This window comes from Parafrankia elaeagni (assembly GCF_000374165.1).
Lineage (GTDB): Bacteria > Actinomycetota > Actinomycetes > Frankiales > Frankiaceae > Parafrankia > Parafrankia elaeagni.
This window is the reverse complement of sequence record NZ_KB893718.1, coordinates 57,672-115,342: the sequence shown is the minus strand read 5'-3', so window position 1 is coordinate 115,342 and position 57,671 is coordinate 57,672. Positions and strand designations below refer to the sequence as shown.

Annotated in this window: 44 protein-coding genes (2 of these 44 cut by a window edge); 27 read left to right on the top strand and 17 right to left on the bottom strand. The window is 72.6% G+C overall.

What is annotated here, in order from left to right; all coding sequences use genetic code 11:
- On the top strand, nucleotides 1-1,054 hold the 3' portion of the coding sequence (locus B207_RS0112715; protein WP_018636922.1) for an alkaline phosphatase D family protein. Its footprint begins 593 nt before the window's first position; the window shows 1,054 of its 1,647 coding nt (coding positions 594-1,647); its start codon lies off the left edge, out of view; the stop codon is at nucleotides 1,052-1,054.
- An 83-nt stretch (nucleotides 1,055-1,137) separates the two neighbouring features.
- Here B207_RS0112715 and B207_RS0112710 read toward each other — a convergent pair whose 3' ends face one another.
- The 3 genes from B207_RS0112710 to B207_RS0112700 all read right to left on the bottom strand — a co-directional run bounded on the left by B207_RS0112710 (nucleotide 1,138) and on the right by B207_RS0112700 (nucleotide 4,632).
- The gene (locus tag B207_RS0112710; protein ID WP_018636921.1) at nucleotides 1,138-3,087 is read right to left on the bottom strand and encodes an ABC transporter ATP-binding protein; all 1,950 of its coding nucleotides are present in this window, start codon (nucleotides 3,085-3,087) and stop codon (nucleotides 1,138-1,140) included.
- A 626-nt stretch (nucleotides 3,088-3,713) separates the two neighbouring features.
- Nucleotides 3,714-3,962: a hypothetical protein gene (locus B207_RS0112705; protein WP_018636920.1), complete on the bottom strand. Its 249-nt coding sequence runs from the start codon at nucleotides 3,960-3,962 to the stop codon at nucleotides 3,714-3,716.
- Between the two features lie 190 nt (nucleotides 3,963-4,152).
- On the bottom strand, nucleotides 4,153-4,632 hold the full coding sequence (locus B207_RS0112700; RefSeq protein ID WP_018636919.1) for an SCP2 sterol-binding domain-containing protein: 480 nt from the start codon (nucleotides 4,630-4,632) through the stop codon (nucleotides 4,153-4,155).
- A 474-nt stretch (nucleotides 4,633-5,106) separates the two neighbouring features.
- On the opposite strand from B207_RS0112700, the gene B207_RS0112695 reads away from it, so the two are divergent.
- Complete coding sequence (locus B207_RS0112695) at nucleotides 5,107-6,048, top strand: ParA family protein (protein ID WP_026311002.1); 942 nt, start codon at nucleotides 5,107-5,109, stop codon at nucleotides 6,046-6,048.
- Nucleotides 6,038-6,706 carry a hypothetical protein gene (locus B207_RS33695; protein WP_018636917.1) on the top strand — a complete coding sequence of 223 codons (669 nt, stop codon included), beginning with the start codon at nucleotides 6,038-6,040 and terminating at the stop codon, nucleotides 6,704-6,706. Before B207_RS0112695 ends, B207_RS33695 begins: the two co-directional genes overlap by 11 nt.
- A gap of 6 nt (nucleotides 6,707-6,712) precedes the next feature.
- Here B207_RS33695 and B207_RS33690 read toward each other — a convergent pair whose 3' ends face one another.
- Nucleotides 6,713-7,120, bottom strand: coding sequence for a PPOX class F420-dependent oxidoreductase (locus B207_RS33690; RefSeq protein ID WP_018636916.1), 408 nt, complete (start codon nucleotides 7,118-7,120; stop codon nucleotides 6,713-6,715).
- Between the two features lie 475 nt (nucleotides 7,121-7,595).
- On the opposite strand from B207_RS33690, the gene B207_RS0112680 reads away from it, so the two are divergent.
- Nucleotides 7,596-8,381 (top strand): hypothetical protein, encoded by a 786-nt coding sequence (locus tag B207_RS0112680; protein ID WP_018636915.1) that lies wholly within the window; start codon nucleotides 7,596-7,598, stop codon nucleotides 8,379-8,381.
- A gap of 178 nt (nucleotides 8,382-8,559) precedes the next feature.
- Here the strand turns inward: B207_RS0112680 and B207_RS0112675 are convergent, their stop codons facing one another.
- Together B207_RS0112675 and B207_RS0112670 are read right to left on the bottom strand one after the other, a co-directional pair.
- Nucleotides 8,560-9,291 carry a hypothetical protein gene (locus B207_RS0112675; protein WP_018636914.1) on the bottom strand — a complete coding sequence of 244 codons (732 nt, stop codon included), beginning with the start codon at nucleotides 9,289-9,291 and terminating at the stop codon, nucleotides 8,560-8,562.
- Between the two features lie 491 nt (nucleotides 9,292-9,782).
- Nucleotides 9,783-10,019: a DUF397 domain-containing protein gene (locus tag B207_RS0112670; protein WP_026311001.1), complete on the bottom strand. Its 237-nt coding sequence runs from the start codon at nucleotides 10,017-10,019 to the stop codon at nucleotides 9,783-9,785.
- A gap of 1,615 nt (nucleotides 10,020-11,634) precedes the next feature.
- Between B207_RS0112670 and B207_RS0112665 the strand changes: the two genes are divergently transcribed.
- From B207_RS0112665 to B207_RS0112650, 4 genes are all read left to right on the top strand, one after another.
- Complete coding sequence (locus B207_RS0112665) at nucleotides 11,635-12,501, top strand: helix-turn-helix domain-containing protein (protein ID WP_026311000.1); 867 nt, start codon at nucleotides 11,635-11,637, stop codon at nucleotides 12,499-12,501.
- A gap of 466 nt (nucleotides 12,502-12,967) precedes the next feature.
- Nucleotides 12,968-13,429, top strand: coding sequence for a DUF1772 domain-containing protein (locus B207_RS0112660; protein ID WP_018636911.1), 462 nt, complete (start codon nucleotides 12,968-12,970; stop codon nucleotides 13,427-13,429).
- Nucleotides 13,430-13,851: 422 nt separating this feature from the next.
- Complete coding sequence (gene hrpA, locus B207_RS0112655; protein ID WP_051102510.1) at nucleotides 13,852-17,979, top strand: ATP-dependent RNA helicase HrpA; 4,128 nt, start codon at nucleotides 13,852-13,854, stop codon at nucleotides 17,977-17,979.
- A gap of 248 nt (nucleotides 17,980-18,227) precedes the next feature.
- A complete protein-coding gene (locus B207_RS0112650; RefSeq protein ID WP_035740571.1) occupies nucleotides 18,228-19,310 on the top strand; it encodes an alpha/beta hydrolase family esterase in 1,083 nt (360 codons plus the stop codon).
- 191 nt (nucleotides 19,311-19,501) lie between these two features.
- Here the strand turns inward: B207_RS0112650 and B207_RS0112645 are convergent, their stop codons facing one another.
- Nucleotides 19,502-20,683, bottom strand: a complete 1,182-nt coding sequence (locus B207_RS0112645; protein WP_018636908.1) for a UDP-glucose--hexose-1-phosphate uridylyltransferase — start codon at nucleotides 20,681-20,683, stop codon at nucleotides 19,502-19,504.
- Nucleotides 20,684-20,908: 225 nt separating this feature from the next.
- Between B207_RS0112645 and B207_RS0112640 the strand changes: the two genes are divergently transcribed.
- The 4 genes from B207_RS0112640 to B207_RS0112625 all read left to right on the top strand — a co-directional run bounded on the left by B207_RS0112640 (nucleotide 20,909) and on the right by B207_RS0112625 (nucleotide 25,046).
- On the top strand, nucleotides 20,909-22,069 hold the full coding sequence (locus B207_RS0112640; protein ID WP_018636907.1) for an alkaline phosphatase PhoX: 1,161 nt from the start codon (nucleotides 20,909-20,911) through the stop codon (nucleotides 22,067-22,069).
- Nucleotides 22,070-22,173: 104 nt separating this feature from the next.
- Nucleotides 22,174-22,641, top strand: a complete 468-nt coding sequence (soxR, locus tag B207_RS0112635) for a redox-sensitive transcriptional activator SoxR (RefSeq protein ID WP_018636906.1) — start codon at nucleotides 22,174-22,176, stop codon at nucleotides 22,639-22,641.
- 93 nt (nucleotides 22,642-22,734) lie between these two features.
- A complete protein-coding gene (locus B207_RS0112630) occupies nucleotides 22,735-23,496 on the top strand; it encodes an NADPH-dependent FMN reductase (protein WP_026310999.1) in 762 nt (253 codons plus the stop codon).
- Between the two features lie 290 nt (nucleotides 23,497-23,786).
- Nucleotides 23,787-25,046 carry an ABC transporter substrate-binding protein gene (locus tag B207_RS0112625; RefSeq protein ID WP_018636904.1) on the top strand — a complete coding sequence of 420 codons (1,260 nt, stop codon included), beginning with the start codon at nucleotides 23,787-23,789 and terminating at the stop codon, nucleotides 25,044-25,046.
- Nucleotides 25,047-25,107: 61 nt separating this feature from the next.
- Here B207_RS0112625 and B207_RS33685 read toward each other — a convergent pair whose 3' ends face one another.
- From B207_RS33685 to B207_RS0112595, 6 genes are all read right to left on the bottom strand, one after another.
- Nucleotides 25,108-25,971 (bottom strand): ABC transporter ATP-binding protein, encoded by an 864-nt coding sequence (locus B207_RS33685; protein WP_018636903.1) that lies wholly within the window; start codon nucleotides 25,969-25,971, stop codon nucleotides 25,108-25,110.
- Nucleotides 25,968-29,129, bottom strand: coding sequence for a branched-chain amino acid ABC transporter permease/ATP-binding protein (locus tag B207_RS0112615; protein WP_018636902.1), 3,162 nt, complete (start codon nucleotides 29,127-29,129; stop codon nucleotides 25,968-25,970). Before B207_RS0112615 ends, B207_RS33685 begins: the two co-directional genes overlap by 4 nt.
- 257 nt (nucleotides 29,130-29,386) lie before the next feature.
- A complete protein-coding gene (locus B207_RS0112610; protein ID WP_026310998.1) occupies nucleotides 29,387-30,355 on the bottom strand; it encodes a CAP domain-containing protein in 969 nt (322 codons plus the stop codon).
- Between the two features lie 151 nt (nucleotides 30,356-30,506).
- Nucleotides 30,507-31,646 carry an amidohydrolase family protein gene (locus B207_RS0112605; RefSeq protein WP_051102508.1) on the bottom strand — a complete coding sequence of 380 codons (1,140 nt, stop codon included), beginning with the start codon at nucleotides 31,644-31,646 and terminating at the stop codon, nucleotides 30,507-30,509.
- Between the two features lie 165 nt (nucleotides 31,647-31,811).
- Nucleotides 31,812-32,150: a hypothetical protein gene (locus B207_RS0112600; RefSeq protein WP_407671413.1), complete on the bottom strand. Its 339-nt coding sequence runs from the start codon at nucleotides 32,148-32,150 to the stop codon at nucleotides 31,812-31,814.
- 720 nt (nucleotides 32,151-32,870) lie between these two features.
- Nucleotides 32,871-33,803, bottom strand: coding sequence for a LysR family transcriptional regulator (locus B207_RS0112595; RefSeq protein WP_026310996.1), 933 nt, complete (start codon nucleotides 33,801-33,803; stop codon nucleotides 32,871-32,873).
- A 49-nt stretch (nucleotides 33,804-33,852) separates the two neighbouring features.
- On the opposite strand from B207_RS0112595, the gene B207_RS0112590 reads away from it, so the two are divergent.
- The 4 genes from B207_RS0112590 (at nucleotide 33,853) to B207_RS0112575 (ending at nucleotide 39,031) form a co-directional block, all read left to right on the top strand.
- Nucleotides 33,853-34,599: a succinate dehydrogenase cytochrome b subunit gene (locus tag B207_RS0112590; protein WP_268258199.1), complete on the top strand. Its 747-nt coding sequence runs from the start codon at nucleotides 33,853-33,855 to the stop codon at nucleotides 34,597-34,599.
- Between the two features lies 1 nt (nucleotide 34,600).
- The gene (locus tag B207_RS0112585; RefSeq protein ID WP_018636896.1) at nucleotides 34,601-36,565 is read left to right on the top strand and encodes a fumarate reductase/succinate dehydrogenase flavoprotein subunit; all 1,965 of its coding nucleotides are present in this window, start codon (nucleotides 34,601-34,603) and stop codon (nucleotides 36,563-36,565) included.
- Nucleotides 36,566-36,806: 241 nt separating this feature from the next.
- Nucleotides 36,807-37,550 (top strand): succinate dehydrogenase/fumarate reductase iron-sulfur subunit, encoded by a 744-nt coding sequence (locus B207_RS0112580; RefSeq protein WP_018636895.1) that lies wholly within the window; start codon nucleotides 36,807-36,809, stop codon nucleotides 37,548-37,550.
- Between the two features lie 215 nt (nucleotides 37,551-37,765).
- Entirely contained in the window at nucleotides 37,766-39,031 is a 1,266-nt protein-coding gene (locus B207_RS0112575) for an NAD(P)/FAD-dependent oxidoreductase (RefSeq protein ID WP_018636894.1), read from the top strand.
- A gap of 257 nt (nucleotides 39,032-39,288) precedes the next feature.
- On the opposite strand, the gene B207_RS36870 is transcribed toward B207_RS0112575, so the two are convergent.
- From B207_RS36870 to B207_RS0112560, 3 genes are all read right to left on the bottom strand, one after another.
- The gene (locus B207_RS36870) at nucleotides 39,289-40,593 is read right to left on the bottom strand and encodes a hypothetical protein (RefSeq protein ID WP_154675308.1); all 1,305 of its coding nucleotides are present in this window, start codon (nucleotides 40,591-40,593) and stop codon (nucleotides 39,289-39,291) included.
- Nucleotides 40,594-40,693: 100 nt separating this feature from the next.
- Nucleotides 40,694-42,640 carry a DUF4012 domain-containing protein gene (locus B207_RS0112565; protein ID WP_018636892.1) on the bottom strand — a complete coding sequence of 649 codons (1,947 nt, stop codon included), beginning with the start codon at nucleotides 42,638-42,640 and terminating at the stop codon, nucleotides 40,694-40,696.
- A complete protein-coding gene (locus tag B207_RS0112560) occupies nucleotides 42,637-44,538 on the bottom strand; it encodes a polysaccharide biosynthesis tyrosine autokinase (RefSeq protein ID WP_018636891.1) in 1,902 nt (633 codons plus the stop codon). Before B207_RS0112560 ends, B207_RS0112565 begins: the two co-directional genes overlap by 4 nt.
- Before the next feature lie 116 nt (nucleotides 44,539-44,654).
- Between B207_RS0112560 and B207_RS0112555 the strand changes: the two genes are divergently transcribed.
- From B207_RS0112555 to B207_RS0112500, 11 genes are all read left to right on the top strand, one after another.
- Nucleotides 44,655-46,580, top strand: a complete 1,926-nt coding sequence (locus B207_RS0112555; protein WP_051102504.1) for a nucleoside-diphosphate sugar epimerase/dehydratase — start codon at nucleotides 44,655-44,657, stop codon at nucleotides 46,578-46,580.
- 113 nt (nucleotides 46,581-46,693) lie between these two features.
- Nucleotides 46,694-47,428 (top strand): NeuD/PglB/VioB family sugar acetyltransferase, encoded by a 735-nt coding sequence (locus tag B207_RS0112550; RefSeq protein ID WP_018636889.1) that lies wholly within the window; start codon nucleotides 46,694-46,696, stop codon nucleotides 47,426-47,428.
- Nucleotides 47,429-47,435: 7 nt separating this feature from the next.
- The gene (locus tag B207_RS0112545) at nucleotides 47,436-48,194 is read left to right on the top strand and encodes a tyrosine-protein phosphatase (RefSeq protein ID WP_018636888.1); all 759 of its coding nucleotides are present in this window, start codon (nucleotides 47,436-47,438) and stop codon (nucleotides 48,192-48,194) included.
- Nucleotides 48,191-48,721 (top strand): lytic transglycosylase domain-containing protein, encoded by a 531-nt coding sequence (locus B207_RS0112540; RefSeq protein WP_018636887.1) that lies wholly within the window; start codon nucleotides 48,191-48,193, stop codon nucleotides 48,719-48,721. Before B207_RS0112545 ends, B207_RS0112540 begins: the two co-directional genes overlap by 4 nt.
- Nucleotides 48,722-48,742: 21 nt before the next feature.
- Nucleotides 48,743-50,320: a PucR family transcriptional regulator gene (locus B207_RS36865; RefSeq protein WP_018636886.1), complete on the top strand. Its 1,578-nt coding sequence runs from the start codon at nucleotides 48,743-48,745 to the stop codon at nucleotides 50,318-50,320.
- A 207-nt stretch (nucleotides 50,321-50,527) separates the two neighbouring features.
- The gene (locus B207_RS0112530) at nucleotides 50,528-51,514 is read left to right on the top strand and encodes an ACP S-malonyltransferase (protein WP_018636885.1); all 987 of its coding nucleotides are present in this window, start codon (nucleotides 50,528-50,530) and stop codon (nucleotides 51,512-51,514) included.
- Nucleotides 51,511-52,452 carry a beta-ketoacyl-ACP synthase III gene (locus tag B207_RS0112525; protein WP_018636884.1) on the top strand — a complete coding sequence of 314 codons (942 nt, stop codon included), beginning with the start codon at nucleotides 51,511-51,513 and terminating at the stop codon, nucleotides 52,450-52,452. The genes B207_RS0112530 and B207_RS0112525 overlap by 4 nt, the downstream gene beginning before the upstream one ends.
- Before the next feature lie 186 nt (nucleotides 52,453-52,638).
- Nucleotides 52,639-52,887, top strand: coding sequence for an acyl carrier protein (locus tag B207_RS0112520; RefSeq protein WP_018636883.1), 249 nt, complete (start codon nucleotides 52,639-52,641; stop codon nucleotides 52,885-52,887).
- Entirely contained in the window at nucleotides 52,884-54,110 is a 1,227-nt protein-coding gene (gene fabF / locus B207_RS0112515) for a beta-ketoacyl-ACP synthase II (protein ID WP_018636882.1), read from the top strand. Before B207_RS0112520 ends, fabF begins: the two co-directional genes overlap by 4 nt.
- Before the next feature lie 197 nt (nucleotides 54,111-54,307).
- On the top strand, nucleotides 54,308-55,711 hold the full coding sequence (locus tag B207_RS0112510; RefSeq protein ID WP_018636881.1) for an acyl-CoA carboxylase subunit beta: 1,404 nt from the start codon (nucleotides 54,308-54,310) through the stop codon (nucleotides 55,709-55,711).
- Between the two features lie 374 nt (nucleotides 55,712-56,085).
- Complete coding sequence (locus B207_RS0112500) at nucleotides 56,086-57,495, top strand: MFS transporter (protein ID WP_018636879.1); 1,410 nt, start codon at nucleotides 56,086-56,088, stop codon at nucleotides 57,493-57,495.
- A 57-nt stretch (nucleotides 57,496-57,552) separates the two neighbouring features.
- Here the strand turns inward: B207_RS0112500 and B207_RS0112495 are convergent, their stop codons facing one another.
- A protein-coding gene (locus tag B207_RS0112495; RefSeq protein ID WP_026310992.1) for an AAA family ATPase crosses the window boundary here: on the bottom strand, nucleotides 57,553-57,671 show its 3' portion. Its footprint extends 2,332 nt past the window's final position; 119 of the gene's 2,451 nt are visible here — the last part of the coding sequence; its start codon lies beyond the right edge, outside the window; the stop codon is at nucleotides 57,553-57,555.

Sequence of the window (57,671 nt, the reverse complement as noted above, 5' to 3'; positions counted from 1 at the left end):
CGAGACGATGCGCCGCCTGTCGCCGGACTTCGCGATCTGCTCGGGTGACTTCGTGTACTCCGACGGCCCGCTGACCGAGACGGTCACCCTGCCGGACGGCACGGTGTGGCGCAACCTCGTCATCGACGAGAAGCGCAAGGTCGCTGAGACGCTGGCCGAGTTCCGCGGGAACTTCCGCTACAACCTGATGGACACGAACCTGCGCGCGTTCAACCGCGAGGTGCCCTGGGTCTTCCAGTGGGACGACCACGAGACCACGAACAACTGGTACCCGGGCGAGGTCCTCACCTCCGACACCCGCTACACCGAGAAGCGTGTCGACGTGCTCTCCGCCCGCGCCCGGCAGGCGCTGTTCGAGTACACCCCGACGCTGCCGGGCCGCCCCGACCCGGCCGGCCGGCTCTACCGGAAGATCTCCTACGGTCCACTGCTGGACGTCTTCGTCCTGGACATGCGCTCCTACAAGAACGACAACACGGTGGGCCAGAACGACCCGGCCGGCGCCGCGATCCTCGGCACCCGCCAGCGGGACTGGCTGATCGACGGGCTGCGCAACAGCCGGGCCACCTGGAAGGTGATCGCGAACGACCTGCCGATCGGCATCGTCGTCCCGGACGGGACCGCGATCGAGGGCGTCGCGCAGGGGGCGCCGGGCGCACCGCTGGGCCGCGAGGTGGAGATCGCGCAGGTGCTGTCGGCGATCCGGCGGCACCGGGTCCGCAACACCGTCTGGGTGACGGCGGACGTCCACTACACGGCGGCGCTGAGCTATCACCCGGACCGGGCCGCGATCCGCGACTTCGACCCGTTCTGGGAGTTCGTCGCCGGGCCGCTGAACGCCGGCACCTTCGGCCCGAACGCACTCGACCCGACCTTCGGGCCCGAGCAGGTCTACGCCCGGACGCCTCCGGCCGGCCAGTCGAACCTGCCGCCGTCGGCCGGGCTGCAGTTCTTCGGCCGGCTGGCGATCGACGGCGGGTCGCGGGCGCTCACGGTGGAGCTGCGTGACGCGACCGGCGGGATCCTCTGGTCGAAGGCACTGCCCGCCCGCTGACCACCGCGGTCCGGGTGCTGACCGGCGCTCAGGCGCCGGTCAGCCCCGGCTTCACGGGGTGCCGGCTGACCGGCGGCCGCCGGTCAGCCGGCGCCGACCAGGGTGGCATCCGGGCCGGGCCGGCCGTTCCCCGGCTGTTCGGGCAGCCGGTGGGCTGCCGGGGCTTCCTGGTCCCGCTGCTCGAACTGGGTGCGGTAGAGCTCGGCGTACCGCCCGCCGGCGGCCAGCAGTTCGGTGTGGCTGCCCCGCTCGACGATCCGGCCGCCCTCGATCACGAGGATCACGTCGGCGGACCGCACGGTGGAGAGCCGGTGCGCGATCACCACCGAGGTGCGGCCGGCCAGCGCCGCACCGAGCGCCTCCTGCACCACGGCCTCGGAGGTCGAGTCCAGATGGGCGGTGGCCTCGTCGAGGATCACCACCCGCGGCCGGGCGAGCAACAGGCGGGCGATCGTCAGACGCTGGCGCTCCCCGCCGGAGAGGCGGTAGCCGCGCTCCCCGACCACCGTGTCCAGACCGTCCGGCAGCTGCTCGACCAGGTCCGCCAGCCGCGCGCCGCGCAGGGCCGCCCACAGCTCGTCGTCGGCGGCGTCGGGCCGGGCGAGCGCGAGGTTCGCCCGTACGGTGTCGTGGAAGAGATGGTCGTCCTGGGTGACCATGCCGACGGTGCCGCGCAGCGAGTCGGCGGTGAGGTCGCGCACGTCGACGCCGGCCAGCCGCACCGCGCCCGCTCCGACGTCGTACAGCCGTGGGATGAGCTGCGCGATCGTCGACTTCCCGGCGCCGGACGAGCCGACGAGCGCGACCATCTGGCCGGGCTCGGCGCGCAGCGACACCTCGTGGAGCACCTCGTCGCCGCCGCGCTCGTCGAGGACCGCGACCTCCTCCAGCGAGGCCAGGGAGACGGCGTCGGCCGCCGGGTAGGCGAAGGTGACCCGGTCGAACTCCACCGAGACGGGGCCGTCGGGCACCGGCCGGGCGCCCGGCCGCTCGACGATGAGTGGTTTCAGGTCGAGGATCTCGAAGACCCGCTCGAAGCTGACGAGGGCGCTCATGACCTCGACCCGGGCGTTGGCGAGCGCGGTGAGTGGTGCGTAGAGCCGGGTGAGCAGCAGGGCGAGGGCGACGACCGCGCCCGGCTCCAGGTCGCCGTGCAGCGCGCGGTAGCCGCCGAGCCCGTAGACGAGCGCCAGCGCCAGGGACGAGACGAGCGTCAGCGCCGTCACGAAGATCCACTGCAGCATGGCGGTGCGCACGCCGATGTCACGCACCCGGCGCGCCCGGCGGGCGAACTGGGCGGACTCCTCAGCTGGCCGGCCGAACAGCTTGACCAGCGTGGCGCCCGGGGCCGAGAAGCGCTCCGTCATCCGCGAGCCCATCGCAGCGTTGTGGTTGGCAGCCTCCAGTTCGAGCTGCGCGAGCCGGGAGCCCATCCGCCGCGCGGGCAGGACGAAGACCGGCAGCAGGAGCAGCGCGAGCAGTGTGATCTGCCACGACAGGCTGACCATCACCACGACGGTGAGCAGGAGCGACACCAGGTTGCCGACGACCCCGGACAGGGTGTCGCTGAAGGCCCGCTGCGCCCCGATGACGTCGTTGTTCAGCCGGCTCACCAGCGCCCCGGTGCGCGTGCGGGTGAAGAAGGCGACCGGCATGCGCTGGACGTGGTCGAAGACCGAGCGGCGCAGATCGAGGATGAGGCCCTCGCCGATGGAGGCGGACAGCCACCGGTTCAGGATGCCCAGCGCGCCCTCGACCACCGCGATCGCGGCGATGAGGACGGCGAGGACCACGACGGTGCGCGGCCGGTCTCCGTCGACGATCGCCGTCACCACCCGGCCGGCGAGGACCGGCGTGGCGACCGCCAGGACGGCGCCCGCGACGCTGGTGCCGAGGAACAGGAACAGCCAGCGGCGGTGCGGCCGGGCGAACCCGGCGATCCGGCGGACGGTGGCGCGTGAGAAAGGGCGCCGTTCCTGCCTGGAGTGCATCACCGAGTACAACGAGTTCCAGGCCGCGAACTCCATGCTCATGGCGCCACCACCGTGCTCATCGCTCCACCACCTTGTCCGGGCTGAGGTCCTCGCCGTCGCACGCATGGAAGCACGCCCCTGCGACAGTTCCGGGGCGCCCGTGTGGTCGCGGCGCCCGTGTGGTCGCGGCGCCCGTGTGGTCGCGGCCACCGCTGCGCCGCGGTGGCCGTTCCCTCCGGTCTGCGTGGCCGGGCACGGCACGACCGTAGGACCTGAACCTCACTTGAGGTCAAACATCGGGTCCGCGCCGGCGCGGGCGGACGAGGGAGAGCACCGGGGCCGACCACACAAAACGGGCGTAATGCGGATGTAATGCGACCTTCGAACTCGCCGGAAACGACCGTCGACCACAGCCGCGGGCACGGAAGAGAAGGCCTGCGGAGGTCGGAGCAACCAAATGCGGCGAGATTCGGCGGAGGCTGGACACCGGCGGGGGAAACGACACCACGACGACCGGAGATCCAACAGCGGGCACAGGCCCGGATACAGGTGGGGAACGAGGAGGGGAGAACGGGGCAGGGGAGCCCGGCAGCGGATCCATGCGCCGTGACGCGGCCCGCGGGCGGAGGTGTGCCCGGTCGCCGTTGACCGGACGGACTTCCCTCACGCCGAGAAGCCTGCCCCGGTCAGGCGATGCGCACTGCCCGCCGGGACGTCGTCGACGCGACCCGCAGGGTCGCTACCGGATGATCCGCCATCCAGGCCACATCCGCCTCGGTGACCCGCATCCGGCGGGCCAGCTCGTCGGTGGTGGAACCGCCGTCGAGCGCCTGTCTGATCGCGGCCGCCCTGATACCGCGAAACGCGGAACGCTGCCGGCTCGCCGTCCACATCAGGTCGTCGGCGAGTGCCGCCCGTTCGACCGGGTCGGCCACTTGCAATACATCGTCACAGGTCACGGTGATAGATGGTTGCGCGCGCGGGAAGTCTTGGCAACACCTCGGGCAACAGTGATTCCCACGCAACAGCGCACGCGGCGAAGCATGTTCGCTCCATCTACAGTCAGTACACAAATGCAACCCAGGGTGCGCGGATTCTCTGCCCCGGTGTGCGCCCGGGTACCGCTCAGTTGTCGGTGGAGACCCCGAACCACGACACGACCTGCCCGCCGAACTTCAGGTCACCGTCAATTTTGATCTTGCGGGTGAGGTAGGCCTTGGCGGGGTTGGCCTGCCCGGTGACGATCCGGACCAGGCGGACGCGGTCCGTCCGGATGGTGACGGTGTGCCCGCCTGCCGGGGCCAGCTCACCAGGCGGATCGATACCCAGGCCGCACTCCGCGTCCTGCACGGTCAGCACATAAGTACGGGTCGACCCGCCCGGGCCGCCGCCGAGAACGAACTGGACCAGAGCCTGCGCCCCGCCGTCGAGGCCCTTGGCCTTCGCGGGCTCATAACTGTCCCGCATCCGGGCGAACAGCGCGTCGAGGACGGCGTCCCCGCCGGGGCCGCGCAGCAACTCCTCTGTCTGGGGCTCCGACAGCGAGCCCAGCTGGTCGACCAGCGTGGCCGGGTCGGCGTTCAGATCAACGGACAGGTCGGACATGGGTGCTCCCTGGTGCCGCGCCGATGCGGGTCGCCGGCGGATGCCGGTACGTCCCATAATGTCGCGCCCCTCGGACCGCCCGCCCGAGACCCCGGGCAACCTCGGAGAACCTCGGATCACACCGACCGGATCATTGCTGCGCTCCGTGACGGAGGGCTCCCGGTGCCCGCCGCCCGGTCGGGCTACCGGCACGCAGACCCGCAGGCTGCGTCATAATTTCTCCTGTTCGGAACGATATGCACGATATGACCCGATCCTCGGGCGTCGTCACGGAGCGGAAGGGAGCGGGATGTCCGGGTCGGATCTCGTTCACCCGTCTCGTACCCCCGGTCGGCCCCGCCCGGCCCGCCCGGTCTGCCCGGCCTGCCCGGCCCGCCCCACGGCGCGGCCTCGCAGCATGCCGAGCGAATCCCCGCGAACCGGCATGTGGTTACCTCTTACCAGCGCCGGCCGGGGTACAGGAGCGAGGGTGCCGTGAAAGTGGTGGCAGTCGTCAATTACAAGGGTGGGGTAGGAAAGACGACACTCACCGCGAACATCGGCGCGGACATCGCCCGCCTGGGAAAACGCGTCCTGATGATCGATCTGGATCCACAGGCGAGCCTGACCTTCTCGTTCTACCGGCCGGACGAGTGGCGCGCGAATCTCGCCGACGACCGGACCGTCAAGGAGTGGTTCGAGGCCTGGCGCGGAGAGTCCTATGTGCCGCACCTGTCGCCGTTCATCACCTCTCCCCCGGTGGTCAACTCCTCCATTTCGTACAACGGCGGCGCGCTCGGGCTGGTCGCGTCGCACCTCTCGCTCGGGGACCTGGAGATGAACCTGGCGGCGCGCCTGGGCGGAGCCCAGGTCCAACGGTCGACCAGGTACTACTTCGACGTCTACCAGCGGATCGCCGCCGGCCTCGCGACGCTGCACCCGCAGGACTACGACCTGGTTCTCATCGACTGCCCGCCCAACTTCGGCGTCATCACCCGCACTGCGATCGCGGCCTGCGACCATCTGCTGATCCCGGCCCGGCCGGACGAGTTGTCGACACTGGGCATCGAGCATCTGCTCAGCCGCCTGCACCGCTTCACCTGGGAGTACAACCGGATCGCCGGGCTGCAGTCGGACCGGCACCCCGAGATCAAACGACTCGACCCACGGATCCTGGGCATCGTGTTCACCATGGTCCAGTACTACGGCGGCCGGCCGATCGCGGCCATGCAGCCACACATAGACCTGGTCCGCAACCTCGACGTACCGGTTTTCGAGGCAATGGTCCGGGAGAGCAACACCTACTTCGCCGGCGCGGCCGGCACCCGCCTTCCGGTGGCCCTTTCCGAGCGCATTCCGCGATCCCTCGCGCTGGAGCTGCGCGCGCTCGTGGACGAGTTCCTCCGCCGGATCGGGGCGGCGAACCGTGGGTACTGACGCCTCCGCGCACGCCGTCCACGCCGGCGGGGAGTCGGACGGGGCGCCGCCGGCCCAGGCCCCGACCGAGGACGTGGCCGAGGACGTGGCCAGCGCGGCGGCCGTCGCGTCCCTCCTGCTGGGTGCCCTCGCCGAGCTGCTCACCGGACTCGACGCCCAGCAGGTCTCCGACCTCCTGGCGGGCCGGGCCCGCCTCGCGGTGGTACCCGTGACGCCCGTCGAACCAGCAGCACCCGCCCAGCCGGGACATGCCTCGGCGCCGGTGGACCCGGTCCGCCCAGCGCCGGCCTCCCCCACCCACACAGCCCGAACCCAGCCGCCGGCGGCCTCCACCGGCGGGCATGCCACCGGGGCGCGCCGCCGCTCGCGGGCGGCGCCGGACCGGAGCCGGAGCCGGAGCAGACCCGAACTGCCGGCCGGGCCTGCGCTGGAGGAACTGCGCCGTTCGCTGCGCGCGGCGCCGAGCCGCGAGGCCGCCGAGCAGATCCTCGACGGTCTGGGTCCGTTCACCGTGGTGGCCCTGCGTGAGCTGGCAGCCGGGCTGGGCGTCACCGGCGTCGGAAGCCGCGACCCCAGGCCCGCCGTCCGTCGCAAGATCGTGGACGGGACGGTCGGCCAGCGGCTGCGGACAGAGGCGATCTTCGGCGGAGGATTCTGACCGCGGCTACCAGCCGGGCATCGTGATCCTGATCGCGGTCCGGCTCTCCTCCGGTCGCCGGCGCACCGCACGCATCACCCGGGACGCGGCGGCGACCAGCGGCGCGGCGACCCGGTACCGGCGGTTCACCATGGCCCGGGCGGCACCGGTACGTTCCGGCAGCACCTCCGCCATCACCTCGACGGGGCTTTCCGATGACCGTCCCCTGGCGTCGCAGGGGGCGACTGTCGCGCGCGGCGAGTCCCGCAGCCGGCGGACCTTCCCGCTCCTCTCGTCAGTAAGTACCAGAAGTTCCGCTTCGTTCACCACGAACCACACCGGCGTCGAGACGGGGCGTCCGTCCTTGCGGAAGGTGGTCAGGGAGAGGTATTTCGACGTTTCGGTCCACGTGGGCAGTGTCACGACTGACGGCATGGGCGGAACCGTAGTGGTGGCCGGCCTCCGCGTCCCGGCCACTGACCGGTAGGCCCGGAAGGTCCCGCGCCGCTTCGGCCACTTGACAGCGATCGTTCCTTTGGCACAATCGGGCACCTCGAGAACATCTCCGCGCTGAGCTCATCCGCACCGCGGCCGGCCGGAACCGGATTTGCGGGAGTTCGGTCGAGGTGTCACGCACCCCCGCGGTGCTACCGGGGTCCCCCGCGCCCGGTCCGCATGATGCCCGGCGGCGACCGGGTCACGCCCCGACAATCCTCAATATCCGTAAATATTTCGGCTCTCGGCCTGCGGAAGGACCCCCGCATTGTCCGGCCGGTCCCGATCGCGGTCACCGGGGCGTTCAGCGAGCCCCGAGCGGCCGCACAATGTCCGACGCATCGGGCGTGTTCGCCGGTGCCTCGGACAACGACATCGCGGCGGCGCCGGCACGGCGCCGAGGAAAGGCACACGGATGGAACAGCAGAGCCGGAAGGAACGATCAGACAAAGGGTGCATCCGGATCAACGCACGGGACTTCCGGTGTCTGAGCTGGCTGTTGGAGATGGGCTCCGCCTACGAGGACGACCTGGCTGTCGTGCTCGACCCGGCCATGCGGACATCCCGTGACGCGGCTCGGGCCGTCGTGCGGCGCTGGCGGCAGGCCGATCTCGTCCAGGCTGACGGCCTGTTCGCCAACCGGGGCCGCATCGTGCGGCTCACGGAGGACGGCACACGCCTGGTCGGCGAGGTCGACCACGCCGCCGTGGCGCCGGTGACCGCCGCGGTGCACGCGGCTGAGACGGCCCGCACCCGCCTGCTGCTGGAACACCAGCCGCAGGCCGCTGGTTCAGCGGTGGTCGGCTGGATCAGCGCTCACCGGTGGCGCGCGGAGAACCGGGCCGCGGTCAGCGCCGGTGCGTGCGTCCCGGACGGCGTCGCGCAGCTGGCGGACGGCTCATGCGCCGCCGTGCGGGTCGAACGGGTCTATCAGGGGGCCGCGTCGATGACCACTGCGGCCACCGATCTGCTGCGGCGGTTCCCGCGGGCGATCTACGCCGTTCCGGGGATGAGTGGTGGTTTGGCGGACCTCGTCGAGGAGGCGCTGGCGCGGGCCGTCGGGCAGATCCGGGCAGACGGGTCGGAGCCGGGTACCCCGGCGTTCGTCCGCATCCCCGACCGCCTTGTCCCCGGCCTGCCAGCCCTGGTGGCCTGCCGGGCCGGTCAGGAGAACAGGCGGGCCGGTCTGACACCGGCGTGAACACGAGGCCGACAGTGAACACGAGGCCGACACGAAAAGGCCGCCCGGGGTACGGGGGGATCCCCGGGCAGCTGTTCCATGTTTGCACCCTTGAACCGCCGGACGCAATGGGATGCGCCCGCGGGATCGTCACACATGGTCCGAACCGGCTACCGGGACCGGGCGGGCCCGGTAGAGCTCACGCGGCCGCGGTAGCCGCGGCCAGCGGCAGGGCCACCCCCGGAAAGCGATGGATGAGGCTGGTGGAGACCGTCCCCTGCGCGATCCCGCCCCCGCCGATCACGTCCAGCAGCGCCGCGGCGTATCGCGGGTCGAGGCGACCGGCGCGGTGCAGGCCGCGCAGGCGGAGCAGGCCCGGCAGGTGGGCTTCGATCGCAGGCTGGTCCGGCCGGGGCGCGCCGTCCAGCCAGGCGTCGAACCGCGCCTCGGTCATGACCTCCCAGACGACCGTGTCCGCGATCGCGCCGGTGGCGTCCGTGACCGTGACCAGATGCGGGACGCGCACGAGCCCGGACAGGCCGGTCAGGTCGGGGCGGGTCCCGGCGGTGATGACATGGCCGGGCTGCTCGGCCCGCAGCAGAACAGCGCGCAGATGGGACGCGAACGCGAGCGCGAGGGCGCTACGTCCGGGCAGGCCGCTCTGCGCGTGCATGACGACGGCGTCCACGCCGGGGCCGCGCACCCGGTCCGCGGCGGCACGGGCCAGCCAGCTCGGCTCCACCAGCTCGAAGCCCACCTGCGCCCGGCGGCGTTCGAGGACGGTGTCGACGCCGCCGGCGGACCACGCGCCCACCACCGCGGAGTCGGGAAGCCACCGGCAGATGATCAGACCGTCGGCCCTCGGCAGCGACAGAAGCGGGAGATCACCGGAGGTGAAGATCCGATCAGGGGTCTCGATCGGCGTCGTCATGCGGCTCTCCGGTGCGCGTGCGGGGCGTGGCAGCGCTCGCGTCAGCCCCGGGCGGTCGAGGTCGGTTCGGTGCGGTACGGGCGCCGGGCTCACCTTCCACGAGCGGGGCGGCGCACTCTGGCAGGAATCTGCCAGCATGCCGGAGTGCCGGTTCACACCATCAACCTCCAGACAGGGCCCACCGGCTCCGGAGAGCCGTGCCGGGTACAGGCGGACAAGGCGCCTGGCACTGCGCCGGGCTCCCCAGGCAAAGGTCGGGACCGGACGCCGCTGTCCGGCCACGACCCGAAGCGGGTCGGACTACATCGAGCCCAGCTGGACGTCAGCGGGACCTCGTCGTAGCGCCGAACAGTCGGCTGGCCCGGTGCGATCCGGAAACCCGCTCGTCGGCGTTGGTGCGATGTGCCCGGGCGAAAGCGCCGAGCTGTGACTGCAGGCGGCCCCCACGGGGACCGCGCCATCTGCGGGCGGGGCGGTCAGACCGTTCCCTGTCAGATGAGCAGGTTGTCGAAATCCCCGTCCTTCGCGCCCAGGATCAGCGCCTCAATCTCGGCCCGCGTGTAGACGAGGGCGGGCCCGTCGGGATGCCTGGAGTTCCGGACGGCCACCGCATCACCCGGCAGTCGCGCCATCTCGACGCAGTTGCCCTGTGAGTTGCTCCGCCGACTCTTCTGCCACGTGACCCATTGCAGGGCCGCGGCCGGCATACCACTGTAGATCTTGGACAAGGTTGGTCTCCTGAAGTTTCTTTACGTCCGGAGCCAGGCGTTCGCTGCCGCGGGCTGGACCCCTTCCACCCTGGCCGCTCACGGCTCGTCCGCAGCTACGAAACCACCCGCCGCACTGGGGCTCGGCCGACGAGAGACCTCGTCCTACCTCCCTCCCAGGGGTGGGCTCGTGCGCTTGCACGGACTTCGGCTCACGATACAGCACGCGCGTGTGCACGTGCATCCGACCGGAGGTCATGTGCAAACGACATTCGACCGCCACCCCCGAACGCCATCCGCCGGTCCGCACGCGACCCACCAAAGAACTCCGCATGCACACTATTCACACGTGAAACAAAAACATGGCCACTACCTGCCCGTCGCACCGTGCGTCCGCACAGCATCCGGCCACCACCGGCGAACGGCCTTCACGCGCACCCCGTCACCAGACCCGCTCCCCCGGCGAGCAGGCCTCCCGAACCGATAGCTCATTGGTTGTGCTCGTGGTGACCCTGCCTGTCGACCGGCAGAGGCCCGGGCCGGGCGGTGCGGCGCCGCACCCGGCTCCACACCGCCCGGCTCCACACCGGCCAGCCCCGCGCCGGCCATGGGCAGGACGAGACGGCACGGCCCAGACACGGGCGGCGCCGGAAGCGTTGCCTCGGGGTAGCCCGCGTGGCGGGCCGGCAACCATGATCACCTGATCGTGCCGGTTCACCGGATCGGGCGCCGGGGACGAACGGCTCCCCGGCGGCGCCGCTCCGCGGCCGTCCACGGGGGCCCCGGAAACCGGTTGACGTGCGCTCCGAGCTGCGTTCTCACGGGATTCAGGGGCAGTACGGCGGTGGGCCGCGCCCGCCCGCGAACCCGCCTTCCGGGCGGCGACGAAGGTCCCGTGACCCGGCAACGCGCGCCCGGCGAAGCGGTACGGTCGACACGCTGTCCGATTCCGGCCCGCGTACGCGGCGGCCGACGGGCCGGGCAAACAGTGGCGCCGCTCCTGCGGTGCCACTGCCGAAGGACCTCGACGATGGCAGTGACGCGAATGAACAGCACACCGGGTGAACAACAGGGAACGTCGATGAGGGAGGGTGTGCCGCAGGCGGCCCGGGCATGTTTCCGGTCCGTTGACGAGATCACCGACGCGCGGCCCAGGGCCGCACTGCGGCGGTGGGCAACCACTCGACCATGACGGCCCCTTCTGCCACAGTGACGTCCCGGTAACACTGATCGGGGCGAGGGGGTCCGGGCGGACAAGCACCTGGCTGCGCAGGCCGTTGGCGACGAAACTGTTCGCCGGGCGGCCCCCGGATCGGCGGAAGCGGGAGCCGTGCGGGCTCCACCCCCGGCACCGGCGCCCGCAGCGGAGGCCCTCTCCTGTCGCCGGCCCGTCGCGAGGCGCAATCAGCACTGTGCGCGGGGCGCATTGGCCGGCCGGTATCCGGAGCGGCCTGATCGCAGGCGGATCGCAGCCAATGACAGTCGACAACGAACACACTGCGTCAACCGTGTATACGTATCTGGTTCACCAGGCCGGAGCCGATCCCGTTGAAGGGGGCGGGGAAGGGATGGGGTGAACCTGGACCAAAGATCGAATGACATACTCTCCTATAGACCAATGACGAGGGGGCCGACAGTGATGACCACTCAACCGGGTGGCGGTCCGACAGTCCGTCGGATCCTGCTCGGTTCGCAGCTCCGTCGGCTTCGGGAGGAAAAGGGCATAAGCCGCGAAGATGCCGGTTACCACATCCGGGCCTCCGAATCGAAGATCAGCCGGATGGAGCTCGGCCGGGTGAGCTTCAAGGGGCGGGACGTCGAGGACCTCCTCACCCTCTACGGCGTGACGGACAGCGACGAGCGCGAGCCCCTCCTCTCCCTCGTCCGGGAGGCCAACCGCCCGGGCTGGTGGCACGGCTACGGGGATGTACTGCCGAACTGGTTCCAGCCCTACATCGGGCTCGAGGAGGCGGCGGCGCTCATCCGGACCTATGAGCTTCAGTTCATCCCTGGCCTGCTGCAGACCGAGGACTACGCCCGGTCGGTCATCAACCTCGACAGCGGCGGGACGCCCCCCGACGTCCTCGAGCGGCGCGTGAACGTCCGGATGAACCGGCAGAAGGTCCTGCACCGCGAGACACCACTGCGACTCTGGGTGGTGATCGACGAGGCCGCGCTGTGCCGGCCCATCGGCGGCCCCAAGGTCATGCGGGCGCAGCTCGAGCACCTGATCGCGCTCTGCGCGCTCCCGAACCTGACACTGCAGATCATGCCGTTCGCATTCGGCGGGCACGCCGCCGAGGGCGGCGCCTTCACCATTCTGCGGTTCCCGGAGCAGGATCTGCCGGACGTCGTCTATCTGGAGCAGCTCACCGGCGCGGTCTATATGGACAAACGGGAAGACGTGGACATTTACGCGCAGGCGATGAATCGACTCACGGTTGACAGCCCGCAGCCGGCTTCCACTCCCGACCTCCTGAACCGCATCGTCGCCCAGCTCTGACCGACTCCGCCGGCACAGCCGGTCCCGGTCCCCCGGCCCCGGCCCCGGTCCCGACACCGGCCACCCCGTGGTTGCCGGGTGGCAGCAGCACGCCGGTGGCACGGAAAACTCTTCGCGCTTTCTTTGCAGCAGATCCGCAGGCCATTTCCGCCGGACCGGCCGGCGCCTCCACCCAGGCCCGCCCGCCCGTGCCTGGTCCGGCGACCCGCGGGATCCCGCCGGGTCCGATCGGCCGCCGTGTGTCCCCACCGCCACGTCCCGCAGTGAGCGTCCATCCGAACGGCCCGCTCGATCAGGTGCACCTTACCCCGCTTCTGCAATTGCAAATGCAAATGCAATGCCCTGCAAAACGCGCCCTGCTTGACCGAATTGTCCACATGAAATGGGCATTACGGTGCGGCGCGATGCGGCTCTTGGTATGAATGCATCCCACTCAGCCGCGTGCAGGATGGAGAGCCGTAGAATCATGGTCTCGGCACTCGTCGTGGTCTCCCTCGTTCTGACCGGACTCGTCGCGGGAACGATGACCGTCGGCCTGGTTGCCGTTCGGCCCGCCCTGCACTCTCTGCCCACCACCTCGTACGTGCAGGTGAAGCAGGCCTTCGACGTCAGCTACCCGAAGTTGATGAAGCCCCTGCAGATCGTCAGCCTGGTGGTCACCGCGGCGCTGGCCATCGCCGCGGGCGTCGACGGAGAGACCACCTGCGCCGTCCTCGCCGCGGTCGCCACCGTCGCGGTGCTCACCAACATCATCGTCACGGTGCGCGGGGATCTCCCCATCAACAACGCGATGGCGACCTGGCAGCCGGAAGCCCCGCCCAGCGACTGGCAGTCCCAGCGGGCCCGCTGGGACTTCTTCAACACCATCCGGACGTCCGCCGCCGTCATCGCGCTGGTGCTGCTCGCGCTCGCGGCAACCACGGCCTGACCAGGGCGGTCCCGTGGGTTGCCGGGGCCGGCAGGCGCGAGACTCCGGCGGGCGGCGAGGCTCCGGCGGGCGCCCAGCCGCAGCCAGCGCCCGGCGGAAGCGGCGCGAGGCCGGACAGACCGGACAGGCCGGACGGGAATGTGTGACGGCAGCCGGACGCTGCGAAAAGCAGGTGCCATCGCGCGGCGTCCGGGGCAGAATGCTCCCTCGGAGGCTCCCCCGGGAGTCCAGCCGCACCGTGACGGCACCCGCCGCCACGGCCCGGGCAGGATACGACCGGTCATGCACCTCCGGTTGTCACCCAGCCCGCCGGAGCACCCAGGAACTCGACGACCGCCCGGGAAAACACGCCGTCTGTGATCTCTCCAGCAGAATCGCCGCCACCGCGGCTGTCCGAGCTGCGCGCACGCCTGCCGCAGCTCATGGCACGCGACGCGCACCGCCTGGCCAGGCGCCTCGACCAGGCCAGGGCGATGCGCGACCACGCGGTCCGCACCTCCTCGATCGCCCGGCTCGCGGCGGAGGTCGAGGCCGCCCAGGCGCGTGTCGCGACGCGCCACGCCAGCGTGCCGGCCATCAGGTACCCGGAGGAGCTGCCGGTCAGCCAGCGCCGGGACGAGATCCTGGCCGCCATCCGCGACCACCAGGTCGTGATCATCGCCGGTGAGACCGGCTCGGGCAAGACGACGCAGCTGCCGAAGCTGTGCCTGGAACTGGGCCGGGGCGTGCTCGGCATGATCGGGCACACCCAGCCGCGCCGCATCGCCGCGCGGACAGTCGCCGAACGCATAGCGGAAGAGCTCGGCAGCCCGATCGCGGGTGGCGGCCAGGAGCCGTCCGGTCCGGCCGGCGGGCTGGTCGGCTACCAGATGCGGTTCACCGACCGGGTCGGCCCGACCACGCTCGTCAAGCTGATGACGGACGGCATCCTGCTCAACGAGCTGGCCGCCGACCGGCTGCTGCGCCAGTACGACACGCTCATCATCGACGAGGCGCACGAACGCAGCCTCAACATCGACTTCATCCTGGGCTACCTGCACGGGCTGCTACCCCGCCGCCCGGACCTCAAGGTGATCATCACCTCGGCGACCATCGACCCGCACCGGTTCGCCCGGCACTTCCACGACGCACCGGTGATCGAGGTGTCGGGCCGTACCTACCCGGTCGAGATGCGCTATCGGCCGCTGACCGGGCCCGACTCACCGGGTGGCCCCGCGAACGACGACCGGCGTGCTGACCAGCGTGGTGACCAGCGGCGCGGCGGAGACCGGGGCGGCGGAGACCGGGGCGGCGACCGCGGCAGCGACCGGGGCGGCGGAGACCGGGGCGGCGACCGCGACAGCGAGCGGGACCAGGTCTCGGCGATCTGTACCGCGGTGGACGAACTGTGCGCCGAAGGCCCGGGTGACATCCTGGTGTTCCTCAGCGGCGAGCGGGAGATCCGCGACACCGCCGACGCGCTGGCCCGGCAGGACCGGCCGGCCACCGAGGTGGTCCCGCTGTACGCCCGGCTGTCGTCCGCGGAGCAGCACCGGGTGTTCACCCCGCACACCGGGCGCCGGATCGTGCTGGCGACGAACGTCGCCGAGACCTCGCTGACCGTCCCGGGCATCCGGTACGTGATCGACCCGGGCCTGGCCCGCATCTCCCGGTACAGCCACCGGACGAAGGTCCAGCGGCTCCCGATCGAGCCCGTCTCGCAGGCCTCGGCGAACCAGCGCGCCGGCCGGTGCGGGCGGACGTCCGACGGCATCTGCATCCGGCTGTACGCCCAGGAGGACTTCGACGCCCGGCCCGCGTTCACCGACCCGGAGATCCTGCGGACGAACCTCGCGTCGGTGATCCTGCAGATGGAGGCGCTCGGCCTGGGCGAGATGGCGGACTTCCCGTTCCTCGACCCGCCGGAGTCGCGGCAGATCGCCGACGGTGTGCGGCTGCTGGTCGAGCTGGGAGCCCTGGTCGAGGATGCCGAGCCGGGAAAGCGGCTCACCCCGACCGGTCGCAGCCTCGCCCAGCTGCCGGTCGACCCGCGGCTGGGCCGGATGGTGCTCGCCGCCGGGGAGCTGGGCTGCCTGTCCGAGGTCCTGGTGATCGCTTCGGCGCTCGCCATCCAGGACCCGCGGGAACGGCCGGTGGAGCAGCGCCCGGCGGCCGACCAGGCGCACGCCCGGTTCACCGACCCGACGTCCGACTTTCTGTCGATCCTGAACCTGTGGCGGCATCTGCGCAGCGCGCGGGAGGAACGGTCGTCCAACCAGTTCCGGCGGATGTGCCGCACCGAGTTCCTGAACTACCTGCGGATCCGGGAGTGGCAGGACGTCCACGGCCAGCTCCGCTCGATCGCCCGCGGGCTGGGGCTGGAGCCGAACGAAAGCCCGGCGGACGTCCGGTCGGTGCACCAGGCGCTGCTCACCGGGCTGCTGTCACACATCGGCCGGTACGAGCCGGAGAAGAAGGACTACCTGGGGGCACGGGGCGCCCGGTTCGCGATCTTCCCGGGTTCCGGGCTGGCGCGACGGCGGGCGGCCCGGCCCGAGACGGCGGACGGCACCGGCGCGGCGGAGGCCGGCGCCGGCACGGGCACCGGGGCCGACGGGGAGCAGGGCGGCCGGCGCGGGCCGGGCATCCCGACCTGGGTGGTCGCCGCCGAGCTGGTCGAGACGTCCCGGCTGTGGGCCCGCACGGTGGCGCGCATCGAGCCCGACTGGGTGGAGCCGCTGGCCGAGCACCTGCTGCGGCGCACCTACAGCGAGCCGCACTGGTCCCGCCGGCAGGGCGCCGCACTGGCCTACGAGAAGGTCACGCTGTACGGGGTCCCGCTGGTGACGGCACGGCTGGTGCAGTACGGCCGGATCGACCCGGTGGTGAGCCGGGAGCTGTTCGTCCGGCACGCGCTGGTGGAGGGCGACTGGAACACCCGGCACGCGTTCTTCCGGACGAACCGCGAGCTGCTCGCCGACGTTGAGGAGCTGGAGCACCGGGCCCGGCGGCGCGACATCCTCGTCGACGACCAGACGCTGTACGAGTTCTATGACGAGCGGGTGCCGGCGGACGTCGTCTCCGGCCGCCATTTCGACTCCTGGTGGAAGGCGACGCGGCGGACCGAGCCCGACCTGCTCGACTTCTCCGCCTCGATGCTGGTCAACGACCGCGCCGGCACGGTGCGCCAGCAGGACTACCCGGACGCCTGGGTGGCCGACGGGGTGGAGCTGCCGCTCACCTACCAGTTCACGCCCGGGGACGCCGCCGACGGCGTGACCGTGCGGGTGCCGCTGCCGGCGCTCGGCGGGCTGCGCGCCGAGCCGTTCACCTGGCTGGTGCCCGGGCTGCGCGAGGAACTGATCACCGCCATGATCCGCGGGCTGCCGAAGGTGGTGCGGCGCGGGTTCGTCCCGGCGCCGAACTACGCCCGGGCGGTGCTCGACCGCATCACCCCCGACGAACGGCCGCTGGCGGACGCCGTCGCCGCCGAGCTGCACCGGATGAGCGGCTCCGCGCTGCCGACGGGGGTGTGGTCGCCGGCGCGCCTCGCCGAGGTGCTGCCACCACACCTGCGGATCACCTTCCGCATCGTCGACGATCGTGGCGCGACGCTGGGTGAGGGCAAGGACCTCGCGGAGCTGCGGAACCGGCTGCGACCGAAGACGCGGGCCGTGGTCTCCGCGGCGGCGGCCGGGGTGGAGCGCTCCGGCCTGCTCGGCTGGGATGTCGGAACGCTGCCGGCGGTGATCGAGCGGAGCCGGGGTGGGCATGTCGTGCGGGCCCACCCGGCGCTGGTGGACGAGGGCGGCTCGGTGGCCGTCCGGGTCTTCGACGACCGGGACGAGGCCGACCGGGCCATGTGGGCGGGTACCCGCCGGCTACTGCTGCTCAACGTCCCCTCCCCCGTCCGGGGGATCATCGGGCGGCTGCCGAACGCGGCGAAGCTGGCCTTGAGCAACAACCCGCACCGCGACATCAGCGATCTGCTCGACGACTGTGTCTCCGCCGCCATGGACGTTCTGCTCCGCGGCGCGGGCGGTCCCGTACGGGACGAGGCGGGGTTCCGGGCACTGCTCGACACGGTCCGGGCGGAGCTGCCGGAGACCGCGCTGACGGTGGTCCGCGCCACCGAGCGGGTGCTCGCGCTCGCCCACCAGATCGACCGCGGCCTGCGCACGCTGACCAGCCCGGCCCTGCTGGCCACCGCCGCCGACCTGCGCGGGCAGCTCGGCGAGCTGATCCACCGCGGTTTCGTGACCCGCACCGGGGTCGAGCGGCTGCCCGACCTGGAGCGCTACCTGACCGCGGCGCAGCGGCGGGTCGAGCGGCTTCCCGGCGACGCCGCCCGCGACCGGCAGCTCACCACCCGGGTGGGCCATGTGCTGGCGGCGTTCCGTGAGCTGACCGACGAGCTGGGCCCGGAGGGTTCGACGGCCGAGCCGGTGCAGGCGGTCCGGTGGATGATCGAGGAGCTGCGGGTGAGCCTGTTCGCGCAGGCCCTGCGTACGCCCTACCCGATCTCCGAGGAGCGGATCTACCGGGCGATCGACGGCCTGCGGCGCAGCTGAGACACGTCCGAGGCGCAGCTGGGGCACCCGCCCGGCGGTGAGACGCCCGGCTGGCGCGGCCAGTCCCTGGTGGGGCTACCGGCGTCTCCGGCCAGGCGCATTACGATGACCTCGGCAAGAACCTACGGCGGAATCAACGACGTATGAGTGTCTGCCAGATCTAACTGATTGTGGCCCGCTCGGGCTGCGCTCAGCTGTGTTGACGTCGGTGGGACCCAGGTTCGCGCGGGGCCCGGGTGGGGGGTGCGGTGGCGCCTGGCGGCAGGTATGTGATCATCCTCCTGGCCGCCCTGGGTCTGCCACTCGCGGCACTCGCCGCGGTACAGATGGCACTGGGCCCGTCCGCGGACCCCCACCCGGCCGCACGCTCCGCCGCACACCTGGTCGCCGCGGCGACGGCGCCCCCGGGCGCGGCCACGAGCAGCCAGCAGGCCACAGCCGCCCCGGGGGCGGCCGATGCGACGACCGCGGACCCGCCCGCCGCCTCCGGATCGGTGCCCGGCGCCACGGACGAGAGCACCCTCACCTCCGAGCCCGGCTTCCCACAGGCGAGTACTCCCCCGCCGGGCGGTGGCGCGGCAGGCGGTGGCGCGGCAGGCGGTGGCGCGGCGGATTCCGGCGGGATCGGCGCGGCCGGGCCGGCGGTCAGCCACACCACGGAGATCACGCTGCGGTCAGGTCGAAGCTACGACCTGCACACCACCGTCCGACCGGGCCAGCCACGGCCCCTTGTGGTCCTCCTGCATGCCTATCTTCACGACGCGGCCGTCATGCGCGACATCAGCGGCGCCACCCCGTTCGCCGACGGGCACGGGTTCGCGCTGGCCTACGGCCATGCCGTGGACGGGGCCTGGAACGCCGGCACCTGCTGCGCCGGGACGTCTGGCGTGGACGACGTCGCCTACCTGCGCGACCTGGTGGCGGACGCGAGCCGGCGGACCTCGGTCGACCCCGCCCGGGTCTACGTCTGGGGTTACTCGAACGGCGGGATGATGGCGGCGCGCGCCGTCTGCGAGGCACCGGACGTCTTCGCCGCAGCCGGGGTCGTCGCGGGCCACCTGCTCGTGCCCTGCGACCAGTCCCCCATCCGGATGATGCACATCCACGGAACCGAGGACACGACGGTGCCCTGGCGCGGCGGCTGGTCGGACTACGTCGACGTCTCATTCCCCGACGCGCGCACCGAGTCCTCGCGGGTGACCAGCTCTTCGGTAGTGGTCGGTGTGCCCTGGCAGGGGGGCCACGAATGGCCCTGGTGGGCCGTCGGCCGACTCTGGGAGTTCTCCGCCGGGCAGCGGGCCGGCAGGCACGCGCTCGCCGGCACCCCCTGACCGGCCCCGACCCACCACCCGAACGGACCACCGCGGGACGCGGGGCCGCGGGCGGGACGCGGGGCCGCGGGCGGGACGCGGGGCCGCGGGCGGGACGCCGCGCCGGGTCCCGGTCAGCCCGCTGCCACGGCCCCGCGAGGATCCCGCGCCACAGCCCCGCGGAAATCCCGCGTCACAGCCGCTCGCCGGTACTACTCCGCCCCCTCCGCGCGCCGTCGGGCGGCTCGCAGCCGCTCGGCGGCGTCCTCCGGGGTGATGTCCCGCTGCATGCCGGCGAACATGTCGTACCCGACCACGTGCTTGCGCACGGTGGACGACCGCAGCAACGGCGGATGGAAGTGCGCGTGCACCTGCCAGTGCTCCCACTCCGGCTCAGCGCCGTCGGCGCCGTCGGCGCCGGGGTGCGGGCCGGGCGCGGCGTGCCAGCCCATCGAGTAGGGGAAGGGCGTGTCGAACAGGGCGTCGTAGGTGCGGAGCAGGGTGCGGAGCACCACTGCCAGCGCGTCGCGTTCGGGGTCGGTCAGCTGGTGCAGCAGCGGCACCGGGCGGCGCGGCAGCACCAGCGTCTCGAACGGCCAGAGCGCCCAGTACGGGACGACGACGACCCAGTGTTCGTTCGCCACGACCACCCGGCCGGCCCCAGCCGCCCCAGCCGCCCCGGCGGCGGTGTCGAGGTCGGATTCCAGGGCCGCGTAGTCGACCAGCAGCGACGTCCCGTGTGAGCGTCGGTAGTCGCGCTGGGACCGGTCCTCCGCGGCCGGCAGGTCGGGCAGGAAGGAGGAGGCCCAGATCTGGCCGTGGGGGTGCGGGTTGGAGGCGCCCATCGCCGCCCCGCGGTTCTCGAAGATCTGTACCCAGGTCCAGGTCCGGGCCAGCTCACGTTCCTGGTCGGCCCAGGTGTCGACCACCGCCCGGACCCGGTCGAGCGGCAGGCTGGCCAGTGTGTCGTCGTGGCGGGGATCGAAGCAGATGACGCGGCACGTCCCCGTCCCCGGCAGGGCCCGCAGCAGGGCCGCGGCCCGCGTGTCCGGCTCGTCACCCGCCCAGCCGACACCGTCCACCGCCGCCGGGGCACCGGGGCGCAGCGCCGGAAAGTCGTTGTCGAAGACATAAACACCGGCATAGTCCGGATTAGCTATTCCGGAAGCACGCACGTTTCCCGGGCAGAGATGACATTCCCGGTCGTATGCACCGTGCGTGGTGGTTACCTTTTCCTCACCGCCGCGCCACGGGCGCGCGACCCGCCCCGCCGACACCAGGACCCAGCGGCCGGTCAGCGGGTCAAAACGCCGGTGGGCGCCTTCCTCGGCCGGAAGGACGAAGGCCCCGGGCGCCGCGACCTCGCCGGACCGGTCCGCCGCCTGGTCCGTCACCTGACGTGAATACCGGTCAGAGAAATCGTCCGCAGCCGGGCCGTCAGCTGGTCCGAAGAACGAGGCCGCCACCGTCAGATCGTAGCGGGACGGATTTCCCCGTTTCGCCGGGGATGGCCACCGGCCCGCAGCACAACTGTCAGGACGTCTCACCGTGTCTGTGCTATCACTCGTTGCGGCAGCCGCGCGACAGGTGGGCACGCCGGCTGCGAGGAGGTGCCGAGCATGGATCGACGGGCGCTGCTGCGCCTGGCCGCCGCCGGTGTCGGAACCACCGTCCTGTGCGGTACGAGCTGGCAGTCTGCGGTGGCGAGCACCACCCAGCCGGGCCAGGGCCCGTACGGCCCGCTGCGGGCCCCCGACTCCAACGGGGTCGCGCTGCCGCCGGGTTTCACCAGCCGGGTGGTCGCGCGATCCCGTGAGATCGTGCCCGGCACCGGCCTGTCCTGGCATGACGCGCCGGACGGTGGAGCCTGCTTCCCCGCCGGCAACGGCTGGATCTACGTCTCCAACTCCGAGACCGCGCTGAACGGCGGCGCCTCGGCGCTGCGCTTCGACCCCGCCGGCACGATCATCTCCGCCAGCCGGATCCTGCGGCGCACGAACGCGAACTGCGCGGGCGGGGCGACGCCGTGGGGCACCTGGCTGTCCTGCGAGGAGTACGCCTTCGGGCGGGTGCACGAGACCTGGCCGGACGGCAGCCGGCCGGCGGTGGCTCGTCCCGCGATGGGCCGGTTCACCCACGAGGCGGCGGCCTGCGACCCCGACCGGCAGGTCGTCTATCTCACCGAGGATCGGCGTGACGGCTGCTTCTACCGGTTCCGCCCGACCCGGTGGGGCGACCTGTCCGACGGCACGCTGGAGGTGCTGCGGGCCCCCGCGGACGCCGTCTCCGGGCCGGTGACCTGGGCCCCGGTGCCGGACCCGGGCGGGTTTCCCCGCGCGACACGGCGCCAGGTCGACGGCGCCCGCGCCTTCGACGGCGGTGAGGGCTGCTACTACGCGGCGGGGCGCTGCCTGTTCACGACGAAGGGCGACAACCGGATCTGGGCCTACGACGCCGTCGGCGAGCAGATCGCACTGCTTCATGATCCCGAGGCGGTCCCGCGCGGCGGCATGACCATGACGGGAGTCGACAACATCACCGGCTCGGCCCGGGGTGACCTGTTCGTGGCCGAGGACCGCCCGGGTCCCGCGCTGAACCTGATCACTCCGGGCGGGACGTTCTCCCGCTTCCTCCAGCTGCCGGGCCACCAGGAATCCGAGATCACCGGCCCGGCGTTCAGCCCGGACGGCCGCCGCCTCTACGTCAGCTCGCAGCGCGGCGCCCAGGGGCGCAGCCGGGCGGGGATCACCTTCGAGATCACCGGCCCGTTCCGGGGGTAGGCGCCGTCGATCCGGCCGGCGGGCCGCGGCCCAGCCCCCCAGCCCGCGGGCCGCGGGCCGGCACCTGTAGTTGACGTGAGATTCAGGTTCGCTACCGTCGAACGATGAACGCCACGGACGTCCTGTCCCTCGGAGATGTGGTGCGCCGCAGCGGGTTCAGCGCCTCGGCCCTGCGCTTCTACGAACGGGAGGGGCTGCTGAGCGCAAGCCGCACGAGCGGCGGCCAGCGCCGGTACGCCCGTCATGTACTTCGCCGGCTGGCCTTCATCCGGGCAGCCCGCAACATCGGGCTGAGCCTGGAGGAGATCCGTGAGGCGCTGCGCAGCCTGCCCGCCGAGCGGACCCCCACCCGGGCCGACTGGACGTCGATCTCCCGCGCCTGGCGGACCCGGCTGGACGAGCAGATCGAGGCGCTGGAGAAGCTGCGTGACGGGCTCGACTCCTGCATCGGGTGCGGCTGTCTGTCCCTGCGGCGCTGCCACATCTCGAATCCGGGCGACCGGGCCGCCTCGTACGGTCCCGGCGCCGTCGTTCTGCCGGCCACACTGCGACGCACCCCGGAACGCTCCTGACGCGGGGGCCTACGCTTTCCGTCGCATCTCACCCACGCCGTGCGGTAGTCACAGTTCCGCAGACATCGCACAGCGATGCAGGAGGAGGAGTCGATGGTCGACGCGCACGGTGCGTATCCGGGGAACGGTGACAGCCGTCCGCACCCCGGCTCGGGGGAACCGCTGGCGCAACGCCGCGGACGCACCGGCCCACCGCTCACCAGGCCCACGGACACCGGCGCGGGCGGCATCGCGGATCTGGCCGCGCTGGGCGTCATCGGCCCGCCGGCCCCGCGGGTGGAGCGACGCCGCCGCCCCACCATCGTCGGCATCGGCGGGGCCACCCGGCCGGAGTCGACCACCCTGCGGGCGCTGGAGACCGTCCTGGGCTCGATGGCGGCCGCGGGCGCGGAGACCGTCCTGCTCGGCTCCGCCGACATCGACCTGCCGATGTACGTCCCGGAGCAGCGGGAGCGCACTCCCGCGGCCCGCAGGCTCCTCAGCGAGGTGGGCCGGGCGGACGGTGTCGTCATCGCCACTCCGGGCTACCACGGCGGTATGTCCGGTCTGGTGAAGAACGCCCTGGACTACCTGGAGGACCTTCGGGGAGCGCCCCGCCCCTACCTGGACGGCCGCGTGGTCGGCCTGATCGTCTGCGCGGACGGGCCGCAGACCGCCGGCACCACCCTCACAGCCCTGCGGTCCTCGATCCACGCCCTGCGCGGCTGGCCGACTCCCCTCGGCGTCTCGATCGACACGTCCAGCGCCCCCTTCGGCCCGAACGGCGAAGTGCTCGACCGGCGGGCGGCGAGCCACCTGGAGACGCTCACCGATCAGGTCATGGGCTTCACCTACGCCTGGTCGCAGGTGATCTGACCAGTCGCGGCCGACTCCGTCGCCCAGTGCGCGCGGTCGACCCCGTGCGCACGACGGTGCGTACGGCGCCGTCGGCCGGCGCCGTCGCCGGCCGACGGACCGGCGCCGCAGTTGCGCGGCGGAGAGTCATGTTCGCATCACACCGGAGGAGTACCGGATCACCCTGCCATCAGGGCTCGGCACCGACGGTCTACCGTGACGGGGCCGCAGGGCCTCGATGGCGGGCAGTCGCCGTCGCACCGCCCCGTCGCCCCGCCAGGGGCTTGAGGCGCATCAGGAGGGACGAACCGGTGAGACGACGTCTGGGTCTGCGGCTCGGAGCCGCCTGCATCGGCGCCGTCACGGCGCTCGCCGCGTGCGGCGGGGGAAGCGACGAGCCGTCCGGTGGTTCCGCCACGGGCTCGGGCGACCCGACCAAGTTGATGATCATCGCTGCCGAGGGCGGCGTCGGCGTCGGCCACCCCGAGATGGTCGCCGCGGTCCGGGCCGCCGCCCGCGCGGTCAACGAGCGGGGCGGCATCAAGGGCCACCCGGTCGAGATCGTGCACTGCAACGAGCGGAACGACCCGACGGCGGCGAAGGAGTGCGCCCAGCGGGCGGTCGACGAGAACGTCCTGGCCGTGGTCTCCGCGGTGTCCACCTCGGGCGGGATCATGCCGATCCTCGAGCAGGCGGGCATTCCCGCCATCGGGTCGGCCGGCATCGCCGTGGACCAGTCCGAGCTCAGCTCGGACGTCAGCTTCATGATCAGTCCACTGACGTTCTACCCGACCGTCTGCCCGTCGCTGCTGCGCAAGGCCGGCGCGTCGAAGATCGGCCTGGTGGGTTACGACCTGGCGGCCAGCGACCGGCTGATCACGATGGCACAGGCCGGCGGGCGGGCGGCGGGCACACCGCTGTCTCCCGAGCTCCGCGTCCCGATCACCTCCAGCGACCTGACCCCGACAATCGCCCAGCTCACCCGGGCGAACGCCGACGGCGCCGTGCTCGTCGTGTTCGACCAGGCCGCCTATGCCGTGATCGGCGGCGGCGGCGCGGGCGGCGGGGCGGGCCTGCGCACCTGCCACGCCGCGGGCACCCTGTCGGAGGAGTACCTCGACCGGCTCGGCCCGGCCGCCGACAACCTGGTCGTGGCCAGCGTGTTCCCCGAGTTCAGCCAGCGCGGCGAGTTCCCCGAGCTCGCCCGGATGCTGTCCGAGCTGGACGCCGAGGAGGCCGCCGGAAACACCGACGCGCGCGCCGAGATCCGCTCGTCGACGTCCTCCACCGCGGCCTGGCTGTCCGTCCAGATCGCGGAGAAGGTGGGCAACGCCGTGCCGGGCGAGCTGACGTCCCGCGCCCTGCTCGACCAGCTGCGCGGAACCAGCGGGCTCGACCTCGGCCTGATCCCGCCGCTGGACTTCACGAAGCCGAGCACGTTTCCCGGTGTCTCCCGGGTGTTCAACACGACGATGCGCGGCGCCCGCTGGGACAGCGCCACCCACGGCTGGTTGCCGCTCGGGCCGGAGACCTACGAGGCGCTCTCGCTGCTGACCCGCGGCGCGTCCTGACCGACGGGGCTGACCGACGGGGCTGACCGACGGGCTGCTGTGACGCCGGTCGGCCCGTCGGTCAGGCGAGGGGCAGGTAGGCGCCGACGAGCACGTCCGGATCGGCCCGTGCCTGCTCCGCCGGGCCGGACCAGGCGACCTGCCCGTGCCGCAGGACGATGACCCGGTCGGCGACGGCGAGCGCACTGCGGACATGCTGCTCCACGAGGAGCACGGCCAGACCGCCGTCGGCCGCTGCCCGGACGACGCCCAGCAGCCGTTCGGCGGTCCGGGGCGCGAGGCCGAGCGACAGCTCGTCGGCCAGCAGCGCGGCGGGCCGGCGGCCCAGGGCCCGGGCCAGGGCGACCATCTGCTGCTGACCGCCGGACAGCAGCCCGGCCCGCCGGTCCAGATGCCCGGCCAGCTCGGGGAAGGTCTCCAGGGCCAGGTCGGCATCCGCCGCCCCCAGCCGCAGGTTCTCGCGGACGGTGAGTTCCATGATCACGGACCGGTCCTCGGGAACGAGGGCCAGGCCGGCGCGAGCCCGCTGGTGCAGCGGCGCGGTCGTCACCCGGCCGGCCCAGCGGACGACCCCGGTGCGCGGCCGCAGCGCCCCGCTCAGCGCGAGCAGCGTCGTCGTCTTGCCGGCTCCGTTCGGCCCGAGCAGCGTCACGATCTCGCCCGGGCACAGGTCCAGGTCGAGGTCACGCACTGCCGGCCCGCCCTCGCCGTAACCGGCTGACAGCCCGCGCGCTGTCAGCACCGGCACCGGCACCGACACCGACGCCCCGGCCTCGGCCTCGGCCCCGGAGCCAGCCGTCGCCGCCCCCGTTCCAGGCGTCGCCCCGGCCTGCCTGGGCATGGCCTGGCGGGAGGCCGGTATGGCCACCTCCGGCGTCGGTACGGTCGCGGCGCGGCCCTGCCGCCGCCATGGGACGGAGCTCACCGTCGTGCCCTGCCCACCGCGGCGGCGACAGGTGCGGACGTCCCCAGGTAGGCGCTGCGCACCCGCGGGTCGACCCGGATCTGGCCGGGGGTGCCGCGCGCGATCACCTCGCCACCGTCGAGAACCACGATCTGGTCACAGATCCGCATCACCACCTCCATGTCGTGTTCGTTGAGCAGGATCCCCAGGTTCCAGTGGTCCGCGAGCCGGCGCAGCAGGGCCGCGACCCCGGCACTCTCCGTCTCGTCGAGTCCCGCGCACGGCTCGTCCAGGAGGAGGACGGACGGGCAGGTCGCGACGGCGCGGGCGATCGCCAGCAGCCGGCGGCGGCCGTACGACAGCTCCGAGACGGTGCGCAGCAGGTCCTCCCGCAACCCGAACGCCTCCACCGCGGCGGCCGCCGCGGCCGGCAGCGGCCGGGACCGCGGGAACACCAGGTCGCCGAGGTAGGCACGGGCGTCGCGCGGGTCGCAGGCGGCCTGGATGTTCTCCAGGACGGTCAGGTCCTCGAAGAGCTCGAGGTTCTGGAACGACCTGCTGATGCCGGCGCGGGCGCGCAGGTGCGGCGGCAGCCGGTCGAGGCGGGTCCCGCCGAGCATCAGGGAGCTCGACACGGACGACGTGTAGCCGGTGATCGCGTCAATGACCGTGGTCTTCCCGGCACCGTTCGGCCCGATGACGCCGACGATCTGGCCGGGCTCCACCCGCAGGTCCACCGAGCGGATCGCCTCCACGGCACCGAACCGCACCGAAAGCCCCCAGGCGGACAGGGTCGCCGGGCGCGCCGGATACGCGACCGCGCCCACCTGGCGCAGTGGACCGGTAGCCGGCCCGGCCGGCAGGTCGGCGCCCCGCGCCGGCACAGCCGGTGCGGCCGGCACAGCCGGTGCGGCCGGCACAGCCGGTGCGGCCGGACCGAGCAGGCGAGAGACCCTCGCGCCGTCGGCGGCCAGCCGCCGCTCGACGGCCCTGGGGAAATGGCGATCGAGGACCCGCCGGGCGTTGCGGGCGTTCTCCGGCGCCATGCCGCCGCCCGACCGGGACAGGACCACGACGAGGACCAGGCCGCCGATCAGCGGCACGTACCGATCGAGGTCGGCGAGCCAGTCGATGACCCGCCCGCCCAGTGCGAGGGCGACGCCCGCGAAGACGGCGGCGCACGCCCAGGGCAGCAGCCGGCTGATCCGGTGGGCCGCGCCCCGCCGCGCGGCCCCGCCCGCCGCTGCGGCGCTCGCGAGGTGCGGCTGCTCCCGCGGCGCGGCCGCCCGGCCGACCACCAGCCCCGCCAGCGCGGCCACCGCGGCGAGGAGCACCCGCAGCACGGCGCCCACCCGCTCCAGCAGGCTGCCCGCCCAGGCCCCGAACCTGGTCGCCAGCGCCTCGGCGGCCATCGTCGCGCCGGCGAAGGCACCGCTGATCCAGCCGACGCCCCCGACGACCGCGTAGGCGATCAGCAGGATCGAGGCGAACGGGGAGAACAGACCGGCACCGTAGTCGATGTTGCCGCGCTCGCCGAACGCGTAGAACGCGTAGAGCACTCCCCCGAAGCCCGCGATCGCCGCGGACAGCGCGAAGGCGTAGATCTTGGCCCCGACCACGCTGATGCCGAGTGCCGCCGCGGCCCGCTCGTTGGTGCGGACCGCGATCAGCCGCCGCCCCGCCCGCCCGCGCCGCAGGTTGGCCACGATCAGGCCGAGCAGGACGAACGAGAGCAGCGACAGGGTCGCGAAACCGCGGGGGTGCGCCACCTTGTCCAGGCTGATGCCGAAGAGGGTGGTGTCGCCGACCTCCGTCCCCTCCAGCCGGGCGAGATCACCGAACAGGTCACCGAACGGGCTCGGCGGGGCCGGCGAGTGGTAGCCGCGCTGGAACAGCAGGGCGTCCACCGCGGCCCCCAGGCCGAGTGTGACCACCGCGAGCTGCAGCCCGCGGGTGCGCAGCGCGGGCAGCGCGAACAGCACCCCGACGACGGCGGTGCCGGCGACCCCCACCACGAGCGCCGCCTCGAGCGGCCAGCCCTGGATGGCGACGAGCCGCCCGGCGATGAGCGCGGCCGTGCCGGAGAAGGCGAGCTGCGCCAGCGAGAGCTGGCCGGTGAAACCGACCAGCACCACCACCGAGATGATGATCGTCGCCCAGATCGCGTTCGCGTTCAGCGCGTTCACCCACGCCGCCGGCAGCAGCCACCAGAGCGCCGCCAGGGCGGCGGCGACGGTGATGCCGAGCGCCCGCCAGTGCACCCGCCCGCTGCCCAGCGACGGGTGCCGGTCGGCGACATGGCCGCGGTCCGGGATGCCCCGCCCGCGCACCGCCAGGTAGAACACGATCACCGCCAGCGGCACCGCGCGGTCCAGGCCCCGCCAGGCGGGGTGGTCGGCGATCAGGTTGACCTGGATCTCCAGCTCGACCGCGGCGAGGGCCAGGGCGGCGCCGAGCACCACCGGCAGCGACCGGAACCGGGCGACCAGCGCGACTGCCAGCCCCGGGACGATCAGCAGCATCAGCCCACCGGCCGACAGCGGGTTCTGCAGCGGCGCCAGCAGGACCCCGCCGAGCCCCGCGAGCGCCGAACCGGCCAGCCAGGCCCAGCTCGCCACGGTGTCCGGCGACCAGCCGAGGGTGGCCGCGGCACGCGCGTTCTCCGTCACCGCCGTGGCCGCGAGCCCGAGCGTGGTGAACCGGAACACCGCCCACAGCCCGGCCACGACCGCCGCCACCACCGCGAGGCGGACGAAGACGTCCAGACCGACCGCGGTGTCGAACAGCGTCACCTTGGACGTCGGCAGAACCGTCGGCGAGTTCCGGACCTCCCCGCCGTACATCAAAGTGAGCGAGGACTGGATGACGATGAGCAGGCCCAGGGTGGCCATCAGCCGCAGCACCGCCGTCGCCTGCCGCATCGGGCGCAGGACCAGGTGGTGGAAGCCCAGGCCGATCGCCATCGTCGACCCGACGGCGAGCACGCCCGCCAGGGCCACCGGCAGGCCCCAGGTGATGTGCGCGCCGTGGAAGGCGTAGGCCGACCAGGCCAGCAGCGCACCCTGTGCCATGTTCAGGACGCCGGCCCCGCGCTGCACCGCCACCACGCCGGTGGCGACGAGCGCGTAGAGAGCACCGGTGCCCAGGCTCAGCAGGGCGTAGCCCATGATTTCGTCCACGGCGCCCACCTCACGTCGCACCGTGGCCGGTGCCTGGCTGTGCTTGCTCGGGAAGGACGGCGGACGTCTCCCCGGCGGCCCGCGGCGCAACGCGGACCCATCTGCTCACCGCCGAGAGCTGATCACGGTGATCTGTGGGAACGTACGGTCACGAACACGGGTGGAGCAAGCAAACCATCCACAACGTCGACACTGGCTACCAGGTAAAACGAGTCAATTGGTCGAACGGGTCATCGGATCTGCGGTCAGCTGCGGGGTCAGCGCGGAGTCCCGAAAACCTGCGTCCAGTAGACGCCGTACTCCCCGCCCTCCGCCCGGCCGACGCCCAGCTGGCGCACCTCGGGCCGCAGGATGTTCGCCCGGTGGCCGGGGCTGTCCATCCAGCCCGCGACGACCTCGCGGGCGGTCCGCTGGCCGGCGGCGATGTTCTCGGCGACCACCGCGTAGACGTAGCCACAGGAGACGACACGACCGGCCACGCCGACGCCTTCCGGAGTCTCGTGGGCGAAGAAGCCACGGGCAGCCATGTCGGCACTGTGCCGCGCGGCGGCCGCGGCCAGGCGCGGCTCGGCGGACAACGGCGCCAGTCCGAAGCGGGCCCGCTCGGCGTTGGTGAGCTCCAGAACCTCCAGGAGGACGTCGCCGGCGGGCCCAGGCGCAGGCAACCTCCGACCCGGACCCGGAACCGGGCCTCGGGCTGAAGCTGGGGCTGGGGCTGACGCCCGTGCCGGCGCCGGCGGTTCCTCGACCTCGATGCCGAAGTCACGGGCCAGCCCGGCCAGGCCGTCGGCATAGCCCTGGCCCAGCGCCCGGATCTTCCAGCGCCCACCGCGGCGGTAGCACTCGGCGATCTGCAGGGCGGTCTGCGCGTCCAGACGGGGCGGGCGCAGGGTCGCCACCGGGCGGCCGGCGGCGCGCACGGTCGCGAGCGGCGGTGGCAGCCGCCCGAAGGAGCTGGTGCCGTCCGCCGGGCTGGCCACGAGGACGACCCGCTCGGCACCCGGGCGCAGCCGGGCCAGGTTCAGGTCGATGACACGGGCCTCGGGAGTGTCCCGCAGGGTGACGCCGGCGGCGTTCGGCTGGTTGTAGAAGACCATGTCACGGTCGCCGGAGACGCGGCCATCGGCCCCGAGCACCAGGGCGGACAGATCGAACGGCCCGGGCAGCGACAACGAGAGCTCGCTGCCGGCCAGATCGGTGTTGGCCCCGGACACCAGCTCCACCATCGCGGCCTCCGCGCTCACGCGGCACCGCGTCACCACCCCGCCACCGGCGGGCCGCTGCGCCGGGGCTTCTCCAGCTGACAACGAGCAGCACGCACAGAGGTTCCGCGAGAACCTCCAGCGCGAGCCGGACCAGCCGGCCCGGCGAGCGGCACTAGTAGACCTCACCGCGCAGGACGATCAGCTCGGGGGCCCGCAGCACCCGCACGTCGAGCCGCGGGTCGGCCGGGTACACGACGAGGTCGGCCGACTCGCCCTCCGCCAGTCCCGGCCGGCCGAGCCAGCGGCGGGCGTCCCAGCAGGCGGCGCCGAGGGCGGCCTGCGGCGGCATCCCGGCCGCGACCAGCTCGGCGACCTCGTCGGCCACCAGCCCGTGCGGCAGCGAGCCGCCGGCATCCGTACCGACATAGATCGGGATGCCGGCCTCGAAGGCGGTGGCGACGGTGTCGTACCGGCGCGCGTGCAGGTCGCGCATGTGGCGGGCGTAGGTGGGGAACTTCGCCTCCGCCCCGGCGGCGATCTCCTCGAAGGTCGCGATGTTCACCAGGGTGGGAACGATGGCGATCCCCCGCTGCGCGAAGAGCCCGAGGGTGTCGTCGGTGAGGCCGGTGGCGTGCTCGACGCAGTCGATGCCGGCGTGGGCGAGGTCGGCCAGCGAGCTCTCCGCAAAGCAGTGGGCGGTGACCCGGGCACCGAGGGCGTGGGCGGCGTCGATGGCCGCACGCGCCGCGTCGGCCGGCCAGCACGGGGCGAGGTCGCCGGTGGCCCGGTCGATCCAGTCGCCGACGAGCTTGACCCAGCCGTCGCCGCGGCGGGCCTGCTCGGCGACCTCGGCGGTCAGCTCGCCGGGCTCCACCTCGGCCGCGTACCCGCGCAGGTACCGCTTCGGGCGGGCGATGTGCCGGCCGGCGCGGATCAGGCGGGGCAGGTCGGCCCGCTCGTCGATCCACCGGGTGTCGGACGGCGATCCGGCGTCACGCAGCAGCAGGGCACCGGTGCCGCGGTCGGCCAGGATCTGCTCCTCGGCCGTCCGCGCGTCGGTCGCGCCGGTGGAGACGAGACCGACGTGGCAGTGCGCGTCGACGAGACCGGGGATCACGCAGCCCGTGACTGTCCGGACGTCGCGGGCGGCGGCGCCGGTCGGGGCGGTGAAGGTCACCCGCCCGCCGACCACCCAGACCTCGCCCCGGACGTCGTCCGGCCCGACCAGGACCTGCCCGGTGATCCGCAGCGTCGGCGTACCCGCCGCCGATGGGTCCGTCGTGGATGTGCCCGTCCTGGATGTGTCCGTCATGCGCGGGTTCGTCGTCGCGTCGTCGGCGTGCTCGTCACGACGTCCATCATTCACCCGTGCCGCGTCCCGGACACGCACGTCGGTCGGCGCCGCCGCCAGCGCCGGCCGCGCACCACCACCACCGGCGGCGCCGTGGCTGTCATGGCTGCCGGCAGGAGCGGCGCCTCAGATGTCGAGCTGCGATTCGATGGAGCGCAGGCGGTGACGCGCCATGGCGAGGTTGGCGCGGCCCTTGTCCAGGACCAGGTAGAGGAACAGGCCCCGCCCGGTGTGGCTCTGCAGCAGGCGAATCAGGTGGTACTGCCGCCCCAGGGTGATCAGGATGTCCTCGATGGTGTCGGCCAGCCCCAGGCTTTCCATCGTGCGGATCTTCGCCCGGATGACTTCGGTGTTACCGGCCGCAGCCACCTCCAGATCGAAAGTGTGGTTGCCGCCCAGGGTTCCCAGGGTCATTCCACTGGTGAAGTCCACCAGCGCGACAGCAGTCGCGCCGTCGATCTCCATCGCTTCCTTGAGAGCAAGGTCGACGCTGTTCACAGTTCCTCCTGCACGAATGTGCGGAGCGTTCGGAGCAGCGCGCTCCGATGGCTCCGGCAGATTTTTCGGCCGCGCGGGCGTGACATCTTCTGATCGCTCGAACCAGGAGCTCTCGGTACGCCTACGCATCTCGGACCAGAGTCCCATGCGGTCCGCACGGTCACCGAGGACGGTCACAACCATCCACCCGCTCCCCGCGGGGCACTGTGAAGACCACCGGAAAACCGCTGGTCAGCGATGCTCCCGGTGTGCCGGTGGCACAGGTGGGGGACAGGCGGCTCCAACCGCCGGCCGCGCCGCCGGCCACGGTGAGCCGCAGCCCCCGGGTGGCAGGCCACCGGTGTCCGGCCGGTCGCCGGCTGTCCGCGCTCCGCCGGACGAGGAGATCGCGAAATGATGTGCCATCCAGCACAGCACAGCACGAACGTCACCGCGCCTACCCCCGTTTCGGCGCCGGCATCCGCCGGGAAAAACCGCATCGCAACACGCGCGGCACTGCTCCCCCGCAGCCACCGGACAGAAATCCTTGCCTCAGCCCCATTTCACCGCTGCCAGCACTACTGAGCACCGGCCACGAACAAGAAGGTCGCTCGGGTCACGCTAACCAGGAAATTACCCCTCGTCAGTGTGATGTAAGTCACATGCCCTTTTTGTCGCACTTGAAGTGATCCTCCGAACAGCGCGGAGTCACTCGGGGACGAGATCGGTTCCGGGTGGGAGGGTGCCGGCGGCGGCGGTGCTCTTCAAATAGGCGCGGAGACTGCGGCGGAGTTCCTTGGCGGCCTGCGGCGGCTCGACGTCACGCCGGTGCGCGAGACCGATCGTCCGGTGCAGGCCGGGCGGCACGAAGCCGGTGCTCCGCAGGCGCTGGCGCCGGGCGACCATGCTCGGGATCACCGCCGCGCCCAGACCCGCCTCGACGAACCCGACCACCGCGTCCATCTCGCCGCCCTCGATGGCGAAGGTCGGCTCGAAGCCGGCCATCCGACAGGCGCCGACGGTGAACTCGCGCAGGTCGTAGCCCCGCCTGAACATCACCATGGGGCGGTTGCGCAGGTCCGTCACCCGCAGCTGACCATCCCGCGCCGGCGGCGGGGAGTTCTCCGAGGTGACGAGGACGAGGTCCTCCCGCAGCAGCGGCATGGTCGCCAGCGCCGGATCGGTGCTGTGCAGGGGAAGGATGATGAGCGCCAGGTCGAGGTGTCCCTGCGCGAGGTCGCGGACGAGGTCGCGGGAGCCGCCCTCCTCGACGACGAGGCGGATGCCCGGGTACTCCCGGTGGAAGGCGTACAGCACCTCGGGGAGGAAGCCGGTGCACAGGCTCGGCGTCGCCCCCAGCCGCACCGTTCCCCGGCGCAGGTCGAGCAGCTCCTGCACCTGACGGCGGGCCGTCTCGGTGTCGGCGAGGATCCGACGTGCCAGTGGAAGCAGAGTCTCCCCTGCCGGAGTGAGTGTGATGTTGCCCCTCATTCGGTTGAAAAGGGGACTACCCAGCTCCTGTTCCAGTGCACGGATCTGTTGCGAGAGGGAGGGCTGCGCTACGTGCTCACGCTCGGCCGCATGAGTGAAGTGCCTGGTCTCGGCGACGGCGACAAAGTACGCAAGCTGATGAAGCTGCACACCTTAGGGTAACTGACGATAGGCCCAGCCTATCGAGCTGAGGTCAAGCATGTCTTGGACCGATGAGGAAGTTGTCCCTAGGGTTCGCAGCGTGGCTGTAACGAACGACGCGCGGCCTACGTCCCCCGTAGGCATCTTCTGGCGGTCCACCATCGGCAAGAAGGCTGTGATGGCCGTCACCGGGGGGGTGATGCTGCTTTATCTCCTCGTCCATATGCTCGGCAACCTGAAGATCTTCTACGGCCGCGAGAGCTTCGACGAGTACGCGCACTGGCTGCGCACGATCGGGGTCCCCGCGCTCCACGGAGCCTGGTTCCTGTGGATCATGCGGGCCCTGCTGCTCGTCGCGATCGTGCTGCACGCCACGACGGCGTACCAGCTCAGCCGACGGGATCTGAAGGCCCGGCCGCAGAAGTACGCTCACCGGCAGCGACTCGAGGCGAGCTACGCCGTCAACACGATGCGTTACGGCGGCATCATCATCGCCCTTTTCGTCATCTACCACCTCCTCGACTTCACCACCCTGACGGTGAACCGGCACGGAGTCGAAGGCGCCGCCTACGACAACATCGTGTCCAGCTTCTCCGTGTGGTGGGTCACAGTTTTCTACATCATCGCGATGCTGGCGCTCGGTTTGCACATTCACCATGGCTTCTGGAGCGCTGCTCGCACCCTCGGCGTGCACAGCGCGGCTCGGGAGAAGAATCTGAAGATCGCCGCGACCGTTCTGGCGGTCCTCATCTCGGCGGGCTTCGTGACCGTTCCCATCGCCGTGCTGGCCGGATTGGTGGACTGAGATGCCCGAGACGACCTCCCTCGGCTCTGGCGGAAGCGCCTACTGGACGGTCGGCGACGACATCGCCGACACCGCGGCGCCGGATGGTCCCATCGAGACCCGCTGGGACCGCCGCAAGTTCTCCGCCAAGCTGGTCAACCCCGCCAACCGCCGCAAGCACACCGTCATCGTGGTCGGCACCGGCCTCGCCGGCGGTGCCGCCGGCGCGACACTGGCCGAGCAGGGCTACAACGTCATCCAGTTCTGCTTCCAGGACTCGCCCCGGCGCGCGCACTCGATCGCCGCGCAGGGCGGCATCAACGCGGCGAAGAACTACCGCAACGACGGTGACTCCGTCTACCGGCTGTTCTACGACACGGTCAAGGGCGGCGACTTCCGCGCCCGGGAGTCGAACGTCTACCGGCTCGCCCAGATCTCGACGCAGATCATCGACCAGTGCGTCGCGCAGGGTGTGCCGTTCGCCCGCGAGTACTCCGGCCTGCTCGACACCCGCTCCTTCGGCGGTGTGCAGGTCCAGCGGACGTTCTACGCGCGGGGCCAGACAGGGCAGCAGCTGCTGATCGGCGCCTACCAGGCGCTGTCGCGCCAGATCGACGCCGGCAACGTGGAGATCCACCCCCGGACCGAGATGCTCGACCTGATCGTCATCGACGGGCGGGCCCGCGGCATCGTCGCCCGTGACCTGGTCACCGGCAAGATCACCCCGTACCTGGCGGACGCGGTCGTGCTCGCCACCGGCGGCTACGGCAACGTCTTCTTCCTCTCCACCAACGCCAAGGGCTCCAACACCACGGCGACGTGGCGGGCCCACCGGCGCGGGGCGCACTTCGCGAACCCCTGCTACACGCAGATCCACCCGACCTGCATCCCCCGCTCCGGGGAGTACCAGGGCAAGCTCACCCTGATGAGCGAGTCGCTGCGCAACGACGGCCGCATCTGGGTTCCCAAGAAGAAGGGCGACACCCGCTCGCCGGACCAGATCCCCGAGGCCGAGCGCGACTACTACCTGGAGCGCATCTACCCGGCCTTCGGCAACCTCGTCCCGCGTGACATCGCGTCGCGCGCGGCGAAGTACCAGTGTGACGACGGCCGCGGCGTCGGCCCGGGTGGTCTCGGTGTGTACCTCGACTTCGCCGACGCGATCAAGCGCATGGGCGAGGACAAGGTCCGCGAGAAGTACGGCAACCTGTTCGAGATGTACGACCGGATCACCGGTGAGGACCCGTACAAGGTCCCGATGCGGATCTACCCGGCCGTCCATTACACGATGGGCGGGCTGTGGGTCGACTACGACCTGCAGAGCACCATCCCCGGCATGTTCGTGATCGGTGAGGCCAACTTCTCCGACCACGGCGCGAACCGCCTCGGCGCCAGCGCCCTCATGCAGGGTCTGGCCGACGGCTACTTCGTCCTGCCGCCCATGCTCGGCAACTACATCGCCAGCACCAAGCTGGGCTCGGTCAGCCTGGACGACCCCGCGGTGACGTCGGTGGTCGGCGAGGTCACCGGCCGGCTCGGCCGCCTGCTGGAGGTCAACGGCGACCGTACGCCCGACTCGTTCCACCGCGAACTCGGCGAGCTCATCTGGGACGAGTGCGGCATGGGCCGCACCGACGCGGGCCTGCGCAAGGCGCTCGCCCGCATCCCGGAGCTGCGCGAGGAGTTCTGGCGGCGGGTGAAGGTGCCGGGCGACTCCGGCGAGCTGAACCAGTCGCTGGAGAAGGCGAACCGGATCGCGGACTTCCTCGAGTTCGGCGAGCTGCTGTGCATCGACGCCCTGCACCGCGCCGAGTCCTGCGGCGGTCACTTCCGCGAGGAGAGCCAGACCCCGGACGGCGAGGCACTGCGCGACGACGACAACTTCGCGTACGCGGCGGCGTGGGAGTACACCGGCGGGGCCCCGGTGCTGCACCGGGAGCCGCTCAAGTTCGACTACGTCCACCTGGCCCAGCGCAACTACTCGTGACCCCGATGGCCGGCCGCCGCCCGCTCGCCCCCACCCCGGGGGCCCCGCGGCGGCGGCCGGCACCGGGGGCACCCTCCGCCGCCCGCCGGGGAGCCGGCAACCACCCCGGTCTCCCCGGCGATCCCGGCCGCCCCGCTCCCGCACCTCCGCCCTCCGCTTTCCCAGCGCCGCATGCGGCGGCGCGAGCACGGACGTCCGCGCGCCGCGCGACGAGCCCACAGCACTCGAAGGAGCCCCGACCGTGAACCTCACCCTTCGGATCTGGCGGCAGCGCGGCCCGGAGGACCGCGGTGCCATGGTCACCTACGAGCTGGCGGACGTCAGCCCGGACATGTCCTTCCTCGAGATGCTCGACGTGCTCAACGAGCGGCTGATCCTCGAGGGCGAGGACCCGGTGGCGTTCGACCACGACTGCCGCGAGGGCATCTGCGGCATGTGCGGTGTGGTCATCAACGGCCAGGCACACGGCCCCCGCGACCGGACCACCACCTGTCAGCTGCACATGCGCGAGTTCACCGACGGCGAGACGATCGACATCGAGCCGTGGCGCGCGGCGGCCTTCCCGGTCGTGCGCGACCTGGTCGTCGACCGCTCCGGCTTCGACCGGATCATCGGCTCCGGCGGCTACATCTCGGTCGTCACCGGCAGCGCGCCGGAGGCGCACGCCACCCCCGTCCCCAAGGACATCGCCGACGCCGCGTTCGACAACGCGACCTGCATCGGCTGCGGGGCCTGCGTCGCCGCCTGCCCGAACGGCTCGGCGATGCTGTTCACCTCGGCCAAGGTCACCCACCTCAACCTGCTGCCGCAGGGTGCCCCGGAGCGCGAGACCCGGGTGCGCGACATGGTCGCGACGATGGACGACGAGGGCTTCGGCGGCTGCACCAACACCGGCGAGTGCACGGTGGCCTGCCCGAAGGGCATCCCGCTGACGAGCATCGGCAACCTCAACCGCGAGTACCTGCGGTCCCTCACCCGGCGGTAGCCGCCTCCCCGCCCGGGCCTCCCCGCCCGGGCGGGTCCCGAGGTGCCCAGTGGACGGCCGGTTCGCGGCTGCGGGTACTGAAACCGCCCAGGCGGGGGAACATGTCGGGCGTGGACTCCGTGGACCCTCGTCCCGCAACCGGCTCGTCCGCTCGCCCGTCCGACCAGCCCTGGGCGCGGCCCGGCCGGCCATCGGGGCAGCCCGGCCCCGACCACGTGGCCGTCATCGGCGGCGGCATGGTCGGCCTGTGCACCGCCTGGCACCTCCAGGAACACGGAGTGGGCGTCACCGTCTACGAACGGGACCAGGTGACCCCTGGCCCGGTCGGGGCCGGGGCCGGTGCCTCCTGGGGCAGCGCCGGCTGGCTCACGCCGGGGCTGGCCACCCCGCTGCCCGAACCGGCGGTGCTGGGCTACGGCCTGCGCATGGTGCTGCGCCCGGACTCCCCGGTCTACCTGCCGCCCGCCGCCGATCCACGGCTCGCCCGGTTTCTCGCCGGCTTCGTCCGGCACAGCACCCACCGGCGGTGGCGCGAGGCGATGCGGGCGCTCGCCCCCCTCACCCGCCGCAGCCTGGACGCCTTCGACGAGCTCGCGGACGGCGGGGTCGCCGCCCCCACCCGGGCCGCCGCTCCGTTCCTGGCCTGCTACCGCGACCGGCGCGGCGCCGACGCGCTGCTCGCCGAACTCGACGAGGTGCGTGCCTGCGGGCAGCCGGTCGAGGCCGAGATCCTGGACCCGCTGGAGGCCCGGGACCGCGCCCCGCTGCTCTCCGAACAGATCACCCATGTCATCCAGGTGCACGGCCAGCGGTACTGCGACCCCGGCCGGTTCGTCGCCGCGGTCGCCGACGCGGTCCGCGAGCGCGGCGGCGTCATCCGCGAGGGAGCCGCCGTCGACAAGGTGATCGACCTGGGTTCACGAGTGGTGATCACGATGGCCGACCACACCAGACCGCCCGCGCCGTTCGACGCCGTGGTACTGGCGACCGGGGCCTGGCTGCCCCGCCTGGCCGCCCGGTTCGGGGTGCGCACGGCCGTGCAGGCCGGCCGCGGTTACAGCTTCAGCGTCCCGGTGAAGGAGCCGCCCACCGGCCCGCTCTACTTCCCGGCGTCCCGGGTGGCCTGCACACCGATCGGCACCGGTCTGCGGATCGCCGGGATGATGGAGTTCCGCCGCCCCGACGCGCCGCCCGACCCACGGCGGATCGACGCGATCGCCGCCGCGGCCCGCGAGCTGCTGCGCGGCGTCGACCTGCACGCCCGCACCCTGGAGTGGGTGGGCCCGCGGCCGTGCACGCCGGACGGGCTGCCCCTCATCGGGCCGACCGCCTCCCCGCGGGTGCACGTCGCGGGCGGCCACGGGATGTGGGGTATCACGCTCGGTCCCGTCACCGGTCGACTGGTCGCCTCCGCTCTGGTCAGTGGGCGCACACCGGCGGAGCTCGCGCCGTTCGACCCGCTGCGCCGCTCGACCGGCTGACCGGCTCCCAGCTCCCGGCTCCCGGCTCCCGGCATGGCGACGGGCCGCCCGCGTTGGTACGCGGGCGGCCCGTGCCTTTCATGGGTGGCGCCGGATCACCGTGTCATCACGGCTCCGGTTCTCCTGACCACGGTTCGCGGCGAGGTGTGTACCTCAGCCACGACGCCGGACGCTCTCGTCGTCCGCCGGGTCGGACGCCCACCCCGGGTGTGGTCCGCACGGATGTCCGGACCAGTGGCTACCGCTGACCAGCGAGGTCAGCCCTGCGCCCGGCCGGCGAGCCGGCGGCGACGGGCGGCGACGCGGAGCAGGACACCGCCACCGAGCAGGGCGATGGCGATGGAGGCCATGGCACCGGTCTCCACACCGGTGAAGGGCAGCGCCCCGGCACCGGTACCCGCGCCGGCACCGCCGACACCGGCACCGCCGACGCCGACGCCGACCACGCCACCGGCGATGATGCAGTCACCGTCGCGGTCGCGGTCCTTGTCGCTGTCCTTGTCTCCGAACCAGTCGTCCTTGTCGTCCTTGTCGTCGAACCTGTCGTCACCGTCAGCCAGCGCGGTGGGGACTGGCGCGGCCAGACCCTGCTGCTCGCCGAACTCGTCGTCCTTCACGGTGTCGACGCCGTCCTTGTCGACGCCGTCCTTGTCCTCGTCGAAGTTGTCCTTGTCCTTGTCCAAGCCGTCACCGAAGCAGGACCCGTCCCGTCCGTCCCGGTCCTTGTCGTGCTTGTCGTCCCAGTTGCCCCAGTCGCCGATCCAGCTGGCGATCAGGCCCGGGTCGATCGGCAGGCCGGTGATTCCGCCCTGGCCGATCCCGATGACGGTGATGGTGGCGGTGACGACCCGCGGCCCGAAGGGCCCCTGGGCCTGCGTGATGACGCCGGCGAGCCGGCCCGGGACCTCCGGAGCCGGGTCGGTCGCACCATCAGCCGGCAGAACACCGGTGGCTGGCACGTCGACCGCGGGACCGCCCACGACCGGGAGCGGCGGGTCAACGAGGGTGGCGTCGCTGTCCGGCACCTCCGGGGCTACCGGGACTACCGGGGCCTCCGGCATGACCGGCACGGCCTCGTCGATGGCCTCGTCGACGAGCCCGCCTTCCTCACCGGCCTCGTCGGCGAACCAGTCGCCCTCCTCACCAGTCCCGTCGGCGAACCAGTCGCCGCCCTCGAACAGACTCGTGTCCTGCGCGGTGCCCGTCGTGTCCGGGGCACCGGCCTCGCCTACGGCGGCCAGCGTCTGGGTGCCCACGGCGGTCGGGATGACCGGAACGCTGAACCGGCCGGCGTCGTCCACGCTGGCGATCTCCTGCACGACACCGCCGATCTGGATCTCCACCGTGGATCCGGGGTAAAAACCGCACCCTCCGAAGATGGTGGCTTCCCCCACGAGCAGCAGTGATTTGCTGACGCTTCCTTCCCCGCTCATCCCGGAGCAGCCAACCGGAGGGTAGGCCACAAAATTGTCATCAAAGGCCGCCGCCGGGGAAGCCGGCAGCGCCGCGAGCGCCAGCCCGCCGCCCGCTACCAGCGCGACGCCGAGAGTTCGGAACTTCATTCAGACACTCTCCCTGCGGGTGATCCGTATAAACAGTCGGATGATTACTACGGGGAGAGTACAGAGGGTCACTCTAAGTGTCCACGACCTTCGGTCATCATCACCCAACTCTCTGCAACCATGGACGTTGGACAGCCAGACCCGTTACCACGAAGCGCTCGGGAAACGTCAGAGGCTGACTACGGAGAGTCAGGCCAGGGCCGGACGACGGCTCCCGAACCCGGAGCCGCAGGGTCCGCGTCTGCCCGCGGTCCACCGTCAGATACGTCGACAGGACAGGACGTCCCAGCTCCGTCCCCACCGACATGGAGACCGGCTCGCCATCGAGTTCGGCGTCCATCAGCGCGCTCCCGCGGCCCGTGTAGACCGACAGCCACAGACGGTTCTGGGCCTGTTCGTTCCGCCAGCCGGGGATGTCGACGTCTCCGCGGTTACGGACGTAGTCGCTGAGACCCTCCGGCGCCGCGTTCAGCAGCGTGACGGTGATCGTCGCCGTCCCGGATCCGTCCGGCCGGCGCTGCATCCGGTAGTCGGTGCCGCGCCGCATCCAGTAGTCGAGCTTGCTCGCCGTCGCGTTCTGCGTCACCACGCCCAGGAACGGGCCGGGGACGTCCAGCAGCGCGCCGCCGAGCGCGGTCGACGAAAGAACCCGCTGCTCATCGGCGTGGTTGCTTGACACCTGAAGCCGCCCTTCCCTTGCCGCGCGCGCCAGCGCCCGCAGCAGGTCCGCGGTATCCCCCGCGGAACCGCCCCCGGTGACCACGGACTGGTACACGGCTTCGCCGATCGAGGCGAAGAAGGCGTCCCGCACGCCGACGTCGGCGATCTCCGCATACACCCGGGACTCGACCAGCTCGACCAGCTCCCCGGCGTCGACGGAACGGCCGTCCGGCAGAACCGCCGGGCCGGTCGCGGCCAGCAGGTAGGACAGCGTCGTCGGGTCCAGGCTGATCGTCCCGTCGACGGCACGCCCCGCCCCGGCCCGATAGAGCGCGGAGTAGAGGCGGCCCGCCGTCGGGTAGTCCGGCGTCAGATTGGCGTTCGCCCACACCCGTGACGGCCAGAACGAGCCGTAGCGCGCGGCGAACTCCGGGGACAGGTTCGCCGCCGGCCGGATCTGCGTCGCGCGGCCGGGCAGCGCGCCGTTGCCGGAGATGTCGTCGAGTTCCAGCTGGCCGTCATCCGCCGTCAGCACACCGAACCCGCCGATGATGCCGCCGTTCGCGCGCGACTCCGACGGGTTCTGCACCACCAGGAGGTAGCGGCGGGGCCCGCCCGCACCGAGCATGTCCGGCCCGAGACGGGTGGCGAGGACCAGGGTGTCCAGGACGCCGTGCAGGCGCTCGCCGGTGGTGACGGCCTCCTGCTGCGCCGCGCCGACCCCCAGGCGGCGGCCGAGCGCACCGCATGGCGACGCCCGCCGGGCCGACGCCTCGAACGCGGCGACCGCCGCGCGCGCCTGCTCGGCCGGCCCGCGGGCGGCGGCCAGCGCAGCCACGTTGACCGCGGTCCCCGCCCGCAGAGTTGCCGGGGAGAGCTGGTCGCTGAGCTCGGCGACCGACGGCAGTGCGCCGGTCGCCACCCCGTCCAGCGCCGTGGCCAGCTCCGCGCTGGTGCGCAGCGGACAGCCCGCGAACGGCAGGTGGCCCGCCACCGACCAGATCGGATCGGATGTCAGCGCCCGGGCCGAGCTCGTCGCGGCGGCGATGTCGTCCATGGTCCGGCGCAGGTCCGACGGCTCGGGCACGTCCCCGCGCGCGACCGCTGCCTGCAGAGCCGCGATCTGCGCCCGGGCCCCCTCCAGTTCGGACCGGGCGAGCAGCCCGCGTACGACGATCCATGCAGCGGCCGCCACCAGGATGACGACCACCGCCCCACCGACCGCGACGAGACGCCGGCCGCGAATACGCCCGGGCAGCCGGATCCGGCCATCCCCATCCCGGCCGTTGCGGCCGGCTTGTGACTCCCTGCCCGCCTCCTGCTCCCCGGCCGGCTGCGCCGGAGCACCGCGATCAACGTCCGTTCCCCCCGTGGTCCGCTCCGTCACCGGCCCACGGAGCGGTCCGGATGATCGGTCCCGCCGTAGCTCAGCGGGGCCGTGGGATCATCCGGCTGCCGTTGGGAGGCGATCGCGATGACCGGCAGGTCCCCGGTGCGTTCCGGGTCCTTGCCGCCCGCACTGCCCGCCCTGCCCGCGCTGCTGGCGCTGCCCGCGCCGCCCGCCTCCGCAGCGCCCCGGGTCGCCGCCTTGCGCGAGGCGGCCGTCGGCTTCGAGGCGGCCCGCTCGTCGGATGTCGAGCCCCCGCCGGATGCGGTACCGGCGCCCGAGCCCGCCGCCGGGCCGGTGGCGGCCGTGGCGACCGGCCGGGTGGTGACCAGCGCTCCGCTGTCCGGGGGGGAACTGTCCCTGGCGCCGGCCGGCGTGCCGGCCGTGGCGGTTCGAGTGCCGCCGGACTTCCCCTTCCCGGGCCCGGACCCGGCCGCACTGCGGTCGGCGACGGGGCGCAGGCCCCGGTCGCCCGCCGCTGGCTGCGCTGAGCCGCCGCGCTCTGACCGCGTGTGCCGCGGGTGCGGGGCGTAGGTGCCGTATCTGCCGTAGTAGTGGGCGTTCGCACCCCTCGTCGGCATCATGGTGAGGACGGTTCCGAGCAGGTTGGCGTCCACGGCTCGCAGGTTCTCGGCGGCACGGCGCAGCTGCTCACGCCGGGTCCGCCCGGAACGCGCGACGAGCAGCACTCCATCCACCCGGGTCGCCAGGACGGCGGCGTCGGTCACCGGCAGCAGCGGCGGTGCGTCGACGAGGACGATGTCGAACCGGCTGTCGAGTACCTGGAGCAGCTCGGCCATGTGGCGCGACCCGAGCAGCTCGCTGGGATTCGGCGGGACGGGGCCGCTCGGCAGGATCTCGATCCGCCCGTCGCCGACCCGGCCCTCCCCCCAGTGCTGGAGGACGTCGTCCAGGGCGGCGGCACCGATGAGCACCGAGGTCAGCCCGGCCGCGGACTCGATCCCCAGGTAGTCGCCGAAGGAGGGCCGCCGCAGATCGCCCTCGACCAGGCAGACCCGGGCACCGCCCTGGGCGAGGGTGATGGCAAGGTTGCAGACGGTGGTGGTCTTGCCCTCCTCGGACACCGCGCTGGTGACGAGGATCGAGCCCGGGCCGCCGTCGACATCGACGAACTGCAGGTTGGTGCGCAGCTGCCGGAACGCCTCGGCGCGCCGCGAGTGCGGGCTGAGGTGGACGATCAGCGGACGCCGCCCGGCGTCGGAATCGTAGGCGATCATGCCGATGGTCGCGAGACCGGTGACGCTGTTCGCGTCGGCGTCTCCTCCGACACTGGTGTCGAGCCGGTACCGGACGAAGGCGGCGGCGATGCTCATCAGCAGGCCGAGCAGGACGCCGAGCGCGATGTTGCGGACGGGCTGCGGTGAGATCGGCTCGGTCGGCAGCTTGGCGTTCTCCCAGACCCGCACGCGCACCGACGGCGGCTCGTCCTCGGCGGGCTGTTCGATCTGGTCGACGGCGTCAGAGAAGACCTCGCCGATCCCGTCGGCGATCTCCTGGGCGCGCCTCGGGTCGGAGTCGCGCACGACCGCGCGCAGCAGGACCGTGTCCGGCACCGCCTGCGCCTCGATCCGGCTGCGCAGCACCGTCGGGCTCTCGTCCAGCCGCAGCTGGTCGATCACGGCAGCCGCCACCCGCTCACTGGCGATGAGACTGGCGTAGGACTTCACCCTCTGCTGGGACAGCAGGCCGCCCTGATACGCCGAGGCCGCCCCAGCGGCTTCGGCGTCCGAGGCGGAAACGAGCATCGTGACGGACGCCGCGTAGATCTTCGTCTGCCGCCAGCTTGCCGTCGCCGCGAGGAGACCACCCAGCAGCGCACAGGTCAGCACCAGCAACCAGCTTCGGCGCAGGACGCGCACGTAGTCGCGCAGTTCCACTCGCTGACCACCCTCCCGGGACCTTCTCCCGACCACTCACCGTGACACTCGACATACGCAACGTACTGTATTCGTAGTCGGCCATTTACTCGCAGTGGCAATTACTCTGTGGACTCATGTGGAGACGTAGAGTAGACGGACCGCGGCACGGTCTGTGGACCACAGCGGTCGCACAGCGCGTGTCGCGGCTCAATCTCCGCCAGCGGGTCGGACTGCAGATCACCCTGGACGTCTGCGCGCTGGCATTCGGGCTCATCGCGGCGCAGGTCGGGCGGTTCGACTTCGATCCGGGCGCACTCGCCGACCCGGGATTCTGGGTCATTCTGTTTCTCGCCGTATGCCTGCTGCACTTCTCGGGCACGGCGCTGCATCTTTATCTGGGGCGTTACCGGTTCGGCGGCTTCGACGAGGTTCTGGGCATTCTCATCTCGGTTGTCGTCACCGTCGCCGGCGTGCTGCTCGTCATCCTGGCCTTCGGAACGCCGCGGCCGACGCCGCTCACCGTGCCGCCGCTGGGCGGTGCGGTGACCCTGGTCCTGATGTTCGGCGTCCGCTACCTGTGGCGGCTGCTGGAGGAGCGGCTGCGCCGCCCGACCCTGGAGGGCGCCGAGCCACTGATCGTGTTCGGGGCCGGCGACGGCGGGCAGCGGGTGATCAGCGCGATGCTGCGCACCCCCGACAGCCCCTACCTGCCGGTCGCGCTGCTCGACGACGACCCGGACAGCTGGAATCTGCAGCTGTCCGGGGTCCGGGTCCGCGGCGGCCGGGATGCCATCGCGACCGTCGCCGCGTCGACCGGCGCACGCACACTGCTGGTCGCCATCCCCAGCGCGGACGGCGCACTGCTCCGCGAGATCAGCGCGCTCGCCGAACCCGCCGGGCTCGCCGTGAAGGTGCTCCCCCGGGTCGTGGATCTCGTCGACGGGACGGTCGGGGTCGCCGACATCCGCGACCTCGACCTCGCCGACCTGCTCGGACGCCGCCAGGTACGGACCGACATGACAGCCGCCCGGGTCTACCTGGCCGGCCGCCGGATCCTGGTGACCGGCGCGGGTGGCTCGATCGGCTCCGAGCTGTGCCGGCAGATCCACTCCTTCGGCCCGGCAGAGCTGATCATGCTCGACCGGGACGAGTCCGCGCTGCGGGCCGTCCAGCTCTCCCTGCACGGCCGGGCGATGCTCGACGACGACACGATCGTGCTCGCCGACATCCGCGACGCCCGGGCGATGGCCGAGCTGTTCGCGCGGCGCCGGCCGGAGGTCGTGTTCCACGCCGCCGCGCTCAAGCACCTGCCGCTGTTGGAGCGCTTCCCCGGCGAGTCCGTGAAGACGAACCTGTGGGGAACGCTGAACGTCCTGGAGGCCGCGGTCGCCTGCGGGGTGGAGCGGCTCGTCAACATCTCCACCGACAAGGCCGCCGACCCGGGCAGTGTGCTCGGCTACTCGAAGCGGATCACCGAGCGGCTCACCGCCCACGTCGCCGCCACCGCACCCGGTGTGCTGGTCAGTGTCCGCTTCGGCAACGTGCTCGGCAGCAACGGCTCGGTGCTGACGGTCTTCGCCGGCCAGCTGGCCGGCGGCGGGCCGCTCACTGTCACCGACCCGCGGGTCACCCGGTACTTCATGACCATCCAGGAGGCGGTGCAGCTCGTCCTGCAGGCCGGGGCGCTCGGCTCCGCCGGTGAGGCACTCGTCCTCGACATGGGCGAACCGGTGCGCATCGCGGATGTCGCCCGGCGTCTCGCGGCACGGGCGCCCACACCGGTCGACATCGTCTACACCGGGCTCGGCGCCGGCGAGAAGCTGCACGAGGTGCTCCTCGGCCCGGACGAGCTCGACACCCGGCCGCGGCACCCGCTGATCTCCCAGGTCCCGGTGCCCCCGCTGGATCCGGTGGCCGCCCGCGCCCTCGACCCGTACGCCGAACCGACGGTGATCCGCACGGCGCTGCACCGGCTGACCCGGTCCACCCCGCCGGTGCCGGTCGTGCCCGTCGTGCCGAGCCAGGGCGGCCCGGTGGCGGACGACGTGCGTGCCGGATGACCAGTGGGAGTCAGCGGCGCGCGTCGACGGCCCGGCCCGCCTCACCGGTCACCCATCTCAACTACTCAGAGTGTCTGATTGAACGGGGAGGGTCGTCGCTCTACGGTCGCCCGGTGCCCGCCGACCGACGCCAGCTCGTCATCGTGGGAGCCGGCGGCCATGGCCGCGAGCTTCTGGACCTCGTGGAGGCGATCAATGCCGCCGCCGGCGGAGACGCCTACCGCTTCCTGGGTTTCCTCGACGACGGGCAGGTCGATCCCGAACCCCTGGCCCGGCGCGGATCCGCCGTGCTCGGCGGCCTCGATCTGCTCGCCGGCCTGGAGGCCGACTACCTGATCGGGGTCGGCGCCGCCGCCTCCCGGGAACGGATCGACCGTTACGCCAGCGCGTACGGGCGCCGCCCGGCGACACTCGTGCATCCCCGCGCCTACCTCGGCGGGGATGTCAAACTCGGGCCGGGCACCGTCGTCTGCGCGCTCGCGAGCCTCACCACCAACATCGAGACGGGCCGGCACGTGCTGGTGAACATCGGTGCGGGGGTCGCCCACGACTGCCGTCTCGGCGACTACACGACTGTCGCCCCCGGAGCCCGGATCGGCGGCGCCGTCGAGGTCGGGCCGGGGGCCTGGGTGGGCATGCAGGCGAGCGTCGTCCGCAGCACCCGGATCGGCGCCGGCGCGGTGGTGGGCGCCGGCGCGGTCGTCACCGGCGACGTCGCCCCCGGGCTCGTCGTGGCCGGTGTGCCGGCCCGCCCGATCGACCGGGCGGGGGCCGACGCCCCCCGCCCGCCGCTCGTCACACCCAGAATGCGCGAACCCGAGCCGAGGCCCCAGCGCCCGGACCTATGATCGGCAGGTGCACCGCTGGTTCGACCTCGCAGGCACCGACAACACCCGTGACCTGGGCGGCATCCCCACGGCCGACGGCAGGCTGACGCGGCACGGCGTGCTGCTGCGCAGCGACACGCTGCAGGAGCTCACCGCGGCGGATGTCACCCGGCTGTGCGAGACCTTCGGGCTGCGCACCGTCCTCGACCTGCGGGCCGAGGAGGAGGCGGGGCGGGAGGGCCGCGGGCCGCTGGAGCAGCAGACGGTCGACTACCACAACCTTTCGTTTCTCCCCGCGGCGCAGTGGGTCATGCCGGACGACCCGCGCTACCCGACGATCGTGACGGACCTGGAGTCGCGCGACCGCGTCGAGCACTACCTGGACTACCTCCGGCTCGCCAGTGACGCGGCCGGCCGGGCCGTCCACCTGCTCGCCCGGCCGGAGACCGGGCCGGCGCTGTTCCACTGCGCCGCCGGCAAGGATCGCACCGGAGTGCTCGCCGCTCTCGTCCTGGGCATCGTCGGGGTCGGCCGGGAGGAGATCGTCGACGACTACGCCCTCACCAACGAACGCATCGCCCGGGTCGACGCCCGGCTGGTCCGCCTCCCCTCCTACAACCGGCCGAACAACCCGCTCACGGTGGACAGGATGCTCTGCCGCCGGGAGGTCATGCACGGGTTCCTGGACGGCGTGGACCGGCTCTGGGGGGGTCCGGCGGCCTGGGCGCGGTCCGCGGGCGTCTCCGCCGACGACCTGCGCTCCCTGCGGGCACGGCTGCTCACGTGACCCGGCGTGCGCCCGCCCCGGCGATCCTGGCCCTGGTCTGCGTCCTCGGCCTGATCTCCGGGTGCTCGCACATCTTCGACCGGGCGTTCGCGGACGTCCCGGACGAGCTCGTACCGCTGTTCCAGGCGGCGGCCGCGACCTACGGCGGGCTCAGCGCGGCACAGCTCGCCGCCCAGGCCCGGGTCGAGAGCAGCTTCGACCCGTCCGCTGTCTCCCCCGCGGGCGCCCGCGGGCTGATGCAGTTCCTTCCCACCACCTGGGCGCAGTTCGGCGTCGACGGCAACGGTGACGGCCGGGCCGACCCGCTGGAGCCGCGCGACGCCATCCCGTCCGCCGCGCACTACGAGGCACACCTTGCCAGCTCGCTGGCCGACCTGCCCGGCGACCGCACCTCCCTGATTCTCGCCGCCTACAACGCCGGGCCGCAGGCCGTCCGCACCGCCGGCGGCATCCCGGACTTCCACGAGACCCGGGCCTACGTGGCCCGGGTCCATGACTGGGCAGCCACCTACCGGAACCAGCTCTGAGGCCATGACATCCTGGCTCCCGTGGCAGATGACGAGGTAGCGGCGGTCAGTCGGGCCAGCGGAGCGCCACCCGACCACCCACCGCTGCCGCCGTCGCTCTCCCCGGCCACCGCGGCCTCCTTCTCCTCCTCCACTCCGGTCCCGTCCTCGACGTCACGCGGCAGGGGAACCGCGCCGGCCGGACCGGCCGACGACGACGGCAGCGGCGACCACCGGGGGAGCGCCGGGAGCGCTGGGGACGCCGGTCCGACCGGTCCGACCGGCACCGAGCCCGCCGCCGGCGCGGGAGCCGGACCAGCTCTCGGCACGACCGACGAGGTGATGCGTCGGGTCGAGCTGGCCAGCGGCCGGCTCGCCACGCGGGCCGCCACCCGGATGACCGAGGTCCTCCCCTGGTATCCGGGGATGTCGGCCCGGCACCGGGCCGACATCCAGCTCGTCGTCCAGGCCGGCATCTCCTCCTTCGTCGAGTGGTGCCGGCGCCCCCAGCACGCCCGCGAGCTGTCCGGTGACGTGTTCCGGGTGGCCCCGCGCGAACTTGTCCGCGCGGTCACCTTCCGCCGTCTCGTCGACCTCGTACGGGTCGCCGTCGAGGCCATCGAGGACGAGGTGCCCACCCTCGCCGGCCCGGAGCACGAGCAGCGCCTGCTCGCGGACGTCCTGCGCTACTCCCGGGACATCGCGTTCGCCGGGGCGGTCGTGTACGCGCGGGCCGCCGAGGAGCGGGGCGCCTGGGACGCCCGGCTGGAGGCCCTGGTCGTCGACCACGTGGTACGCGGCGAGGTCGACCGCGGGCTGCCGTCACGCGCGGCGGCGGTGGGCTGGCGCAACCCGCCGGCGGTCACCGTCGTCGTCGGGTCGGCGCCGCCGACCTCACCGGAGGCCGCCGTCGACGAGGTGCACCGCTGCGCCCGCGCCGCCGGGCTGGAGGTCCTGGCCGGCGTCCACCACGACCGGCTCGTGATGGTCGTCGGCGGAGCCTTCGGCCCGGCGGACAGCGACCCGCCGGTGACCGGGGCCGCGGGTGCCTCGCCGGCGGCCGGCGCCGCGGGCACCGGGCCGGCCGCGGGCGGCGCATCTCCCGCGGGCAGCGCCGAGACGGCCCTGGACGCCGCCCGCGCCCTGCTGCCGTCCTGCGGGCCCGGCCCGGTCGTCGTCGGGCCGATCGCGGCGGATCTCACCGGCGCGCCGCGCAGCGCCCGCGCCGCCCTCGCCGCCGCCGACGTGGTGGGTGCCTGGCCGGCCGCACCTCGGCCGGTGCCGGCCAACGCGCTGCTGCCGGAGCTGGCCCTCGCCGGTGACGCGGACGCGCGACAGAGCCTGATCAACAAGGTCTACCTGCCACTGCGCAACGCGGGGAGCCCGCTGCTGGAGACCGCGGGCGCCTACCTCGACTTCGGCGCGTCGCTGGAGGCGACCGCCCGGGCGCTCTACCTTCATCCCAACACGGTGCGTTACCGGCTGCGCAAGGCCGCCGACGTCTGCGGGCTCGACCCCGCCGATCACCGGGAGCGATTCATCCTGCACATCGCCCTGGTACTCGGCCGTTTGGACGGTGCGCAACCTACAGATCGATCCGGACCCGAACCCCGTCCGTAGGTCACGCGGCAGACCCTCGCCCGCAGTGCGAGAACGGTCACACCAAGCAGATTTACCGTCCAGTCACCACATTTCAGCCAGGTGACCCGCCGAGGGACTAACGTACCGTCGGCGCCGGTCCTTTGTAGGGCATCGACAACGAGCCGTCGAGACATCGGTGACTCAGCGCCAGCGACAACAACCAGCCGCACGGGGTTAGGTGGAGACGTGCTCGCGATCCTCGCACCGGGACAGGGTGCCCAGACGCCCGGACAGCTACGTCCGTGGCTGGAACTCGACGGCGTCGAGTCCCGGCTGCGGTGGTGGTCGACCGCCGTCGGCCTGGACCTCGTCGACCTCGGCTGCGAGGCACCCGCGGAGACGATCCGGGACACCGCCGTCGCCCAGCCGCTGATCGTCGCGACCGGCCTGCTGGCCGCCGAGCAGCTCGGCCTGCTGCCGATCACCCCCGCCGCCGGTTCCGGTGCGCGCGCGGTGCTCGCCGGCCACAGCGTCGGTGAGATCACGGCCGCGGCGATCACCGGCTCGCTCACTCCGGAGGCGGCGCTGCTGTTCGTCGGCCTGCGCGGTCGGGCGATGGCCCAGGCGGCGGCCGTCACCCCCACCGGCATGACCGCCCTGCTCGGCGGCGACCCGGAGGAGGTCACCGCCGCGCTGGAGGCGCTGGGGCTGACCGCGGCGAACCGCAACGGCGCCGGCCAGATCGTCGCCGCCGGCACCCTCGACGACCTCGCGAAGCTGGCCGACGCGCCGCCCGCCGGCGCGAAGCTGCGCCCGCTGTCGGTCGCCGGCGCCTTCCACACCCGTCACATGGCCCCGGCCGGTGACGCGCTGCGCGCCGTCGCCGGCGGGATCGTGCCGGGTACCCCGGCTCTGGGCCAGCTCTCCAACGCCGACGGCGCGCTCGTCCACGACGGCGCGGACCTCGTCGCCCGGCTCGTCACCCAGGTCGCCGCCCCGGTCCGGTGGGACCTGTGCCTCGCCGCCATGCGGGAGGCCGGCGTGACCGCGGTCATCGAGCTTCCGCCGGCGGGCACGCTGGCCGGCATCGCCCGCCGCGAGCTGCGCGGCACGAAGATCGTCGCCGTGAAGACCCCGGCCGACCTCGACGCGGCGCGCGCCCTCGTCGCCGAGTACCTGCCGCCGCCGGCCGTGCCGGCCCAGGCGGCCACGCTCGTCGGGGCGGCCTCATGAGCCCTGCTGGCGCCGGCCTGCTCGGCCTCGGCACCTACCGCCCGGCCCGGTTGGTCACCAACGAGGAGCTCATCGGCGTGGTCGACACGTCCGACTCCTGGATCCGCACCCGGACCGGCATCGCGACGCGGCGCATCGCCGACGAGGAGGAGTCCACCGTCGCGATGGGGACCAGCGCGGCCGAGAAGGCCCTGGCCTCCGCCGGGCTCACCGCCGCCGACGTCGACGTGGTCATCGGCGCCACCTGTACCGCGCCGTCGCAGATCCCGGGCACCGCCCCGCAGATCGCCGCGCGGCTGGGGGCGTCCACCGCCGGCACCTTCGACATCAACGGCGGCTGCGCCGGCTTCTGCTACGCCGTGGCCACCGCGGCCGACATGGTCCGCGCCGGCAGCGTGCGGCACGCGCTGGTCGTCGCGACCGAGCGGCTCTCCGACTACACCGACTGGAGCGACCGCTCCACCTGCGTCCTGCTCGCCGACGGCGCGGGCGCGGTGGTCGTCGGCCCGGCGGAGAGCGGAATCGGCCCCGCGGTCTGGGGTCACGACGGCTCCCGCCCGGAGGCCATCCAGGTACCCGGGCGGGGCGACAACGCCTTCCGGATGGAGGGCCCGGCGGTGTTCCGCTGGGCGATCTCCCTCGTCCCCACCCTGCGGACGGTCTGTGAACGGGCCGGTGTCGAGCCGACCGAACTCGCCGCGATCGTGCCGCACCAGGCGAACCTGCGTATTGTCGAGGCGCTCGCCGGGGGCCTCGGCGTGCCCGGCGTTCCCATCGCCCGCGATGTGGTGGACTCCGGCAACACGTCCGCCGCCAGCATTCCGCTCGCACTCGACCGGATGATGGAAGCCGGTGAGGTGGTGTCGGGTGACCCGGTGCTGCTCTTCGGGTTCGGCGCCGGCCTCACCTACTGCGGGCAGGTGGTCCGTTGCCCCTGAGCACCCGGACCCCGCCTGGATCCCTGGTACCGGGATCCCCGGCACCCGCATCAGCATGGCGGCCGGACGATGCCATGCTCCCGCACCACGACAGTCCGGACCGGCCCCCAGCGGGCCATCCGCCCCGCCCCAGCTACCGGCCCCGGCCGGGACGCTGACCCCGCATCCTGCACAGGAGGAACCCCCATGTCGCAAGCCGATATCCTCGCCGGCCTCGCCGCCATCCTCGAGGAGGTTGCCGGTGTAGACCCGGCCGACGTCACCGCGGACAAGACCTTCATCGATGACCTGGACGTCGACTCGCTGTCCATGGTCGAGGTCGTGGTGGCCGCCGAGGAGAAGTTCGGTGTGAAGATCCCGGACGAGGACGTCAAGACCCTCAAGACCGTCGGCGACGCCGTCTCCTACATCCAGCGGGCGGGTGTCGCCGCGTGACGGCCTCCCCCAGGCAGGTCGTCGTCACCGGCCTCGGGGCTACCACTCCCCTCGGCGGCGACGTGCCGTCCACGTGGGAGGGGCTGCTCTCCGGCCGCTCCGGCGCACGTCGCCTGACCGAGGACTGGGTCGAGCAGCTCCCCGTCCACATCGCCGCCCCGCTGGCGGTCGAGCCTCCGCTGGGCCGGGTCGAGGCGAGAACCCTCGACCGCAGCCAGCAGATGGCTCTGGTCGCCGCACGGGAGGCGTGGGCTGACGCGGGAACCCCGGACGTCGACACCGAGCGGCTCGCGGTCTGCGTCGCCTCGGGGATCGGCGGAGTGCAGACCCTGCTGCACCAGCACGACGTGCTGCGGGAGCGCGGGCCGCGGCGGGTCTCGCCGCATGTGGTCCCGATGCTGATGCCGAACGGCCCGGCGAGCACCGTCGGTCTGGCGTTCGGCGCCAAGGCCGGGGTGCACGCGCCGGTCAGCGCCTGCGCCTCCGGCTCGGAGGCGATCGCGCTGGCGCTGGACATCATCCGCGCCGGCCGGGCGGACATCGTCATCGCCGGTGGTACGGAGGCGGCGATCGCCGCCCTGCCGATCGCCGGTTTCGCCCAGATGCAGGCACTCTCCCGGCGCAACGACGCGCCGGAGACCGCGTCGCGGCCGTTCGACAAGGGGCGGGACGGCTTCGTCCTCGGCGAGGGCGCCGCCATCGTGGTGCTGGAGTCGGCGGAGCACGCGCAGGCTCGGGGGGCCCGGGTGCACGGCGTCCTTGCCGGTGCCGGCATCAGCTCGGACGCCTACCACGTGGCAGCGACCGACCCGACCGGTGCGGGCGCGGCCCGCGCGGTGCGCGCCGCGTTGCGCTCGGCCTCGCTGGAGGCCGATGATGTGATCCACATCAACGCGCACGCGACGTCGACACCGACCGGCGACGTCGCCGAGTCGGTGGGTCTGCGGCTGGCACTGGGTGACGCGCTCGATTCGATCGCGGTCACCTCGACCAAGTCGATGACAGGCCATCTGCTCGGCGCGGCCGGCGCGCTGGAGGCAGTGGTCACGCTCCTCTCGCTGCGCGAGCGTGTCGTTCCGGCGACGCGCAACCTCGACGCGCTCGACGACGAGATCGCTCTCGACGTCGTGCGTATCGACAACCGGAAGCTGGGCGAAGGCGCGGGCCTCTCGAACTCGTTCGGGTTCGGCGGGCACGACGTCTGCCTCGCCTTCACGGTCTAGCCTTCACGGGCTGGGAGACAGACGCTTCCCAGGGCACTGTGCCGCCGCGACGGCGGCGGCACACCTGGGAACGCGGCACGACATGTTCGGCCCGGGCAGTAATCGACGTTCATGCTCTCAAGAGCTCACGGCGGGCATCTGCGTTACCGCCATTTGCGCAGGAGCAGACTGTTACCGCTCAACCGAGGAGACCTACGGTGAGTCTGTCCACCATCGATCGCACCGACCCACGCACGCCCGTGGCGCGGCTGAGCCGCTTCTTCGACCCGGACTCCCTGTCCCTGTTCGCCGCGGCCGACGGCTCCGGCGTGGTCGCCGGGCAGGGGCTTGTCGCCGGCAACGAGGTCGTCGCCTTCGCCACGGACCCGACGGTCCAGGGCGGCGCGATGGGCCGGGACGGCTGCGCACGCATCGTGCACGCGATCGAGTCGGCGGTCCGGATGGGCTGTCCGGTCATCGGCATCTGGCACTCCGGCGGCGCACGGCTGCGGGAGGGCGTGGCCTCGCTCGACGGGGTCGGCCGCGTGTTCGCCGCGACGGTCCGCGCCTCCGGGCAGGTGCCCCAGCTCTCCCTGGTCCTGGGTGCTGCCGCCGGCGGCGCCGCGTACGGCCCGGCGCTGACCGACCTGGTCATCACCGGCCCGGACGCGAAGGTGTTCGTCACCGGCCCCGACGTGGTCCGCTCGGTGACCGGTGAGGAGTGCACCGGGGACAGCCTCGGCGGGCCCGAGGTGCACTCGACCCGCAGCGGTGTCGTCCACCTCGCCTGCGACACCGACGACACCGCCTTCGAGCAGACCCGCGCGATCACCGCGCTGCTCGCCGACCAGGGCTCGATCGGCCCCGTCCCCGAGCGGGACCTCGGCCAGCTGCTGCCGGAGAACCCGCGCCGCGCGTACGACGTGCGCCCGCTGGTCGCCGGCCTGCTCGACGACGAGGTCGTGGAGCTGCACCCCAAGTGGGCACGCAACATCGTGACCGCTCTCGGCCGTCTCGGCGGCCGGACGGTGGGCGTGGTCGCCAACAACCCGCTGCGCCGCGGCGGCTGCCTCGACGCCCTCTCGGCGGAGAAGGCGTCCCGCTTCGTGCGCATGTGTGACTCCTTCGGGATTCCGCTGGTGGTGCTGGTCGACGTGCCCGGCTACCTGCCGGGTGTCGGCCAGGAGTGGGAGGGTGTGGTCCGCCGGGGGGCGAAGCTGCTCTACGCCTTCTCCGAGTGCACCGTCCCCCGGGTCACCGTGGTGACACGCAAGGCCTACGGCGGCGCGTACATCGCGATGAACGCCCGCTGCCTGGGCGCGACCGCCGTCTACGCCTGGCCGACCGCCCAGCTCGCGGTCATGGGCGCCGAGGCCGCGGTCGGCATTCTTCACCGCCGCCAGCTCGCCGAGGTGCCCGCACAGCGCCGCCCGGACGTGATGGCCGAGCTGGCCGAGGAGCATGTCCGCGCTGTCGGCGGTGTGGAGCGCGCGGTCGAGCTCGGCGTGGTGGACGCGATCGTCGCTCCCGCCGAGACCCGCGGGGCCGTGGCCACCGCGCTCGCGGAGGCGCTGGCGGCCGCCCGCCCGGACAAGAACGTGCACGGCAACATCCCGCTGTAGCCCCAGAGCGGTACCGGGCGGCCGGGTGGGTCCCATGTGGGGCCCACCCGGCCGCCTCGTTTCCGGCGGGCGGCTCACGGCCCNCGCCCGCCTCGCCGTTCGGGCGGATCGGGACGCCCGGAGTCCGTCAGCCGGATCCAGCTGGCCTCCGTCGCGTCGACGAGCCGGCGCATGTCGATCACGAGCAGCGCCAGCTCACTGTCCGGCAGCACGCCCGGATCGACAGTGGCAAGCCTGGCCACCTGCGCGTCGATGTCATCCACCGCCACCGTTGCGGACCGGCGACCGGCGACCGGCGGAAAATTACTTAGCATTGCGAAATAAATTTCGCTGGGCGTGGGTTGTCGAGGGCGGAGGTACACCGCATGAGACGCATGGTCACGTCACTGGCGCACGGATCTGTCACCCCCGGCACCGCGGAGTCACGAACCGGGACGTTCGCCGCGCTGCAGGTGCCGAACTTCCGCCTCTTTCTGGGCGGTCAGGTGGTCTCCCTGTGCGGGACCTGGATGCAGACCATCGCCCTTGGCTGGCTGGTGCTCTCCCTCGGCGCCTCCGGTACCGAGCTCGGCCTGGTGACGGCGGCCCAGTTCCTGCCGGTCCTGCTATTCGGCGCCTACGGCGGCCTGATCGCCGACCGCTCGGACTCGCGGCGACTGCTGATCACCACCCAGATCATGCTCGCCACGCTCGCGGTCCTGCTCGGCGTCCTGGACGCCACCGGCACCGCCGAGCTGTGGATGGTCGCGGCCGTGGCGGCGGTGATCGGTCTGATCAGCGCGGTCGACAACCCGACCCGTCAGAGCTTCGTCCAGGAGATGGTCAGCGCCGACCATCTCCCGAATGCCGTCACCCTGAACTCGGTGACGATGAACGCCGCCCGCGTCGTCGGGCCGGGCATCGCCGGCATCCTGATCAGCCTGGTCGGGACGAGCGGCTGCTTCCTGCTCAACGGGGCTTCGTTCGTGGCCGTCGTTCTCGCCCTGCGGCGCATGGACGTCGGTGCCCTGATCCCCTACCGCCCGGTGCCTCGGGCACCCGGCCAGGTGCGTTCCGGTCTCGCCTATGTGGTGCGGACCCCGGAGCTGCGGATCCCGCTGCTGATGATGGCCGTGATCGGCGCCCTGTCGTACGAGTTCCAGGTGGTGCTGCCCCTGGTGGCCCGCGAGACCTTCGACGGTTCGGCAGCCACCTACAGCCTGTTCACCGGCGCGATGGGGGCCGGGGCCGTCGCCGGTGGCCTGTTCGTGGCCCGGCGTCGCCGCATCGGTGTCGGTGCCCTCGCTCTGGCATCGGGCCTGTTCGGAGCGGTTCTCCTGCTCGCGGCGGCCGCCCCGACGCTGGCGCTCGAGGTCGCCGCGCTGGTCGTCGTCGGCGCGGCGAGCGTCGCCTTCATCTCCACCGGCAATGCGACCGTGCAGCTGGCCGCGGCGCCGGAGATGCGCGGCCGGGTGATGGCCCTCTGGTCGGTGGCGTTCCTCGGCTCGACGCCGGTGGGCGGGCCGATCGCGGGCTGGGTGGCGGAGACATTCGGTGCCCGCGCCGGCCTGCTGCTGGCCGGCGCGGCCGCCCTCGCCGGCTCCTTCTACGCGTTGTCGTCGCTGCGCCGCGGTGCTCGTGCGGTGCAGGAGAGCGCTGGCGCTGACCAGCCCGTCGCCCGCCACACGCCCATGGCCGAGCTCGCGCCCGCGGCCGCACTGGTGCCCGCGGCCGCACTGGTGCCCACCGACGGGATCGAGCCCACCGCCACGCTGGAGCCGGCGGTCACACCGTCCAGGATCTGAGCGCCGCCCTGGGCCCGAGCACCATCCTGAGCCTGAGCGCCATCCTGAGCCTGAGCCTCACTTCGTGGTGGACGGGCCCTCGGGCAGCGCGCGCGGGGTGGTCGGTGCCTCCTGGGCCGCCGCCTTGCCGAGCTCGGGCAGTTCGCGCAGGCCGTCGTTCTCGTACATCCCCCGGT

Coding starts and splice junctions, on each gene's coding strand:
- B207_RS0112710 (WP_018636921.1), bottom strand. CDS start 3,087: ATGAGCATGGAGTTCGCGGCCTGGAACTCGTTGTACTCGGTGATGCAC.
- B207_RS0112700 (WP_018636919.1), bottom strand. CDS start 4,632: ATGTCCGACCTGTCCGTTGATCTGAACGCCGACCCGGCCACGCTGGTC.
- B207_RS33690 (WP_018636916.1), bottom strand. CDS start 7,120: ATGCCGTCAGTCGTGACACTGCCCACGTGGACCGAAACGTCGAAATAC.
- B207_RS0112680 (WP_018636915.1), top strand. CDS start 7,596: ATGGAACAGCAGAGCCGGAAGGAACGATCAGACAAAGGGTGCATCCGG.
- B207_RS0112675 (WP_018636914.1), bottom strand. CDS start 9,291: ATGACGACGCCGATCGAGACCCCTGATCGGATCTTCACCTCCGGTGAT.
- B207_RS0112660 (WP_018636911.1), top strand. CDS start 12,968: ATGGTCTCGGCACTCGTCGTGGTCTCCCTCGTTCTGACCGGACTCGTC.
- hrpA (WP_051102510.1), top strand. CDS start 13,852: ATGGCACGCGACGCGCACCGCCTGGCCAGGCGCCTCGACCAGGCCAGG.
- B207_RS0112640 (WP_018636907.1), top strand. CDS start 20,909: ATGGATCGACGGGCGCTGCTGCGCCTGGCCGCCGCCGGTGTCGGAACC.
- soxR (WP_018636906.1), top strand. CDS start 22,174: ATGAACGCCACGGACGTCCTGTCCCTCGGAGATGTGGTGCGCCGCAGC.
- B207_RS0112630 (WP_026310999.1), top strand. CDS start 22,735: ATGGTCGACGCGCACGGTGCGTATCCGGGGAACGGTGACAGCCGTCCG.
- B207_RS0112610 (WP_026310998.1), bottom strand. CDS start 30,355: ATGGTGGAGCTGGTGTCCGGGGCCAACACCGATCTGGCCGGCAGCGAG.
- B207_RS0112605 (WP_051102508.1), bottom strand. CDS start 31,646: ATGACGGACACATCCAGGACGGGCACATCCACGACGGACCCATCGGCG.
- B207_RS0112600 (WP_407671413.1), bottom strand. CDS start 32,150: ATGGAGATCGACGGCGCGACTGCTGTCGCGCTGGTGGACTTCACCAGT.
- B207_RS0112590 (WP_268258199.1), top strand. CDS start 33,853: ATGTCTTGGACCGATGAGGAAGTTGTCCCTAGGGTTCGCAGCGTGGCT.
- B207_RS0112585 (WP_018636896.1), top strand. CDS start 34,601: ATGCCCGAGACGACCTCCCTCGGCTCTGGCGGAAGCGCCTACTGGACG.
- B207_RS36870 (WP_154675308.1), bottom strand. CDS start 40,593: ATGAAGTTCCGAACTCTCGGCGTCGCGCTGGTAGCGGGCGGCGGGCTG.
- B207_RS0112555 (WP_051102504.1), top strand. CDS start 44,655: ATGTGGAGACGTAGAGTAGACGGACCGCGGCACGGTCTGTGGACCACA.
- B207_RS0112525 (WP_018636884.1), top strand. CDS start 51,511: ATGAGCCCTGCTGGCGCCGGCCTGCTCGGCCTCGGCACCTACCGCCCG.
- B207_RS0112520 (WP_018636883.1), top strand. CDS start 52,639: ATGTCGCAAGCCGATATCCTCGCCGGCCTCGCCGCCATCCTCGAGGAG.
- B207_RS0112500 (WP_018636879.1), top strand. CDS start 56,086: ATGGTCACGTCACTGGCGCACGGATCTGTCACCCCCGGCACCGCGGAG.